General features: G+C 66.0%; 52 protein-coding genes, 1 tRNA gene and 1 riboswitch (2 of these 54 running past the window's edge). Of the genes, 21 read left to right on the top strand and 32 right to left on the bottom strand.

Going from position 1 to position 56,203, the window contains the following annotated elements; translation table 11 throughout:
- From gtdA to maiA, 5 genes are all read left to right on the top strand, one after another.
- Positions 1-208: the 3' portion of a gentisate 1,2-dioxygenase gene (gene gtdA, locus ACNA0R_RS03155; RefSeq protein WP_415824428.1), read on the top strand. The gene continues 842 nt to the left of window position 1, outside the view; only the last 208 of its 1,050 coding nucleotides appear in the window; its start codon lies off the left edge, out of view; its stop codon occupies positions 206-208.
- Between the two features lie 252 nt (positions 209-460).
- Positions 461-1,159: a fumarylacetoacetate hydrolase family protein gene (locus ACNA0R_RS03150; RefSeq protein WP_415824427.1), complete on the top strand. Its 699-nt coding sequence runs from the start codon at positions 461-463 to the stop codon at positions 1,157-1,159.
- A 3-nt stretch (positions 1,160-1,162) separates the two neighbouring features.
- Positions 1,163-2,419 (top strand): flavin-dependent oxidoreductase, encoded by a 1,257-nt coding sequence (locus tag ACNA0R_RS03145; RefSeq protein ID WP_415824426.1) that lies wholly within the window; start codon positions 1,163-1,165, stop codon positions 2,417-2,419.
- 56 nt (positions 2,420-2,475) lie between these two features.
- Positions 2,476-3,441 (top strand): Bug family tripartite tricarboxylate transporter substrate binding protein, encoded by a 966-nt coding sequence (locus ACNA0R_RS03140; protein WP_415824425.1) that lies wholly within the window; start codon positions 2,476-2,478, stop codon positions 3,439-3,441.
- Positions 3,442-3,543: 102 nt separating this feature from the next.
- The gene (gene maiA / locus ACNA0R_RS03135) at positions 3,544-4,182 is read left to right on the top strand and encodes a maleylacetoacetate isomerase (protein WP_415824424.1); all 639 of its coding nucleotides are present in this window, start codon (positions 3,544-3,546) and stop codon (positions 4,180-4,182) included.
- A gap of 83 nt (positions 4,183-4,265) precedes the next feature.
- On the opposite strand, the gene ACNA0R_RS03130 is transcribed toward maiA, so the two are convergent.
- The 7 genes from ACNA0R_RS03130 to ACNA0R_RS03100 form a co-directional block, all read right to left on the bottom strand.
- The gene (locus tag ACNA0R_RS03130; RefSeq protein ID WP_415824423.1) at positions 4,266-5,273 is read right to left on the bottom strand and encodes a Bug family tripartite tricarboxylate transporter substrate binding protein; all 1,008 of its coding nucleotides are present in this window, start codon (positions 5,271-5,273) and stop codon (positions 4,266-4,268) included.
- Between the two features lie 201 nt (positions 5,274-5,474).
- The gene (locus ACNA0R_RS03125; protein ID WP_415824422.1) at positions 5,475-6,026 is read right to left on the bottom strand and encodes an RloB domain-containing protein; all 552 of its coding nucleotides are present in this window, start codon (positions 6,024-6,026) and stop codon (positions 5,475-5,477) included.
- A 7-nt stretch (positions 6,027-6,033) separates the two neighbouring features.
- Positions 6,034-7,245 (bottom strand): AAA family ATPase, encoded by a 1,212-nt coding sequence (locus ACNA0R_RS03120; RefSeq protein ID WP_415824421.1) that lies wholly within the window; start codon positions 7,243-7,245, stop codon positions 6,034-6,036.
- An 85-nt stretch (positions 7,246-7,330) separates the two neighbouring features.
- Complete coding sequence (locus ACNA0R_RS03115; protein ID WP_415824420.1) at positions 7,331-8,071, bottom strand: amino acid ABC transporter ATP-binding protein; 741 nt, start codon at positions 8,069-8,071, stop codon at positions 7,331-7,333.
- A 24-nt stretch (positions 8,072-8,095) separates the two neighbouring features.
- Positions 8,096-9,277: an amino acid ABC transporter permease gene (locus ACNA0R_RS03110; RefSeq protein WP_415824419.1), complete on the bottom strand. Its 1,182-nt coding sequence runs from the start codon at positions 9,275-9,277 to the stop codon at positions 8,096-8,098.
- Positions 9,278-9,416: 139 nt separating this feature from the next.
- Positions 9,417-10,607: an amino acid ABC transporter permease gene (locus ACNA0R_RS03105; protein WP_415824418.1), complete on the bottom strand. Its 1,191-nt coding sequence runs from the start codon at positions 10,605-10,607 to the stop codon at positions 9,417-9,419.
- 76 nt (positions 10,608-10,683) lie between these two features.
- Positions 10,684-11,700: an amino acid ABC transporter substrate-binding protein gene (locus ACNA0R_RS03100; RefSeq protein ID WP_415824417.1), complete on the bottom strand. Its 1,017-nt coding sequence runs from the start codon at positions 11,698-11,700 to the stop codon at positions 10,684-10,686.
- A gap of 238 nt (positions 11,701-11,938) precedes the next feature.
- On the opposite strand from ACNA0R_RS03100, the gene ACNA0R_RS03095 reads away from it, so the two are divergent.
- The 3 genes from ACNA0R_RS03095 (at position 11,939) to cheD (ending at position 14,316) form a co-directional block, all read left to right on the top strand.
- Entirely contained in the window at positions 11,939-12,613 is a 675-nt protein-coding gene (locus ACNA0R_RS03095; protein WP_086067114.1) for a cell division ATP-binding protein FtsE, read from the top strand.
- Positions 12,610-13,518: a cell division protein FtsX gene (locus tag ACNA0R_RS03090; protein WP_415824415.1), complete on the top strand. Its 909-nt coding sequence runs from the start codon at positions 12,610-12,612 to the stop codon at positions 13,516-13,518. The genes ACNA0R_RS03095 and ACNA0R_RS03090 overlap by 4 nt, the downstream gene beginning before the upstream one ends.
- A 156-nt stretch (positions 13,519-13,674) precedes the next feature.
- Complete coding sequence (gene cheD / locus ACNA0R_RS03085) at positions 13,675-14,316, top strand: chemoreceptor glutamine deamidase CheD (RefSeq protein WP_415824414.1); 642 nt, start codon at positions 13,675-13,677, stop codon at positions 14,314-14,316.
- Here the strand turns inward: cheD and ACNA0R_RS03080 are convergent.
- The 3 genes from ACNA0R_RS03080 to ACNA0R_RS03070 all read right to left on the bottom strand — a co-directional run bounded on the left by ACNA0R_RS03080 (position 14,276) and on the right by ACNA0R_RS03070 (position 19,916).
- Positions 14,276-15,358, bottom strand: a complete 1,083-nt coding sequence (locus ACNA0R_RS03080; protein WP_415824413.1) for a GlcNAc-transferase family protein — start codon at positions 15,356-15,358, stop codon at positions 14,276-14,278. The two genes, cheD and ACNA0R_RS03080, sit on opposite strands and share 41 nt — an antisense overlap.
- Positions 15,355-16,104, bottom strand: a complete 750-nt coding sequence (locus tag ACNA0R_RS03075) for a 2OG-Fe(II) oxygenase (RefSeq protein WP_415824412.1) — start codon at positions 16,102-16,104, stop codon at positions 15,355-15,357. Before ACNA0R_RS03075 ends, ACNA0R_RS03080 begins: the two co-directional genes overlap by 4 nt.
- Before the next feature lie 134 nt (positions 16,105-16,238).
- Positions 16,239-19,916 carry an indolepyruvate ferredoxin oxidoreductase family protein gene (locus tag ACNA0R_RS03070; RefSeq protein ID WP_415824411.1) on the bottom strand — a complete coding sequence of 1,226 codons (3,678 nt, stop codon included), beginning with the start codon at positions 19,914-19,916 and terminating at the stop codon, positions 16,239-16,241.
- Positions 19,917-20,143: 227 nt separating this feature from the next.
- Here ACNA0R_RS03070 and mutY point away from each other — a divergent pair, with 227 nt between their 5' ends.
- Positions 20,144-21,223 (top strand): A/G-specific adenine glycosylase, encoded by a 1,080-nt coding sequence (gene mutY, locus ACNA0R_RS03065; RefSeq protein WP_415824410.1) that lies wholly within the window; start codon positions 20,144-20,146, stop codon positions 21,221-21,223.
- A 72-nt stretch (positions 21,224-21,295) separates the two neighbouring features.
- On the opposite strand, the gene rodA is transcribed toward mutY, so the two are convergent.
- The 5 genes from rodA to ACNA0R_RS03040 all read right to left on the bottom strand — a co-directional run bounded on the left by rodA (position 21,296) and on the right by ACNA0R_RS03040 (position 27,151).
- Positions 21,296-22,432: a rod shape-determining protein RodA gene (gene rodA / locus ACNA0R_RS03060; protein WP_415824409.1), complete on the bottom strand. Its 1,137-nt coding sequence runs from the start codon at positions 22,430-22,432 to the stop codon at positions 21,296-21,298.
- Positions 22,429-24,570, bottom strand: coding sequence for a penicillin-binding protein 2 (gene mrdA, locus ACNA0R_RS03055; protein ID WP_415824408.1), 2,142 nt, complete (start codon positions 24,568-24,570; stop codon positions 22,429-22,431). The genes rodA and mrdA overlap by 4 nt, the downstream gene beginning before the upstream one ends.
- A 14-nt stretch (positions 24,571-24,584) precedes the next feature.
- Positions 24,585-25,052 carry a rod shape-determining protein MreD gene (gene mreD / locus ACNA0R_RS03050; RefSeq protein ID WP_415824472.1) on the bottom strand — a complete coding sequence of 156 codons (468 nt, stop codon included), beginning with the start codon at positions 25,050-25,052 and terminating at the stop codon, positions 24,585-24,587.
- Between the two features lie 73 nt (positions 25,053-25,125).
- The gene (gene mreC / locus ACNA0R_RS03045; protein ID WP_415824407.1) at positions 25,126-26,025 is read right to left on the bottom strand and encodes a rod shape-determining protein MreC; all 900 of its coding nucleotides are present in this window, start codon (positions 26,023-26,025) and stop codon (positions 25,126-25,128) included.
- 82 nt (positions 26,026-26,107) lie between these two features.
- Positions 26,108-27,151 (bottom strand): rod shape-determining protein, encoded by a 1,044-nt coding sequence (locus ACNA0R_RS03040; RefSeq protein WP_057653883.1) that lies wholly within the window; start codon positions 27,149-27,151, stop codon positions 26,108-26,110.
- A gap of 215 nt (positions 27,152-27,366) precedes the next feature.
- Between ACNA0R_RS03040 and gatC the strand changes: the two genes are divergently transcribed.
- Genes gatC through gatB form a run of 3 tightly spaced genes read left to right on the top strand, consistent with a single transcriptional unit; the run spans position 27,367 to position 30,676 of the window.
- Positions 27,367-27,675 carry an Asp-tRNA(Asn)/Glu-tRNA(Gln) amidotransferase subunit GatC gene (gatC, locus tag ACNA0R_RS03035; RefSeq protein WP_415824406.1) on the top strand — a complete coding sequence of 103 codons (309 nt, stop codon included), beginning with the start codon at positions 27,367-27,369 and terminating at the stop codon, positions 27,673-27,675.
- A gap of 2 nt (positions 27,676-27,677) precedes the next feature.
- Positions 27,678-29,225: an Asp-tRNA(Asn)/Glu-tRNA(Gln) amidotransferase subunit GatA gene (gatA, locus tag ACNA0R_RS03030; protein WP_415824405.1), complete on the top strand. Its 1,548-nt coding sequence runs from the start codon at positions 27,678-27,680 to the stop codon at positions 29,223-29,225.
- Positions 29,222-30,676 (top strand): Asp-tRNA(Asn)/Glu-tRNA(Gln) amidotransferase subunit GatB, encoded by a 1,455-nt coding sequence (gene gatB, locus ACNA0R_RS03025; protein WP_415824404.1) that lies wholly within the window; start codon positions 29,222-29,224, stop codon positions 30,674-30,676. Before gatA ends, gatB begins: the two co-directional genes overlap by 4 nt.
- Positions 30,677-30,796: 120 nt before the next feature.
- Here the strand turns inward: gatB and pyrE are convergent, their stop codons facing one another.
- Positions 30,797-31,477 (bottom strand): orotate phosphoribosyltransferase, encoded by a 681-nt coding sequence (gene pyrE, locus ACNA0R_RS03020; protein ID WP_415824403.1) that lies wholly within the window; start codon positions 31,475-31,477, stop codon positions 30,797-30,799.
- A gap of 142 nt (positions 31,478-31,619) precedes the next feature.
- On the opposite strand from pyrE, the gene ACNA0R_RS03015 reads away from it, so the two are divergent.
- Positions 31,620-32,402, top strand: coding sequence for an exodeoxyribonuclease III (locus tag ACNA0R_RS03015; RefSeq protein ID WP_415824402.1), 783 nt, complete (start codon positions 31,620-31,622; stop codon positions 32,400-32,402).
- 31 nt (positions 32,403-32,433) lie between these two features.
- Here ACNA0R_RS03015 and ACNA0R_RS03010 read toward each other — a convergent pair whose 3' ends face one another.
- The 5 genes from ACNA0R_RS03010 to metX form a co-directional block, all read right to left on the bottom strand.
- The gene (locus ACNA0R_RS03010) at positions 32,434-33,273 is read right to left on the bottom strand and encodes a universal stress protein (protein ID WP_415824401.1); all 840 of its coding nucleotides are present in this window, start codon (positions 33,271-33,273) and stop codon (positions 32,434-32,436) included.
- 92 nt (positions 33,274-33,365) lie between these two features.
- Positions 33,366-34,247 carry a universal stress protein gene (locus tag ACNA0R_RS03005; RefSeq protein ID WP_415824400.1) on the bottom strand — a complete coding sequence of 294 codons (882 nt, stop codon included), beginning with the start codon at positions 34,245-34,247 and terminating at the stop codon, positions 33,366-33,368.
- A 168-nt stretch (positions 34,248-34,415) separates the two neighbouring features.
- Positions 34,416-35,654: a muropeptide transporter gene (locus tag ACNA0R_RS03000; protein WP_415824471.1), complete on the bottom strand. Its 1,239-nt coding sequence runs from the start codon at positions 35,652-35,654 to the stop codon at positions 34,416-34,418.
- Between the two features lie 36 nt (positions 35,655-35,690).
- Positions 35,691-36,293, bottom strand: a complete 603-nt coding sequence (gene metW / locus ACNA0R_RS02995) for a methionine biosynthesis protein MetW (protein ID WP_415824399.1) — start codon at positions 36,291-36,293, stop codon at positions 35,691-35,693.
- On the bottom strand, positions 36,290-37,618 hold the full coding sequence (gene metX / locus ACNA0R_RS02990) for a homoserine O-succinyltransferase MetX (RefSeq protein ID WP_415824398.1): 1,329 nt from the start codon (positions 37,616-37,618) through the stop codon (positions 36,290-36,292). The genes metW and metX overlap by 4 nt, the downstream gene beginning before the upstream one ends.
- Positions 37,608-37,686: riboswitch (SAM riboswitch) on the bottom strand. (Overlaps the previous gene by 11 nt.)
- 356 nt (positions 37,687-38,042) lie before the next feature.
- On the opposite strand from metX, the gene ACNA0R_RS02985 reads away from it, so the two are divergent.
- Positions 38,043-38,276: a LuxR C-terminal-related transcriptional regulator gene (locus tag ACNA0R_RS02985; protein WP_415824397.1), complete on the top strand. Its 234-nt coding sequence runs from the start codon at positions 38,043-38,045 to the stop codon at positions 38,274-38,276.
- 68 nt (positions 38,277-38,344) lie between these two features.
- On the opposite strand, the gene ACNA0R_RS02980 is transcribed toward ACNA0R_RS02985, so the two are convergent.
- Positions 38,345-38,905 carry a hypothetical protein gene (locus ACNA0R_RS02980; RefSeq protein WP_415824396.1) on the bottom strand — a complete coding sequence of 187 codons (561 nt, stop codon included), beginning with the start codon at positions 38,903-38,905 and terminating at the stop codon, positions 38,345-38,347.
- Positions 38,906-39,091: 186 nt separating this feature from the next.
- Between ACNA0R_RS02980 and gshA the strand changes: the two genes are divergently transcribed.
- Positions 39,092-40,678 (top strand): glutamate--cysteine ligase, encoded by a 1,587-nt coding sequence (gshA, locus tag ACNA0R_RS02975; RefSeq protein WP_415824395.1) that lies wholly within the window; start codon positions 39,092-39,094, stop codon positions 40,676-40,678.
- A 102-nt stretch (positions 40,679-40,780) separates the two neighbouring features.
- Positions 40,781-41,323, top strand: coding sequence for a lipocalin family protein (locus ACNA0R_RS02970; RefSeq protein ID WP_415824394.1), 543 nt, complete (start codon positions 40,781-40,783; stop codon positions 41,321-41,323).
- Here ACNA0R_RS02970 and mgtA read toward each other — a convergent pair whose 3' ends face one another.
- Genes mgtA through ACNA0R_RS02955 form a run of 3 tightly spaced genes read right to left on the bottom strand, consistent with a single transcriptional unit; the run spans position 41,324 to position 45,563 of the window.
- Positions 41,324-43,918 (bottom strand): magnesium-translocating P-type ATPase, encoded by a 2,595-nt coding sequence (gene mgtA, locus ACNA0R_RS02965; protein WP_415824393.1) that lies wholly within the window; start codon positions 43,916-43,918, stop codon positions 41,324-41,326.
- A gap of 10 nt (positions 43,919-43,928) precedes the next feature.
- Positions 43,929-45,164 carry an MgtC/SapB family protein gene (locus ACNA0R_RS02960; protein ID WP_415824392.1) on the bottom strand — a complete coding sequence of 412 codons (1,236 nt, stop codon included), beginning with the start codon at positions 45,162-45,164 and terminating at the stop codon, positions 43,929-43,931.
- A 36-nt stretch (positions 45,165-45,200) separates the two neighbouring features.
- A complete protein-coding gene (locus ACNA0R_RS02955) occupies positions 45,201-45,563 on the bottom strand; it encodes an SPW repeat protein (RefSeq protein WP_415824391.1) in 363 nt (120 codons plus the stop codon).
- Positions 45,564-45,919: 356 nt separating this feature from the next.
- Here ACNA0R_RS02955 and ACNA0R_RS02950 point away from each other — a divergent pair, with 356 nt between their 5' ends.
- On the top strand, positions 45,920-46,306 hold the full coding sequence (locus ACNA0R_RS02950; protein WP_415824390.1) for a DUF6152 family protein: 387 nt from the start codon (positions 45,920-45,922) through the stop codon (positions 46,304-46,306).
- On the top strand, positions 46,303-46,782 hold the full coding sequence (locus ACNA0R_RS02945; RefSeq protein WP_415824389.1) for a DUF2214 domain-containing protein: 480 nt from the start codon (positions 46,303-46,305) through the stop codon (positions 46,780-46,782). The genes ACNA0R_RS02950 and ACNA0R_RS02945 overlap by 4 nt, the downstream gene beginning before the upstream one ends.
- Before the next feature lie 23 nt (positions 46,783-46,805).
- On the opposite strand, the gene leuB is transcribed toward ACNA0R_RS02945, so the two are convergent.
- The 4 genes from leuB to ACNA0R_RS02925 all read right to left on the bottom strand — a co-directional run bounded on the left by leuB (position 46,806) and on the right by ACNA0R_RS02925 (position 50,970).
- Positions 46,806-47,879 carry a 3-isopropylmalate dehydrogenase gene (gene leuB / locus ACNA0R_RS02940; protein WP_415824388.1) on the bottom strand — a complete coding sequence of 358 codons (1,074 nt, stop codon included), beginning with the start codon at positions 47,877-47,879 and terminating at the stop codon, positions 46,806-46,808.
- Between the two features lie 25 nt (positions 47,880-47,904).
- The gene (gene leuD / locus ACNA0R_RS02935) at positions 47,905-48,513 is read right to left on the bottom strand and encodes a 3-isopropylmalate dehydratase small subunit (protein ID WP_415824387.1); all 609 of its coding nucleotides are present in this window, start codon (positions 48,511-48,513) and stop codon (positions 47,905-47,907) included.
- The gene (gene leuC, locus ACNA0R_RS02930; RefSeq protein ID WP_415824386.1) at positions 48,513-49,937 is read right to left on the bottom strand and encodes a 3-isopropylmalate dehydratase large subunit; all 1,425 of its coding nucleotides are present in this window, start codon (positions 49,935-49,937) and stop codon (positions 48,513-48,515) included. Before leuC ends, leuD begins: the two co-directional genes overlap by 1 nt.
- A gap of 73 nt (positions 49,938-50,010) precedes the next feature.
- Positions 50,011-50,970, bottom strand: coding sequence for a Bug family tripartite tricarboxylate transporter substrate binding protein (locus ACNA0R_RS02925; protein ID WP_415824385.1), 960 nt, complete (start codon positions 50,968-50,970; stop codon positions 50,011-50,013).
- Positions 50,971-51,102: 132 nt separating this feature from the next.
- On the opposite strand from ACNA0R_RS02925, the gene gcvA reads away from it, so the two are divergent.
- Positions 51,103-52,011 (top strand): transcriptional regulator GcvA, encoded by a 909-nt coding sequence (gene gcvA / locus ACNA0R_RS02920; protein WP_415824384.1) that lies wholly within the window; start codon positions 51,103-51,105, stop codon positions 52,009-52,011.
- A gap of 17 nt (positions 52,012-52,028) precedes the next feature.
- Here gcvA and ACNA0R_RS02915 read toward each other — a convergent pair whose 3' ends face one another.
- A complete protein-coding gene (locus tag ACNA0R_RS02915) occupies positions 52,029-53,018 on the bottom strand; it encodes a Bug family tripartite tricarboxylate transporter substrate binding protein (RefSeq protein ID WP_415824383.1) in 990 nt (329 codons plus the stop codon).
- Positions 53,019-53,243: 225 nt separating this feature from the next.
- Here ACNA0R_RS02915 and ACNA0R_RS02910 point away from each other — a divergent pair, with 225 nt between their 5' ends.
- Positions 53,244-53,990: an SDR family oxidoreductase gene (locus ACNA0R_RS02910; protein ID WP_415824382.1), complete on the top strand. Its 747-nt coding sequence runs from the start codon at positions 53,244-53,246 to the stop codon at positions 53,988-53,990.
- A 124-nt stretch (positions 53,991-54,114) separates the two neighbouring features.
- Here ACNA0R_RS02910 and ACNA0R_RS02905 read toward each other — a convergent pair.
- Positions 54,115-54,189, bottom strand: a tRNA-Arg gene (locus tag ACNA0R_RS02905).
- Positions 54,190-54,418: 229 nt separating this feature from the next.
- Between ACNA0R_RS02905 and ACNA0R_RS02900 the strand changes: the two genes are divergently transcribed.
- Positions 54,419-55,354: a c-type cytochrome gene (locus ACNA0R_RS02900; protein ID WP_415824381.1), complete on the top strand. Its 936-nt coding sequence runs from the start codon at positions 54,419-54,421 to the stop codon at positions 55,352-55,354.
- A 342-nt stretch (positions 55,355-55,696) separates the two neighbouring features.
- Here ACNA0R_RS02900 and ACNA0R_RS02895 read toward each other — a convergent pair whose 3' ends face one another.
- Positions 55,697-56,203 carry the end of a helix-turn-helix domain-containing protein gene (locus ACNA0R_RS02895; RefSeq protein WP_415824379.1) on the bottom strand. It continues 774 nt past the right edge of the window, so the window shows 507 of its 1,281 coding nt (coding positions 775-1,281); the start codon falls outside the window, past its right edge — the gene reads right to left on this strand; it ends in the stop codon at positions 55,697-55,699.

The following is a 56,203-nucleotide window of genomic DNA, read 5'->3' as shown; positions in this document are numbered from 1 at the left end:
CACGGATTCCACCGTCTATTCGGTGGTGGAAGGCCGGGGCACGGCGCGCGTCGGCGACCAGGAATTCCACTTCGGGCCACGCGATGTCTTCGTCGCGCCCTCCTGGCAGCCGGTGCAACTGGCCGCCATGGACGACGCCATCCTGTTCAGCTATTCCGATCGTCCGGTGCAGGCCGCCCTCGGCCTGCTACGGGAAGAGAGGGAGTAGAGGCCCCCCCCCGAAGCGCTGCGCGCTTCCCCCCCAGGGGGGCGACGCTGGCGGACCGGAAGGAAGTCCCACCCCCAAGCGCTACGCGCTTCCCCCTCAAGGGGGCGACGCTGGCGGACCGGGGGACCCGGATCCGCGGCGTCCCGGATTGGCGGCACCTGTTTTTTGCGGTGTGGTGGGTCGCGGCGCCCGGATTGGGAACGTCTGTTCCTGTTCAAACGAAGTTTTTCTTGCCTACAAGGTTTCTCGCTCATGCCTTACGTCTTTGCTCCGCCGGCGACCGTCGCCGTGCCTGTTGCCGGAACCGGCAACAGTTTTCCCGTGCGCCGCGTGTACTGCGTCGGCCGAAACTATGCCGCCCATGCGCGCGAGATGGGCTTCGATCCGGATCGTGAACCGCCGTTTTTCTTCTGCAAGCCGGCCGATGCCGTCATGCCGGTGGCCGAAGGGGAAACGCTGAACTTGCCCTATCCCACCGAGACCTCCAACTACCACTACGAGATCGAACTGGTGGCCGCCATTGGCAAGGCCGGCGCGAACATCGCCGTGGATGACGCGTTGAATCACGTCCACAGCTATGCCGTCGGCCTGGACATGACGCGCCGCGACCTGCAGATGAAGATGCGTGAAGCGGGGCGCCCGTGGGAACTGGGCAAGGCCTTCGATGACAGCGCGCCCATCGGGCCGCTGTATCCCGCGAGCGCCAAGGGCCACTTCGACAACGCGGCCATCTGGTTGAAAGTGAACGGCCAGGACAAGCAGCGCAGCGACACGTCCAAGCTGATCTGGTCGGTGGCCGAGACCATCAGCTATCTGTCGCGCTACTTCCGCCTGGAACCGGGCGATCTGATCTACACCGGCACGCCGGAAGGCGTCGGCCCGGTGGTCAAGGGCGACCTCATGGAAGGCGGGGTCGATGGTCTGGGTACGCTGCGCGCGAAGGTGGTTTGAATCATGAAAGATACCGATGTCATCATCGTCGGCGCCGGGGTCGGCGGCCTGGTCCTGGCCCTTAGCCTGCATCAGGCCGGCATCGCCTGCCGCGTGTACGAAGCCGTTCCGGAAATCAAGCCATTGGGCGTGGGCATCAACCTGCTGCCGCACGCCGCGCGCGAACTGGACGAACTGGGCATGCTGCCGGCGCTGGACAAGGTGGGCGTGCACACCAAGGAATCCATCTTCTTCACCCGCCACGGGCAATTCATCTACAGCGAACCCGCGGGCAAGGCAGCCGGCTACGCCTGGCCGCAATACTCCATCCATCGCGGCGATCTGCAGATGGCGCTGCTGGAAGCCGTGCGCCAGCGCCTGGGCAACGATAGCGTGCGCGTGGACCATCGCGCCGTGCGCGTCGAACAGGACGCCGACGGCGTCACCGTGCATATGACGGACGGCGCCGGCAAGCCGCTGCCGTCCGTGCGCGGCGCCATCGTGGTCGGCTGCGACGGTATCCATTCGGCGCTGCGCAAGCAGCTGTATCCCAACGAAGGCGCGCCACGCTACTCCGGCGTCAACATGTGGCGCGGCGTCACGCGCTGCAAGCCCTTCCTGAGCGGCGGCAGCATGGTGCGCGCCGGCTGGCTGTCGATCGGCAAGATGGTGATCTATCCCATCCGCGACAACATCGATGCGGAAGGCAATCAGCTGGTGAACTGGGTCGCTGAAATCGAATCGCCCGAACCCGCCGTGCGCGACTGGACGCGCCAGGGCCGGCTGGAAGACTTCTTCCCCGCCTTCGCCGATTGGCATTTCGACTGGCTGGACGTGGCGGCGCTGATCCAGAACGCGGACTCCGTACTGGAATATCCGATGGTCGACCAGGACCCCCTGCCTACCTGGACGCAGGGTCGCATGACCTTGCTGGGCGACGCCGCGCATCCCATGGTGCCGCGCGGCTCGAACGGCGCCGGCCAGGCCATCATCGACGCGCGATTCCTGGCGGGACAGCTCAAGAAACAAGGCCTGACGCCGGCCGCGCTGCAGGAATACGACCGCGTGCGCGTGGCCACTACCACCAAGGTGGTGCTGACCAACCGCAGCAATCCGCCGGATGCCATCCTGCGCGAGGCCTATGAGCGTTCGCACGACCAGCGCTTCGAGCGCATCGAGGACGTCATCAGCCGCGACGAGCTGCAAGCCATATCCGACCGCTACAAACAGGTGGCCGGTTTCGATCCCGAAACGCTGAAGTCGCGCCCCTCCTTCATCTGACCCGCGGCATCACCCATCGGGCAGGACCGAGACATCCTGCCCGCAAGGAGAACAATATGCAGACCCTGTTTCGCGCCCTGGTCGCGGTGGCTCTGGCCCTGACGGCCTCCGTCAGCCAGGCCGCGTGGCCGGAGCGGCCGATTACCCTGATCGTGCCATTCACGCCGGCCACCGGTATCGACCTGGTGGCGCGCCAGCTGGCCGCGACGCTGCCCAAAACGCTGGGCCAGTCCGTCATCGTGGAAAACCTGGCCGGCGCCAGCGGCAATATCGGCACGGAAAAGGTCGCGCGTTCCGCCCCGGACGGCTACACCTTCCTGGTAACGGTGAACACCTTCGTCATGAACCAGCCGCTGTACAAGGAAAAGCTGCACTACGACCCGGTGAAGGATTTCGCGCCGGTCAGCCTGACCTCCTGGGGCACGCTGCTGCTGGTGACCCATCCCTCCAATCCCGTGAGCACCGTCCCGCAGCTGGAAGACGCCGCGCGCAAACAGCCCGGCAAGCTGACCTACGGCACGCCCGGCGTGGGTACGCCGCATCACCTGGCCATGGCGCTGCTGCTGGACCAGACCAAGACGCAGATGCTGCACGTGCCGTACAAAGGCACCGCGGGCGCCGTGACCGATATGCTGGCCGGCCGCCTCGACTATATGTTCCTGCCCGTGCATGTGGCGCTGCCGCAGATCAAGGCCGGCAAGCTGAAGGCCATCGCCACCGGCAGCCCCAAGCGTATACCGCAATTGCCGGATGTCCCGACGCTGACGGAGTCCGGCCTGAAGGGCGCGGACGTCGACATGTGGTACGGCGTGCTGGCACCCAAGGGCACCCCGGCGGCCATCGTCGATAGCCTGAACAAGCAGATCGCCGAAGCGCTGAAGGCGCCGTCCACCGCCACCGCTTTCGAAGCGCAGGGCATGGTACCCGCGACGTCGACGCCGGCGGAATTCGGCGACCTGATCGCCAAGGACGCCAAGCGCTGGAGCGACATCGTGACGCGCGCCGGCATCAAGGCCGACTGAAGGCGGATCGAAGGCAGACAGACGCGCCAGGCCGTGCCCGGCCACGCGACCACCGGGGCCGCGGCAGCGGCCGCCGGCATTACCAGCAGCGGAACAGCATCCATGCAACTCTACAGCTTCTTCAACAGCTCCACGTCCTATCGCGTCCGCATCGTCCTGGCCCTGAAAGGGCTCGACCATGATTACCAGGGCATCAACATCCGCACGCTGGAGCACCGCGCCGCGGACTACATGGCGCGGAATCCGTCCGGCAGCGTACCGATGCTGCGCGACGGCGATATGGAACTGGGCCAGTCCATGGCCATCATCGATTACCTGGACTCCACCTATCCTGAACCGCGCCTGATCCCGCGCGACACCATGCAGCGCGCGCGGGTGCTGGAGCTGAGCGGCGTCATCGCCTGCGACATCCACCCCGTCAATAATCTGCGCATCCTGCGCTACCTGACGGAAGTGCTGGGCGTGAGCGCCGAACAGAAGGACGCCTGGTACCGGCATTGGGTACAGGACGGCATGCGGGCCGTCGAGGCGCTGCTGGCGCGCCATGGCCATGGCGCTTATTGCTTTGGCGATGCGCCCACCCTGGCGGACGTCTGCCTGGTGCCGCAGATCGCCAATGCGCAACGCATGGGTTGCGATATGTCGGCGTATCCCAAGGCCATGGCGGTGTACGAACGCTGCAATGCGCTGCCGGCCTTCCAACGCGCCGCACCGTCACAGCAACCGGATTTCATCGGCTAAACCGCGAAAAAAAACGCCTCGGCCCGCCATATCCGTGGCGGGCCGAGGCGTTCTTTGCTTTTATTACGCGCGACGGCTTGTTATCAGTTCGTGCTGGCGCCCGAGACCTGCACGATTTCCTTGTACTTGTCCTTCTCGTTGCGCACGAAGCTGGCGAACTGGCTCGGCGACATGGGCTTGATTTCCGAACCCATGGTCAGCAGGCGCTGGCGCACGTCGGGCTGCATCAGGGCCGCGCTGTAGGCCTTGTTCAGCTTGTCGACCACGGCCTCCGGCGTGCCACCGGTCGTGAATACGCCGAACCAGGTACCCAGATCGAAATCCTTGACGCCGGATTGTTCGACGGTCGGTACATCCGGCAGCAGCGACGAGCGCTCCTTGGTGGTCACGGCCAGCGCCTTGACCTTGCCGTCCTTGATCAAGGGCGCCGAAGCGGCCAGATTGTCGAACATGAAATCCGATTGGCCTGACAGCAGCGCCAGCTGGGCCGGAGCCGCGCCTTGATACGGGATATGTTCGATGTTGACGCCGGCACGCGCCTTCAGCAGTTCGCCGGACAGGTGGCCGGCGCTGCCGTTGCCGCCCGAACCGTAATTCAGCTTGCCGGGGTTGGCCTTGGCATAGGCGATCAGGTCGCCCAGGCTGTTGATGTTGTTCTTCTTGGCGAAGTCGACGTTCATGACCAGCACATTGGGCACGGACGCCACGATGGTCACCGGCGCGAAGTCCTTGATGGGGTCATAGGGCAGGTTCTTGAACAGCCACGGGTTGATGGCGTGCGTCGCGACGGCGCCCATCACCAGCGTGTAGCCATCCGGCTGCGCCTTGGCGGCCAGATCCGCGCCGATATTGCCGCCCGCGCCGGCGCGGTTCTCCACGATGACCGGCTGGCCCAGGTCGCCGCGCACCTTTTCCGCCAGCATGCGCGCCATCGTGTCCAGCGGGCCGCCGGGCGGGTACGGGACGATAAAGCGCAGCGGTTTGCTGGGGTAGCTGTCGGCGGCGTGGCCGAGGCCAGGCGCCAGGGCGGCCAAGGCGACCGCGCCGCAGGCCACGGTGCGGGCCAGGCGTACAAAAATATTAGGGGACATGCTCTCCTCCGCTCCCATGTTTTGAAACAGCCCGTAGCATAACTGAGGCAAGGTTTCGTTATCGGGAGAACAAGCCGGGTGTCGCGGGTTTTCTGTGCCGGGGACCGCCGCATCGGGCGATGCCGGCGCGCCCAGGCAGGCCACCCGATCCTGAGCGGCCGCCGCGCGTAACGGCGGCATCCGGTGGGGACACCGGCACAATCAAGTGATCAGCGCGATCATTCTGAAAAGTGCTGCCAGCCCGGTCTCGTGCCGACTCACACGCTGTATGGCCTGCATGTTGATACGCTGCATCAGTCTATCGCTGCCGAAATTCTTGACGTAGCCGGGCCATTCCGCCCGTAGCTGATCCTCGCTTTCGCGGCTCGTCGGCGGTCGCCTGTGTTCGCAGCGTTCAAGATGCCGTAACAGGATAGCTTCATGACATGGCACTTGCCATATCAGCGTCAGTCCAAGGGTTTCCGCGAGCTCTACGCACAAACGGTCCCGCTGGGCGTTTCGACCTCGCAAATCGTCGTCGAGTATTACGAATCTTCCGATGAATGGCGCCCGGCCCGATACCATGTCCCGGCGGAGCGCCTTGTGAGCGGACTCCACGATCGCCAAGGGATCCCCCCCATTAAGGACCTCCGCCCAAAGGTGATAGCCAGCGCCCTGCCCAAGCAGCTTTTGGAGGAGCGCAACATAACTTCGTTCGCTCTCGCCTTCACAGCCGACGAATACGCGCTTTCTCTGCGCAATCCTTGGAGGCACGACGCTTTCAACCTATCGTGGGCACGGCGCCGTAAGTGCCGCCCATATATTTGCGATAGAAATTGTCCATCCGCCGCACACCCTGTATGTCCTTCAAGCCATAGACGGACGTCGCCCCGTCGGCATCCTTGTCGCAAAAATAAATCTCTTCCTTCGACAAATCTTCCAGCACCGCGGCGTTCTGGCATGTCATCCACAGCTGCGCATGGAGTGGATTGCGTTCTTCCGAATAGAACCACCGCAAAATCTCAGGCAATACCGTCGGATGAATCGCGAGATCGAGTTCGTCCACGACGGCAATTCCGCCGGAATGCAAGGCTTGCATCAGGAAAGGATAGATCTGCAGAAACCGCCTCGTTCCATGACTCTCCAAGACGAGCGGGACTTCACGCGACAACCCTTCGTGCTGAAACGTGGCAACGGGTCCGCTATGCCCCTGCCCTATCAGCATCGAACGGATCCCAAGATCGATGCGCGGAAGATCGCGATTGAGCGCGTCAAGCAGATCCGGATTAGCCTGATAAAACTGGAGCATCACGCTCTCGTTCAACTGCACCTTCTCCATGAATATGTTGGAAAAGACCTTCTGAGCCGCCTGTTTCAAGGCCAGCGAAGGAGCATGGTCCAATTGCGCCAGCGTGGATACCACACTGGCGTTATCGCGCAGGATCTTCTTTAGTACGGATTTGTGGCCGGACAAACCGAACTCGGGACCCGCGGCCACGCCGCCGGAGTCATCCCGTTCGAACAAGCGAACCAGCCGCTTCGCCCGACTGGGCCAGAAGAAGAGTGATTCGGAAAGGACAGTCCGTCGCCCATCCCGGGACTGAAGCCGCAGCTCATACCGATATCTACATTGCGCCTTCGCGAGTTCAGCATCGTCGAAGGACTCCGGCCCGGCGAATTCAACAGCCAACCGAATAGGCATCTGCTGGGACGTTTCCTCCCAGAACGGCTCGAACGGCAGAGAATTACCGGCGCCGAACTGGAAGCTGTCCCTGACGAACCAGACAAGATATTGCAGCGACCGGAGCACCGTGGACTTACCCGCGGCGTTAGGGCCAAAAAAAGCAACGACTTTCGGGACGCGCCTTCCGGAGCCGGGCCATGTCTCGGCGTAGCGCTCGGGAAAATCCGACACTGCGGCCCCGACGTCCAGCTGTACCGACTGGGCGTCCCGGATCGACATAAAGTTCTCGATATCGAGGGTGTGGATCACGGCGATCTCCGCTAATGGAGACCATATTACGACAAAATTCCGTCGAAATCAGCCGCCCAGCGACAAAATCACCCGAACGAGCCTTTCAATGCAATATCTGGCTGAGAAACAGCCTGGTCCGCTCGTTCTGCGGATGATCGAAGAATTCGTCGGGGGTGTTCTGTTCGATGATCTCGCCGCGGTCCATGAAGATGACGCGGTCGGCGACCTTGCGGGCGAAGCCCATTTCGTGGGTCACGCAGAGCATGGTGACGCCGCTTTCTTCCGCAAGCTTGACCATCACGTCCAGCACTTCCTTGACCATTTCGGGGTCCAGGGCGGAGGTCGGTTCGTCGAACAGCATGATCTTGGGGCTCATGCACAGCGAACGCGCGATGGCCACGCGCTGTTGCTGGCCGCCCGACAACTGGCCGGGAAACTTGCTGGCCTGCTCGGGGATGCGCACGCGCTCCAGATACTTCAGCGCCGCGGCTTCCGCTTCGGCGCGCGGCTTTTTCAGTACCCACATCGGGCCCAGCGTCAGGTTTTCCAGTACCGTCAAATGCGGGAACAGATTGAAGTGCTGGAACACCATGCCGACATCGCGGCGGATGATCTCGATGTGCTTCAGGTCGTTGGTCAATTCAGTGCCGTTGACGACGATCTGGCCTTGCTGATGTTCTTCCAGGCGATTGATGCAGCGGATCAGCGTGGACTTGCCCGATCCCGACGGTCCGCAGATGACGATACGCTCGCCCGGCGCGACATCCAGGTTGATATTGCGCAGCACGTGGAACTGGCCATACCACTTGTTCACGTTCTGCATACGGATAATTGCGTCGGCCATGCGGGCGCTCCCTTGATCGCCGTCTTATCGTTGATAGCCCTTGGCCAGCCGGCGTTCCAGCGCCTGGCTGTACTTGGACATCGAGAAGCAGAAAATAAAGTAGATGAATGCGATGAACAGATAGGCTTCGACGCCGAACCCGCGCCAAGCCGCATCCGACAACGCCGCCTTGGCCGCCAGGGTCAGGTCGAAGATGCCGATGATGACCACCAGCGATGTGTCCTTGAACAGCGAAATGAAAATGCCGACCAGCGGCGGAATCACGATACGCAAGGCCTGCGGCAGGATGATCTTGCGCATCTGCTGCCAATAGGTCAGGCCCAGCGAGGCCGCGCCTTCGTACTGCCCCTTGGGTATCGCCTGCAGGCCGCCGCGCACCGTCTCGGCAATATAGGCCGCGGCGAACATGATGATGGCGATCTGCGCGCGCAGCAGCTTGTCGATGGTATAGCCTTCGGGCAGGAACAGCGGCAGCATGACCGACGACATGAACAGCAGGCTGATCAGCGGCACCCCGCGTATCAGTTCGATGTACACCACGCACAGCGCCTTGATCGCCGGCAATCGCGAGCGCCGGCCCAGCGCCAGCAGCACACCGATGGGAAAGGCGAAGGCAATGCCGAACGTCGCCAGTATCAGGGTCAGCGGCAGGCCGCCCCAGCGTCCGTTTTCGACATAGGTCAGGCCGAATATGCCGCCCCACATCAGCACGGCGACCACGGCCAGGCCCAGTACCCACAACAGCGCCAGCCTTGGTGTCCAGAAACGGCGGATGCCGCTGCATATGATGAGCGCGATCAGCACGACGGTGGCCAGCAGCGGACGCCACTGTTCGTCGTACGGATAGGTGCCGAACAGGATAAGCCTATGCTTTTCCCGGATGAAGGCCCAGCAGGCGCCGCCCGATGCGCGGCATTCCTGCGCGGTCGTCGCCGAAAAGTTCGCCTTGACCAGCAGCCATTCCACCAGGGCGGGAATGGCCAGCAACAGGAACCAGGCGATCAGCACCGTCAGCAGGATGTTCAGCGGCGAGGAAAACAGCCGCAGCCGCAGCCACCCCAGCCAGCCGGTCTGGACGGCCGGCGGCGGCAGGCTGTCCACGGCGGGCGAAGGCGCTCCAGCCGGCCCGCCCGGCTGCGCGGCAGGCAGGCCGTCCGATGTCGCTACATCGGCGCGGGTCGACGGTGGCTCGGCAGATGCATTCATTTCGAAATACCCGGGCGTTGCAGCCCTTCTCCATCGCAGACAAGGCGTTGCCCCATCGGGGATACCGCGGATCCGGCTCCGCCGGCCCGCTGGTATCGCCCCCTTGAGGGGGAAGCGCGCGGCGCTTCGGGGGTGGGCTTCATCTTTCCACCAGCGCAATGCGCTTGTTGTACCAATTCATCAGCACGGAAATCGACAAGCTGACCGTCAGGTACGCGGCCATGATGATGAGGATGCCTTCGATCGCCTGCCCGGTCTGGTTCAAAGTGGTATTCACCACCGACACGATGTCCGGAAACCCGATGGCGACGGCCAGCGAGCTGTTCTTCGTCAAATTCAAATACTGACTGGTCATCGGCGGAATGATCACGCGCAGCGCCTGCGGCAGCACGACCAGCCGCAGCACCAGGCCGCGCCGCAGTCCCAGCGAGCCCGCCGCTTCCCACTGCCCCACATTCACCGCCTGCACGCCCGAACGCACGACTTCGGCGACGAAGGCGGCCGTGTAGCTGACCAGCCCCGCCAGCAAGGCCGCGAATTCCGGCGTCAGCGTCATCCCGCCGGTAAAGTTGAAGCCGCGCAGTACAGGCACGTCCACGGCCAGCGGGGCGCCGCTGGCCAGCCACCCCAGCAGCGGCAGCCCGACGATCAGTGCCAGCGCCCAACGGGCCAGGGGAAAGATGCGGCCGGTGGCCTCGCGCCGCTTATTGCCCCAATGGGCCAGGGCCAGGATGGCGACGATCGCCAGTGCCAGGCCGGCCAGCATCCAGTCCACCGCGTCGCCCTGCAGCGTCGGCAGTTTCAGGCCCCGGTTCGAAATAAACACGCCGGGCAAGGGCTGGTGCGCCTGCCGCGGTCCCGGCATGTTCTCCGTAATCAAGGCATACCAGAAGAACAGCTGCAAGAGCAGCGGAATATTCCGCATGACCTCGACATAGAGCGACGCCAGCCTGGCCACCAGCCAGTTGCGCGACAGCCGCGCGATACCGATCACGGTGCCGAGCAGGGTGGCCAGCACGATGCCGATCACCGCCGCGCGCAGGGTATTCAGCAGCCCGACGACGATGGCGCGCCCATAGGTATCGGCCGGCGTATAGCTGATCGGCGTCTCGCCGATGGCGAAACCCGCTTCCCGGCCCAGAAAGCCGAAGCCGGTGGAAATATTGCGCGAGGCCAGGTTGTGCAGCGTGTTCGAAACCAGGAACCAGGCCAGCCACGCCACCGCCGCCAGGGCGACGACCTGATAGACGATGGCTCTTACGCCTGGATCGTTCCAGGACAACCTGCGGACAGGCGCCGCCGCCGGCGGCGCTTTGGAGTCGGGCGTCATGTCACCACCATACACCATGCATGCCATCCGGCCGCGACGTGGTGCCCGCGGGCGCGCGCGGCCGGCTTACGGACGATCAACGGATAGGCCAGCCGTACATCAAGCCGCCCTGCTTCCATTGCGCGTTCAGGCCGCGCGGCAGCTTCATCGGGCTGCCGCTGCCCAGATTGCGCTCGAAGCTTTCGCCGTAATTGCCCACCTGCTTGACGATGTTGTAGGCCCACTTGTCGTCGACGCCCAGGTTCTTGCCCATGCCGGGCGTAACGCCCAGGATGCGCTGCACGCTGGGATTGGTGCTTTTCAGCATGGCGTCGACGTTATCCGATTTGATGCCGTACTCCTCGGCTTCCAGCATGGCGTTCAGGGCCCAGCGCACCACGTTGAACCACTGCACATCGTCCTGGCGCACCATGGGCCCCAGCGGCTCCTTGGAAAAATCTTCCGGCAGGATGATGTACTTGTCCGGGTTTTCCAGCGTCGTGCGCGTGGATGCCAGCTGCGATTTGTCCGTGGTGAAGGCGTCGCAGCGTCCCGCCGAGAAAGCCCGCACGATCTCGTCGTACTTTTCGATGACGACCGGCTTGAACTCGATCTTGTTGCCACGGAACCAGTCGGCCAGGTTCAATTCGGTGGTGGTGCCGGGCTGCACACAGACGGTGGCGCCGTTCAACTCCTTGGCGCTCTTGACGCCCAGTTCCTTGGACACCATCACGCCCTGGCTGTCGTAGTAATTCACGCCGGTGCCGATCAGGCCCAGGGTGGTGTCGCGCGTCAAGGTCTCGGTGGTGTTGCGCGTCAGCACATCGACCTCGCCCGACTGCAGCGCGGTAAAGCGCTGCTGCGTGTTCAAGGGCGTCACCTTGAACTTGCTGGCGTCATTGAACATGGTGGCGGCGATGGCGCGGCACATGTCGATGTCCAGGCCCTTCCATTCGCCCTTGCTGTCGGCGGCCGAAAAGCCGGGCACGCCGGTGGACACGCCGCATTGGACGAAGCCTTTCTTTTTGACGTTGTCGAAAGTCGCGCCAGCGTAGGCGCTGCCGCACAACGTCAGCAACGCCGCGCCGATGGCAGCCGTTTTCCAGGTCTTCATGGTGGTCTCCATAACGAAGTGGACGGTAAGGCAGGCAGGGCCCGCCAGGACTGACCGCCGTTGATGCGGCGCATGGTAGCCCCCGAGAAAAACCAGGGACATGGGGGAAATCCCTGCGACCCGACCGCAGAATACCGGGGACGCATCATGCCATACAATGACTGCCGACCGGCCTGCGTACTATGGCGTAGTGCCGCGCGCCGCACGGTACTATTGCGGCTTCATCCGCCTATCCGCCATGATCGAATTCCAGCACGTATTCAAATCGTATGGACGCGGCCGCAACATCCTGGCCGACATCAACTTCCGCATTACCGCGGGCGAATTCGTCTTTGTGTCGGGTCCATCCGGCGCCGGCAAGTCGACTTTGCTGAAGCTGATCGGCGGCCTGGAACCGCCCAGCCGCGGATCCATCCAGGTGAACGGCCAGCGGCTGGACAAACTGCCGCAGCGAGCCCGTCCCTATCTGCGCCGGGCCGTCGGGGTAATCCTGCAGGATACCCACCTGCTTTACGACCGCAATGCCTTCGAAAACGTCATGCTGCCCCTGGCGGTCACCGGCCAGCCCCGGGATTCGGCCGCCGCCCGGGCCCGCGCCGCGCTGGATAAAGTCGGCCTGTCCGGCAAGGAAACCCTGAATCCCATCGAACTGTCCGGCGGCGAACAGCAACGCCTGGCCATCGCCCGCGCCATCGTCAACCGGCCGGCCATCCTGATCGCCGACGAGCCCACCGCCAACCTCGACCACGACAGCGCCCTGCGCATCATGAATGTGTTCCGCGACTTCAATCGTGTCGGCGTGACGACGCTGATCGCCTCCCATGACCAGGAACTGATGTCCCACTACGCCCAGCGGGTCCTGCGCATCGAACCCGGCCGTTTCGCCGACCTGTCCGCGGAGGCCCAGGCATGAACGCATGGCTGCGGCAACATCGCTACGCCCTGGGCATCACCCTGCGGCGCATGCTGGGGCAACCCTTCTCATCGCTGGCGAACCTGCTGGTGATGGCCCTGGCGCTGGCGCTGCCCGTGCTGGGCGCCGCCATCCTGGTATCGGTCCAGCCGGTGGCGCGCCAGCTTTCCGTGACGCCGGAATTGACGGTTTTCATGAAAATCGATGCGCCGGCCGGCGCCGCGCAGGCGGTGGCCGATCGCATCCGCAAGGATTATGGCGACGAGGTCCGCGAAGTCCGCACCGTAGGCCGCGACAGCGCGCTGGCCGCCTTGCGGCGCAATCCGACCTGGGCCGAAGCGCTGGCGGTCCTGCCCGGCAATCCGCTGCCGGACGCCGTCGTGGCGACGCTGCGCGACGGCGACGATCTGGCCGGCCGGGCGGCAAAACTGGCCCAGGCCTGGAAGGCCCTGGACCAGGTCGAACAGGTGCAGCTGGACAGCGACTGGGTTCAGCGCATGGAAGCCATGCTGCGATTCGCCCGCATCGGCCTGGTATTCCTGGCCGCCTGCGTGGCCGTGGTCGTGCTGGCCACGGTATTCAATACCGTCCGCATGCAGGCGCTGACCCAGCGCGAGGAAATCGCGGTGGCGCGGCTGGTGGGCGCGACGGAGTCCTTCGTGCGGCGTCCCTTCCTGTACCTGGGCGCGCTCTCCGGCGCCGTATCCGCCCTGCTGGGCATCGTGATCGCGACCGTGGCGCTGGCGCCACTAAACGAAGCCCTGGCCAGCCTGGCGCACAGCTACGGGGCCGATTTCGCCCTGCATCTGCCGGAAGCGCCCTGGCTGGTCGTGGCCGTCGTGGGGGCGGCGGCCCTGGCGGCGCTCTCCGCGCGCTGGTCAGTCACACGCAGTACCCGTTTTTAGCCCGCTTAATCGGGCAAATCGTACGGCGCGTTCCATGGAATAGTGGGAAGCATCAGCGCTTCGGCCACGGCTGAGCAGAAATAAATAGAAATTTCAGATAAATTTAGTAATATCGTTCCCATTCGTTCCGCCCTCCCTGGAAGCCCGCGACCCACCATGTCTGCCCGTGACGCCCGCGCGACGCGCCACTATTTTGATAGTGCCTTCAACTATCAGGCAGTCAAAGTGCTGCCCAACGAGTACTACGTCACGGGCGACGACCTGATGATCACGACGGTGCTCGGCTCCTGCGTCGCCGCCTGTATCCGCGACCCGCAGACCGGGGTGGGCGGCATGAACCATTTCATGCTGCCGGAAGGCGACAGCCAGTCGCCGGCCTCGGCCACCATGCGCTATGGCGCGTTCGCCATGGAAGTACTGATCAACGAAGTCCTGAAGGCGGGCGCCGCGCGCGAGCGGCTGCAGGCCAAGGTCTTCGGCGGCGGCGCGGTGCTGGAGGCCATGCAGCAGATGAACATCGGCGAGCGCAACGGCCAGTTCGTGCTGAACTACCTGGCCATGGAAAACATCCCGGTGCTGGCCCGCGACCTGGGCGATGTCTACGCCCGCCGCATCAGCTTCTTCCCGCGCGACGGCCGCGTCATGGTGCGCAAGATGACCACCAAGACCCGGGCCACGGAAATCATCGCCAAGCGCGAAGTCGCGGTGGTGGAGACGCTGAAGGAAAAGACCGTCTCCAAGCCCCGCGTCGAACTGTTCAACATGCCGCCGCGCGCGCGGCGCGCGACCGCGCCCTGAATTCCGCGCCAGGCGGCGGAAGCTGGCCGGCGCCAGCGCGCGCGGTCCGGCTGGCGAAGCACAGCCCCGTCTGCTCTTCATACCCGGCAAGGCTGCGGACCCGGCCGAATCCGTAAGGCGTGGCCTCCATGCCGGTCGGCCGCAGCCCGTCCACTCCCAGCAGCCGCCTTACCCGCGCACGGGCACGATCGTTGTGCTCTTCCCACGACACATCGATGTCGCCCCTGGTTCTGGCGGCCTCGGTGTGCTCCTGCCAGATCGCGACGCGGCCTTCGCAACCATAGCGATGCCAGGCAATCAGCCGATGCGGATAGAAGAAGTCATAGCCATGCGTATAGGCCCGCACCGCGATGGAGATTTCCTCGCCATAGAAGAACAGGTCCGGGTCGTGCCGCACTTCGGTCGCGAAGCTGCCATCCGCGAAACAGAAATGCGCGCTGTAGAAGCTGCCCGGGATGGGATGGTCATACTCCGACTCGCCGACATACCTGCCGGCGAACAGCACGATGCCGTCGGCATCGAACTCGCGGAAAAGCAACACCGAAGGAAGCATGACTCTTCCCTCGGGATCGTTATCCGCATCGAAGGCGGGCAGGTATGTCGTCAACGCCGGCTTGCGGCTTCCGCCGCGCAAGGATTCCAGCATTCCGATCGCAACATCGTCCCAGCCGCTGACGAAGCGATGATGCGAGTCCAGCTGCAAGGTATACGCCTCGCCTTCATAGCGCTGCTGCACCAGGTTGCGCGCCCAGCACACGCCGCGCGAACGCAACCGCGGCACGTCGATGAGTTCGACGACCGCTCCCGCGCGCCCGAGCCGCCGCACGGGCCAGGCGCCAGTGACATCCGCGTCCTCGCCGGCCTCCAGGACGAAGCCCTGGTCGAGGAAAGCTTCCAGCGTTTCGTCATCGCCGTGCTGCCAGCAGACCACGATGCGCAATGCACCGGGCCGTGACGATTGCTCGATCAGGTCCACCAGCGTTGGCACCAGCTGGGGATCGCGATAGCTCGCGACCTGCACGAAGATCCCTTTCGCCCTCACGTGAAGACGCCCTGTCGCAGCCACTTCGTGGCCAGCCATTTTTCGCCCGACATGACCGGCTGGCCGGCATGCAGGGTGTTCACATCCCTGTGCGCGTCCGGATAGCTGAAGAACAAGGCATTGCCGCGCTGCGGGCTGACGGTCACGCCTATCTCCGGAAAGCTCGTGCCCCCGCCGCCGCGCGGTTCGTTCAGGTACATCAGCACGCTGGCGACACGTTGCCCGCCGCGCTGGAGAACCAGCTGGGTGCCGGGCGACGCGGGTGGAAAGAAATCGAAGTGCGGCCGGTATTGGCCGCCTTCACGGTAATGCAGGATCTGCATGTCCTCGCCGCGCTCCACCGGCCAATTCACCAGGCGGGCGATGCGCGTCTCGATGCGCGCCACGAGTTCGGTTTCCCCGCGCCGGAAAAACATCCCATTGCTGGTCCGCACATCGTCGAGCACCCCATCGTTGCCCGTCTCCTGGTCGACCACGGTGGAAGGCCGCAGCCCGGACCGCGCCGCCTCGATCAAGGCGTCGCATTCCTCCGCCGACAGGAAATCCCCGAACAGCACGATCCGGGGATTCCGCATGGTGAGCAGCACGCGCACTTCGCGATCGCCCACATCGACACGTTGCGGCGCGCCGTCCAGCGCCGGCTCCGGAAAGCCCGCGTCGACCGTGAGCGCGAGTCCTCCGCCCTCGCCGCCGCGCACGTCGCCATCGACATCGGCGGCCGCGCCGGCCTCGTTCATTATTTCCATATCCGCCCGCCTCGCTGTGCGCGTATTTTGCCCACGGCAATCCGCGCGGCGCGAGACCCGCCGACATAATCTTTTGTATCGGCACGGTCACTGGATCGCGTGCCGGGCCGGGGCGGCAAGACAGGGAGAAGCCGCTAGGCGGCGCGGACGCTGTCCCGTACGTCCAGCTGCGCACCGCCCTCCAGCCGCTGCAGCAGCTCGCTACGCCTGGCATGGGCGCGCTCGACCGAGGCTTCCTTGATATGGCCATAGCCCCGGATCTCTTCCGGCAGGCTTGCCAAAGCCACGGCGATCTCCAGGTTGGTCCGGCTCAGGCGCGGCAGCAAGGATGCGATGGTGTCGCGATACTCGCTTATCAGCGCGCGTTCCGTGCGCCGCTCGTGGGTATAGCCGAACGCATCCAGCGGCGTGCCGCGTACGAAGCGCAGCCTGGCCAGCACGCCGAACGCCTTCATCATCCATGGCCCATAGGCGCGCTTGACCAGATGGCCTTCCGCGTTACGGCGCGAGAATGCCGGCGGGGCCAGGTGGAAATTGAGCTTCCAGTCGCCTTCGAACTGCTCGGCGACGCGGCGCATGAACTCGCCATCGCTGTACAGGCGCGCGACCTCGTACTCGTCCTTGTACGCCATCAGCTTGAAGAGGTTTTTCGCCACGGCCTGCGCCAGGCGCGCGGTGCCCGTGGCCGCCTGCTCGGCGGCCGCCACCTGGCCGACGAAATCGGCATAGCGGCGCGCATAGGCCTGGTTCTGGTAATCCGTCAGGAAACGTACCCGCCGGTCCACCAGCGCCGCCAGGTCCGCGGCCAAAGAATGCGATGTCGCGGCATCCCCGCCGCGCTGCGGGGCACCGCGGCGCAATTCGATGATCTCCGCGCCGCTACCCATGGCGCCGCTTGGGCTTCCGGCAAGGCCGGACGCATCGCGGGCGGCCGCTTCAGTCCTGGCGGCCGGGGCAATCAACTGCTGGACCGAAGCCAGGTCCTGCGCGGCGCGCCGGCCCCAGGCGAAGGCAGCCTTGTTGTTCTCCACCTGCGTGCCGTTCAATTCGATGGCGCGCAGCAGCGCGTCGCGGCCCAGCGGGATCCAGCCCTTCTGGTAGGCGTAACCCATCATCAGCGGGTTCGCATAGATCGCGTCGCCCAGCAGACCCACCGCCAATTCGGCGGCGTCGACCGTATCGACCTGCCCTGGCATGCACGCGGTATCGATATCGCGCTGCAGGCTGCCGGACGGCAGCCGCCAGTCCGGATTCGAGATAAAGGCCGCGGTAGGCGCCACATCGCTATTGAGCAGCAGGCGCGTGCGTTCCGGATGCATGCGGGCAATGGCGTCCTGACTGCTGGCCACGACCAGATCGCCCGCCAGCACCAGGTCGGCTTCCGCCATGGCGACGCGCGTGTTCAAAAGATGCCCCGGCGACCGCGCCAGGATCACGTGCGAGTGCACCGCGCCGCCCTTCTGCGCCAGACCCGCCATATCGAGGACCGAGCAGCCCTTGCCTTCCAGATGCGCGGCCATGCCCAGTAGCTGGCCTATGGTGACGACACCCGTCCCCCCCACGCCCGCGATAAAGACGCCGTAGGGTCGCTCCAGTGTGGGCATATCCGGTTCGGGCAGCATCGCGTCGATGGCCTCCTGGCTACCTATGCCCTTGGGCTTGCGCAGCTTGCCGCCCTCGACCGTGACGAAACTGGGGCAGAAGCCGTTCAGGCAGGAGAAGTCCTTGTTGCAGCTGGACTGGTTGATCGTGCGCTTGCGGCCGAATTCCGTCTCCAGCGGTTCGACCGAAAGGCAGTTGGATTTATCCGAGCAATCGCCGCAGCCCTCGCAGACGCGGTCGTTGATGACGACGCGCCGGGCGGGGTCCGGATAGGCGTTGTGCTTGCGGCGGCGGCGCTTTTCCGTGGCGCAGGTCTGGTCGTAGATCAGGATGGAAACGCCGGGATACTCGCGCAGTTCGCGCTGCACGCGGTCGAGCTCATCGCGATGAAGGACCGGGACGCCGGGCGCCATGCCGTCGATGCCCTTGTATTTGTGCGGCTCGTCCGTCACCACGACGATTTTCTCAATGCCTTCGGCCGCCAGCTGGCGGGTGATCATCGGCACGCTGATCGGTCCGTCCACAGGCTGGCCGCCGGTCATCGCCACGGCATCGTTGAACAGGATCTTGTAGGTGATGGGTGTCTTTGCCGCCACCGCGGCGCGGATGGCCAGCAGCCCGGAATGGTAGTAGGTGCCATCGCCCAGATTGGCGAACACGTGCTTTTCGTCGGTGAACGGCGCGTGTCCGATCCAGGGCACCCCTTCGCCGCCCATGTGGGTGAATAGGTCGGTGTGGCGGCCCATCCAGCGCACCATGTAATGGCAGCCGATGCCGGCCATGCCGCGCGAGCCCTCGGGCACGCGCGTCGAGGTGTTGTGCGGACAGCCGGAGCAGAACCAGGGCTTGCGCTCGGCCACCACGCGCGGACGCGATAGCGCGCGCTCGCGCGCTTCGATGAAGGCCAGGCGCGCTTGAATGCCGGCGCGCACGTCGGCGGGCAGCTCGAACTTCAACAGGCGCGCGCCGATGGCCTTGGCGACGATGGCCGGCGAAAACTCATAATGCGCCGGCAATAGCCAGTTGCCCTGCGGCACCGCCCATTCGCCGCCATCCTTGTCGTCGAACTTGCCGACCACGCGGGGAATCTTCTTGCCGCTGCCTATCCAGCCGAACAGTTCTTCCTTCAGCTGGTATTCCAGCACCTGGCGCTTTTCCTCGACCACCAGGATTTCGTCCAGGCCTTCGGCGAAACGCTGCATGCCGGTGGCTTCCAGCGGCCATACCATGCCGACCTTGAACAGGCGCACGCCAATGCGGCGGCAGGTGTCGTCGTCCAGCCCCAGGTCCGATAGCGCCTGGCGCGTGTCCAGATAGGCCTTGCCGGACGTCATGATGCCGAAGCGCGCCGATTCCGCCGGCACGTGCCATAGCTCGCGATTCAGGCCGTTGGCCCGCGCATAGGCCAGCGCCGCATACAGTTTGTAGTCCAGCAGGCGCGCTTCCTGCTCCAGGGGCGTATCCGGCATACGGATGTTCAAGCCGTCCGCGGGCATCTTGAAATCAGCCGGCAGGACGATGCCGACGCGCTCGGGGTCGACCTCGACGGAAGCGGAGACTTCCACGATGTCGGTGATGCACTTCATGCCGACCCACACCCCCGCATAGCGGCTCATGGCCCAGCCGTGCAGGCCGTAGTCCAGGACTTCCTGCACCGTGGAGGGAAACAGCACCGGGATCAGGCAGGCCTTGAGCAGGTGGTCGCTCTGATGCGGCAGCGTCGACGACTTGGCCGGATGATCGTCGCCGGCCACGACCAGCACGCCGCCGCGGCGCGAGGTCCCCGCGGCATTGGCATGCTTGAACACATCGCCGCACCGGTCCACGCCCGGCCCCTTGCCGTACCACATGCCGAACACGCCGTCGTAGCGGGCGCCGGGGAACAGATTGACCTGCTGGCTGCCCCACACCGCGGTGGCGGCCAGGTCTTCGTTCAAGCCGGGCTGGAAAACGACGTGGTGGGCTTCCAGGTACTTGGCGGCCTTCCACATATTCAGGTCCACCCCGCCCAGCGGCGAACCGCGATAGCCGGATATGAAACCCGCCGTGTTCAGGCCGGCCCGCAGATCGCGCGTGCGCTGCATCATGGGCAGGCGCACCAGGGCATGGATGCCACTCATCCAGGCACGGCCGCTTTCGAGGGAATATTTATCGTCCAGCCGGACGGCGTCGAGCGCGGCGCGTTGCGCCGGCGTAAGGGGGGCGTTCATGCGGTCTCCGTTTGTTTTGGATGGTCCACGCCGGCGGGTCGATTGTCTCTTGTGGAGGCTTGCCGGCCGGCATAAACAGTGAACCAGGCTTTTGCTTCCTGCCTGTACCGGTCTTTTACTCCTGGCGCGGAAGCGGCGCAATCGGTGTTCCCGCCAGGATGCGGGGCGGCCCGCGCTCGAGCCGAGTCATTCGGACGCTCGCCCATGCCGGAATGCAATAATCGCGTATGGACTTTGCAACCCGTATTGCGACTTGGCAACAACGCCATGGCCGCCATGATCTGCCGTGGCAGAACACCCGGGATCCGTATCGCATCTGGCTGTCGGAAATCATGCTGCAGCAGACCCAGGTAAGCACGGTCATCCCCTACTACCAACGCTTCCTGGAACGCTTTCCCGACCTGCGCGCGCTGGCCGCGGCCGACCAGGAAGACGTGATGCCTTATTGGGCGGGACTGGGTTACTACGCCCGCGCCCGCAACCTGCATCGCTGCGCGCAGGAAATCGTGCGCGACTGGAGTGGCCGGTTCCCGCCCGACGCCGCCGCCATCGCCACCTTGCCAGGCATAGGCCGCTCCACCGCGGCCGCCATCGCGGCATTCGCCTATGGCGAGCGTTCGCCGATCATGGACGGCAACGTCAAGCGCGTGTTCGCGCGCCATTTCGGCATTGCCGGCGACCCCGCGCGGCGCGAGACGGAGATCCGGCTATGGGGCCTGGCGGACGCGCAACTGGCGGACGGCGCCGGCCACGAGGTCGACATGGGCGCCTATACCCAGGGCTTGATGGACCTGGGCGCCACCCTGTGCGTGCGAGGCAGGCCCTCGTGCGACCGCTGTCCCGTCGCGGAGACCTGTATCGCGCGGCGAGAGGGGCGGCAGGCCGAGCTCCCCACGCCCAAAACGCGCAAGGCGTCGCCGGAGCGACGCACCGGCATGCTGGTCCTGCAGCACGAAGGCCGGATATTGCTGCAACGGCGTCCGTCGCCCGGCATCTGGGGCGGGCTGTGGAGCCTGCCGGAATTCGATGCGGCCCTGGATGCGGCGTCGGCTTGCCGCGAGCTGGGCGCGACCCCGGCCGCGATCTTCGAGCTCGCGGCGTTCGCCCATACGTTCACGCACTTCCGCCTGCATGTGCGGCCCTGGTACGTCGTCCTGGCGCAAGCCCCCGACATGGCCGGCAAGCCGTGGCAATGGGTGGATGCGGCCGGCTCGGCGGCGGTGGCCCTGCCGGCGCCGGTGCGCAAATTGATCGACGGACTGTTCGCGGACGGCTTGCCGGAAGACCTCATGGCGCCGGCGGCGTAGGCCGGCATTCGTCGCGCAGCGGGCCAGCGCAAAACCGCGCGGGCGCGCGGCCGCCCCCGGCCGCATCCCCCGCTAAGTCTTGACCGAACGATGCCGATTGACGCTCATCAGCATCCCGCAGGCGACGCCCACCGTCAGCAAGGCGGTCCCGCCATAGCTCATGAAGGGCAGCGGCACCCCCACCACGGGCAGGATGCCGGTCACCATGCCGATATTCACGAACACGTAGATAAAGAACATCATCGTCAGCGAGCCGCACAATAATCGCCCGAACTGCGAGGTCGCGCGCGTGGCGATGGTCAGGCCGCGGGCGATCAGCAGGCCATACAGCACCAGGATCAACACCCCGCCATACAGGCCGAACTCCTCCGCATAAACCGCGAAGATGAAGTCGGTCGTACGTTCCGGGATGAAGTCCAGATGCGTCTGGGTGCCTTTCATGTAACCCTTGCCGTACAGGCCTCCGGAGCCCACGGCGATCATGGATTGGATCGTATGAAAGCCCTTGCCCAGGGGGTCCGTGCTGGGATCCAGCAGGGTGCAGACACGGTGCTTCTGGTAGTCGTGCAGCACCACCCAGTCGACTTCGGGCTGGCAAAGCTGGCCTTCGTAGCTGACCAGCGTTCCGATGCCGATGACCCCCGCCACCACCACGGGTATCAGCAGCTTGAACGACAGGCCGGCAAAATAGATGACGCAGAACCCGGCGCCGAAGACTAGCAGCGCCGTGCCCAGGTCGGGCTGGCGCACGATAAGCAGGAAAGGCACGCCCAGCAGCAGCCCGGCGAACAGGAAGTCGCGTATGCGCACCTGGCCTTCGTGCCGCTGGAAGTACCAGGCCAGCATCAAGGGCAGCGCGATCTTCATCATCTCCGAAGGCTGGATGCGCGTGACGCCCAGGTTCAGCCAGCGCGTCGCGCCTTTGCTGGTCTCGCCGAAAAGCTCCACCGCCAGCAGCAGCGCCACGCCCAGCACATAGGCCGGCGGGGCCAGTTTCATCAGCCATTTGGGCGGAAGCAGCGCCACCGCCCACATGGCGAAAAACGCGATGACGAAGTTGCGCGACTGGTCGGCGAAGCGCCAGTCCGTGCTGCCCACCGCCGAGTGCATCACCGTCAGTCCCAGGGCGGCCAACAGGACCAGGATGCATAGCAGCGGCCAGTCGAATGCCGTCACCACACGCAGCAGGATCAGGGCCAGGCGCTTCATCGATCGGTCCCCGTCGGGGTGGCGTCGGTGCGGACCGCGACCACCGGCTGGCGCGGCGGCGCGTCGGCCTTGTTCCGCGCGGCGTCCGGCCGGCGCGGCGGCGTATCGGGTTGATTGCCGCCCACGTCCCGCCGGCGCGGCGGCGTGTCGGGCTGATTGGCGGCGACGCTGGGCGGCGCCGGGGTCGGCGGCGGGGCGGCGCGCCCGCCCTGCGCGGCGCGAGGCGCCGGCGTGGCGCCCGCCGCGGCGGGTTCGTTCGCGGCAACGCTGGGCTGCTTGGGTGGCATATCGGGTTGATCCTGGGTCAGCCAGGCATCGAACACCTTGCGGGCGATGGGCGCGGCCGCGCTGGCGCCCCAGCCGGCGTTCTCCACGATCAGGGCCACGGCTATGCGCGGATGGTCGACCGGCGCGAATCCCATGAACAAGGCATGGTCGCGCAGCCGTTCATCGACGGCGCTGGCGTGATAGCGCGCGCCGCGCAGGCTATACACCTGCGCGGTGCCGGTCTTGCCCGCGGCCTGGTAGGCCGCGCCGCGAAAGGCCTGCCGCGCCGTACCCACGCGCACCACGTCCGCCATGGCGTTCTTCACCACGTCCAGATTGACCTGGTGCAGCGGTATCTGGTAGTTCGGAGAACTGGGCGTCGTGACGAATAGACCCGTGCGCGGGTCTTCCACCGAATGCACCAGATGGGGCTTGCGATACAGCCCATTGTTGGCCAGCGTCGCGGTGGCTTGCGCCAGCTGCAGGATGGTGAAGGCGTTGTACCCCTGCCCCACCGCCACCGACACCGACTCGCCGGCATACCAGCGCTGCTTGTCCTTGTCCTTGTAGGCGCTGCGCTTCCAGGCCGTGGACGGCAGCACGCCGCGCTTTTCCCCGTCCAGGTCGATGCCGGTGATCTGGCCGAACCCGAACTGCTTGGTGAAATCGTGCAAAGCATCCACGCCGATTTCCGGGCCCAGCGAAAAGAAGTAGGTATCCGACGACACCACCAGGGCCTTGTGCATATCGGTCGGGCCGAAGACCGCGCCCGCGGCGTTGCGGAACTTCTGCCCGCCGAATTCAAAATAGCCGGGATCCGGTATGCGATCCGTCGCCCGGCGCTTGCCGAGTTCCAGCGCGGCCAGCGCGACGAAGGGCTTGTAGGTGGACCCGATGGGATAGGTGCCGTAGATGGGCCGGTTGATCAGCGGATGATCCGGCGATTCGTTCAGCATGCGCCAGTTGTCGACGTCGATCCCGTCGACGAACAGATTGGGATCGTACGAAGGCTGCGACACGAAGGCCAGGACCTCTCCCGTGTCGGGGTCGATCGCCACCAGGGCGCCGCGCTGGTCGCCGAAGGCTTCCTCGGCCACCTTCTCCAGGCGCATGTCGATGGACAGCTTGATGTCCGAACCGGGCACCGGATCGATGCGCCGCAAGGTGCGCACGGGACGCCCGCCGGCCGTGACTTCCACTTCCTCCAGCCCGGTGCGGCCGTGCAGTTGCGTCTCCCAGCTTTTCTCTATGCCTTTCTTGCCGATGACGTCGGTGCCGCGGTAGTTGCCCAGCTGGCCGCTGGCTTCCAGCTCCTCGATATCGCCGTCGGAGATCCGGCCGATGTAGCCGACCACGTGCGCCGCGGCCTTGCCCTCGGGATATTCGCGCACCCAGCGGGCGCGCAGCTCCACGCCCGGAAACTGGAAGGCATGCGCGGCGAACCAGGCGGCCTCGGTGTCGTTCAGGTTGTCGCGCAGCGTCAGGGTGGCGTAGCGGCTGTTTTCGGCGATGCGCCGCTTGAGCCGGCGCTGGTCGGTGGGGCTCAGGTAGACCACCGGGGTCAGGGCCTTGAATAGCGCATCGATATTGCCCACCTGCGCGGGAACGATCTCCAGCGTATAGGTGCGGTAGTTACGCGCCAGCACGACGCCATTGCGGTCCAGGATTTCGCCGCGGCGCGGCGGGATGGGCACCACGGCGATCCGGTTGCGGTCGGCGCGCTCGGACAGACCTTCATAGCGGTCCACCTGCAGCATCCAGAAACGCCCCACCAGCAGGCCGAAGCACAGCAAGGCGGCGACGCCGCCCACCCAGGCTCGCAACCTGAAGCGCTGTTTCTGCTGCGCGCCGGTCTTTTTGAATTCAAACATGTCGGAAAAAACGATCAGACCGATGCCGACTCGGCATCGTCGGCGCCGCGCGTCGGCAGGTGCAGCAGCCAGCCCGCGACAGGCCACAAGGCGGCGGTAATGGCGGCGCCCACGGCCCAGTCCCAGCCCGGCCATTTGCCGGCTATCCACGCCTTGATCAAGATGGTCACCAGCCGCGCCACCAGGAAGATGGGCAGCATGTGCATGGCCTGGCTCAATAAATCGAAGCGCTGCAGGCGGCGATGAAGGATGACGGCGCCATAGGCGACCAGGGTATAGGACAGCGCATTGCCGCCCAGCACGCCGGCGTCATGCACGTCCATCAGCAGGCCGAACACGAAGGCGGTCACCATGCCGATGCGCCGCGGTTCGTGCACGCACCAGAAGGCGATGACCAGGATCAGAATGTCGGGCGCCTGCTCCCACAGCCGCCACGGCAGCAGGGAGACCAGCCACACCAGGAGCACCGAGCCCCACACCATGACGGCATGCGCCGGGCGCGCCACCCGTTCGGGCTCCACCGTCCTGCGCGGGCGCAGCGCCGCGCCGTGGGATTCACTCCGGTTTATCGGACTCACTGGAGTCGGCCTCCTGGCGGTTGACTTCGGCGCGCTTGACGTCGACCTGCAGAACGAGGAAATGGCGGTACCGCTCGGGATGGGCCAGCGGCTCGCACAGGGCGCGGGCGAACCCGGATGCGGTATCGCGCTCCACCTTGGTGACCTTGGCGACCGGCAGGCCCGCGGGGAACAGCCCGCCCACACCGCTGGTGATAATAGTATCGCCCTCTTTGATGTCGGCATTCGCGGCAAGATAACGCACTTCCATCTTGCCCGGCTGGTTGCCGCCAAAGGCGATCAAGCGCAAGCCATTGCGCAGGATCTGCACGGGTATGGACACCTGCTCGTCGGTGACCAGGGCGGCCTCGGCGGTCATGGGCGTCACCCGCACGATCTGCCCCACCACGCCGCCTTCGTCGATGACCGGCATGCCCGGGGCCAGGCCCTGGCTGCTACCCTTGTTGAAAACCAGCCGTTGATTGAAGGCGTTGGGCGGCTCGTACAGCACCTCCACCACCACCGCCTGTTGCGCCAGGGTGTCCGTCACGCCCAGCAGGCGGCGCAGCTGGGCGTTCTCGGCGGCCATCTGCGCGGCATGCGTGGCCACCTGCGCCAGTTCGATGCGCTGGCGCTGCAGCGCTTCGTTTTCCGTGCGAACCAGGTTGGCGGCGTTGTACCACTCGTTGACCTGCTGGACGATATCGCGCGGCAGCAGGACGGCGCGCTGGAACGGATACAGCGCAACGGAGACGCCGCGCCGCACGGGTTCGAGGACGCGCCACTGCGAGTCGCCCACCAATAGCGCCAGGGCCAGAACGACCAGGATCGCCAGCTTCGCCTCGGCGGGCAGGCCGTGTCGGAACAGCCGCGGTGTGGTGGCGTTAAGTTGGGGCATGGATACTCACGGGCGTAAGGGCCCGGTGCCGGCCGCCCACCCGTAGCCGCCTTGTTCCAGCGGCCGCGGCCAGGCGCAAGGATCAATCGTTGATGAAAATGGCGCCGAGCTTTTCCAGATGCTCGAGCGCTTCGCCGCAGCCCCGCACCACGCAGGTCAGCGGGTCGTCCGCCACCACTACGGGCAGGCCGGTTTCTTCCTGCAGCAGGCGGTCCAGATCGCGCAACAGCGCGCCGCCGCCGGTCAGCGCAATGCCCTTGTCGGTAATATCCGCCCCCAGTTCCGGCGGCGTTTGTTCCAGGGCTATTTTCACCGCCGACACGATCTGGTTCAGCGGATCGGTCAGCGACTCCAGGATTTCATTGGACGATACCGTGAAACTGCGCGGCACGCCTTCGGCCAGGTTGCGGCCCTTGACTTCGATTTCGCGGACTTCCGAACCGGGGAAGGCGGAACCGATCTGCTTCTTGATCAGTTCGGCGGTCGGTTCGCCGATCAGCATGCCGTAGTTGCGGCGGATGTAGTTGACGATGGCCTCGTCGAACTTGTCGCCGCCGACACGGACCGAACCCTTGTACACCATGCCGCCCAGCGAGATGACCGCGACTTCGGTCGTGCCGCCGCCGATGTCCACCACCATGGAGCCGCTGGCGTCGGAAACCGCCAGGCCGGCGCCGATGGCGGCCGCCATGGGTTCCTCGATCAGGTACACATGGGATGCGCCCGCGCCCAACGCGGATTCGCGGATGGCGCGGCGCTCGACCTGGGTGGAGCCGCAGGGTACGCAGACGATGATGCGCGGGCTGGGAGCCAGCATGTTGCGCGGGTGCACCATGCGGATGAACTGCTTGAGCATTTGCTCGGTTACCGTGAAGTCGGCGATCACGCCGTCCTTCATCGGGCGTATGGCTTCGATATTGCCGGGCACGCGGCCCAGCATCTGTTTGGCTTCATGGCCCACGGCCTGGATGATTTTCTTGCCGTTGGGGCCGCCTTCGTGGCGGATCGCGACTACGGATGGCTCATCCAGCACGATGCCTTTGCCGCGAACGTAGATCAGCGTATTGGCCGTGCCGAGATCGATCGCCATATCGCTGGAAAAATAACTACGCAGGAATCCGAACATGGATATAGGCTCAGCTAGATCAGGAATTTGGGACGTGACTGCGACCGGACGCCAGCCTGGAACGGCGCGCCTGCGGGTGCAGCGATTAAACCGTGAATGATAACTTATAATTTCAGGGGAAATAGACCGCAATTCCCGGCTATTCCAAGCTTTGTAACTACTGCTGGCCTGTCATGTAACGGCTCCTCCAGCGGCTCCACACTTTTTACACTCCCATGGCGCTAAACGAAGAAGACGTGGCCCGCATTGCCCGGCTGGCCAGAATCGAGCTCACCCCGGAACGGCGCGCGCACGCGCTGCGCGAGCTCAACGGCATGCTGCACATCATCGAGCGCCTGCAACAGGAAGACACCAAGGGCGTCGAGCCCATGGCCCATCCCCTGTCGGCGCTGGACGAGGTTGAACTGCGCCTGCGCGAGGACCGCGTCACGGAATCGGGCTCGGAAAGCGAACGCGCGGCCCTGATGCGCAACGCCCCCGAAGCGCAGGACGGCTTGTTCCTGGTCCCCAAGGTGTTGGAGTAAGCATGACCAAACCCGCCCTGCACACCCAATTCGCCGATATCGCGGCCCTGCGGCAGGCCCTGGACCGGCGCGAGGTCAGCGCCGTGGAACTGGCGTCCAGCGCCCTGGACGCCGCCCGGTCGGCGTCCGCGCTGAACGCCTTCCTGCACATCGACGCCGAACTGACCCTGGAACAGGCGCGCGCCGCCGACGCCGCCCTGGCGTCGGGCACGGCCGGCCCGCTGACGGGCATCCCCATCGCGCACAAGGACGCCTTCGTGACGCGCGGCTGGCGCACCACGGCCGGCAGCCGCATGCTGGACCGCTACGTCAGCCCCTTCGACGCCACCGTGGTAGAGCGCCTGCAACAGGCCGGCGCCGTTTCCATCGGCAAACTGAACTGCGATGAATTCGCCATGGGGTCGGGCAACGAGAACTCCGCCTTTGGCGCGGTGCGCAACCCCTGGGATACGGATGCCGTGCCCGGCGGTTCGTCCGGCGGTTCGGCGGCCGCCGTGGCGGCCCGCCTGGTTGCCGCGGCCACCGGCACCGACACCGGCGGGTCGGTGCGTCAACCGGCCGCGCTGTGCGGCGTGACCGGCATCAAGCCCACGTACGGCACGGTATCGCGCTTCGGCATCGTGGCGTTCGGCTCCAGCCTGGACCAGGCGGGTCCGCTGGCCGCCAGCAGCCGCGATGCCTTGGCCCTGCTGGACGTCATGGCGGGCTTCGATCCGCGCGACGCCACCAGCGTCGAGCGCTGCGGCAAGGACGCCAACGAACCCGGGCGCGTGCGACGCGACTTCGACGCCGCCCAGGCGGCGTACGAGGCCGCCGGCGCCAAGCCGCTGGCCGGCCTGCGCATCGGCGTGCCGGCCGAGTACCTGGGCGATGGCCTGGCCGACGAAGTGCGTGCCGCGGTGGAAGCGGCGCTGGCGCAATTCGAAGCGCTGGGCGCGCGGCGCGTGGAAATTTCGCTGCCGCGCACCGAACTGGCGATTCCCGCGTATTACGTCATCGCGCCGGCCGAGGCATCCAGCAACCTGGCCCGCTACGACGGCGTGCGCTACGGCCATCGCGCCGCGCAATACGGCGACCTGACCGAAATGATCAGCCGTTCGCGGGCCGAAGGGTTCGGCGATGAAGTACGGCGCCGCATCCTGATCGGCACCTATGTGCTGTCGCACGGCTATTACGACGCTTACTACCTGCAGGCGCAGCGCCTGCGCCGCCTGATCGCGCGGGACTTCCAGAACGCCCTGTCGCAATGCGACGTCATCATGGGTCCGGTGGCGCCGACGGTCGCCAAGAATATCGGCGAAAACCGCGATGATCCGACGGCGGACTGGCTGGCCGACGTCTACACGCTGGGCGTCAGTCTGGCGGGGTTGCCGGCTATGTCGGTGCCCTGCGGGTTCGGCGCCGGCGCGCATGCGCGTCGCCCCGTGGGCTTGCAGATCATCGGCAACTATTTCGACGAAGGCCGCCTGCTGGCGATCGCCGACCGCTACCAAGCCGTAACGGATTGGCACCGTCGCGTGCCTGAGACGAGTAATGGACAACTGACATGAACTGGGAAATCGTCATCGGCCTGGAAACGCATACCCAGCTTTCCACCGAATCGAAAATCTTTTCGGGCAGCAGCACGCGTTTCGGCGCGGCGCCCAATACGCAGGCGAACCTGGTCGACCTGGCCTTGCCGGGCAGCCTGCCGGTGATGAACCGTGCCGCGGCCGAACGCGCCATCCGCTTCGGGCTGGCGGTGGGCGGCCAGATCGCGCCGCGCTCGATTTTCGCGCGCAAGAATTACTTTTATCCCGATCTGCCCAAGGGCTACCAGATCAGCCAGTACGAGATCCCCGTCGTCAGCGGCGGCTCGATTTCGTTCTTCGTCGGCGAAACGGCCAAGACGGTGCAATTGACGCGCGCGCATCTGGAAGAAGACGCCGGCAAGTCGCTGCACGACGAGTTCCACCTGGCCAACGGCGCGCCGGCCAGCGGCATCGACCTGAACCGCGCGGGCACGCCCCTGCTGGAGATCGTCAGCGAACCGGAAATGCGCTCGACCGCCGAAGCCGTCGCCTACGCCCGCGCGCTGCACAGCCTGGTGGTGTGGCTGGGCATCTGCGACGGCAATATGCAGGAAGGCTCGTTCCGCTGCGACGCCAACGTTTCGGTGCGGCCGATGGGGCAGAAGGAATTCGGCACGCGCACGGAGATCAAGAACGTCAACTCTTTCCGCTTCCTGGAACGGGCCATCGTCTACGAGGCGCGGCGCCAGATCGAACTGATCGAGGACGGCGGCACGGTGGTGCAGGAAACGCGCCTGTACGACGCGGACCGCGATGAAACGCGCAGCATGCGCAGCAAGGAAGACGCGCACGACTATCGCTATTTCCCCGATCCGGACCTGCCGCCGCTGGTGATTTCGTCGGCCTGGGTGGACGAGGTGCGCGCGACCATGCCGGAGCTGCCGGCGGACAAGCGCGCCCGCTTCGAAACGCAATATGGCCTTTCCGCCTACGATGCGGCGCAATTGACCACCAGCCGCGATATGGCGGACTACTTCGAAGCGGTCGCGCGCGCGTTGCCGGAAGGCCAGGCCAAGCAGGCAGCCAACTGGGTGATGGGCGAGCTGGCCGCCGCGCTCAATCGCTCGGAAATCGAAGTCGCCGCATCGCCGGTCGCCGCGCCCGCCCTGGCCGCGCTGATCGCGCGCATCCTGGATGGCACGATTTCGAACAAGATCGCCCGTGAAGTCTTCGCGGGGATGTGGGCGGGCGAGCAAGGCGGCCAGCCCGATGCCATCATCGAAGCGCGCGGCCTGCAGCAGATCAGCGATAGCGGCGCGATAGGCGCGATGATCGACGAGGTGCTGGCGGCCAACCCGGCCATCGTCGAGGAGTACCGGGCGGGCAAGCAGAAGGCCTTCAATTCCCTGGTGGGCCAGATCATGAAGGCCGCCAAGGGCAAGGCGAACCCGCAGCAGGTCAATGAACTGCTGAAGCAGAAACTGGGATAGCGGGCGCTATTCCGAGGCGCCCGCGGCGGGCGGCGTCGCGCGGGCGACGCCCGGCCTCCCGGTATCCGGCCGCGGCCGGCGCCGCCGCGCGCACGGCGCTTCGACCACCGGCGCCGGCGATCAGCCGGTCACGCCGTACTTCTGCCGGTACGCGAGCACCGCCTGCCGGTGCTCGCCGAATTCCGGCGCGTTTTCCAGCAAGGCCAGGATGTCGGTCAGCGACGCGATGCTGACCACCGGAATACCGTAGGTACGGGCCACGTCCTGCACCGCGGAATGCGCCGACAGGGCGTCATCCGGACCGGCGCGCTCCATGCGATCCAGCGCGATCAGCACCGCCGCGGGCTCCGCGCCGGCGGCACGGATGATGTCCACCGATTCACGCACCGACGTGCCGGCGGTGATGACATCGTCGATGATGACCACCTTGCCCTTGAGCGGCGCGCCGACCAGCGTCCCGCCTTCGCCATGGTCCTTGGCTTCCTTGCGGTTGTAGGCGAACGGCATGGCGCGCCCGCCGCCGCGCGGATCGGCCGCCAGCGCCATGGCCGTGGCCGTCGCCAGCGGGATGCCTTTGTACGCCGGCCCGAACAGCATATCGAAGGACAGCCCGGAATCCAGCAATGCGCCCGCGTAGAACGAGCCCAACCGGTTCATCGACGCGCCGTCGCTGAACAATCCGGCATTGAAAAAATACGGGCTGATGCGCCCCGACTTGACCTTGAAGCTGCCGAAGCGCAGCACGCCCTGGTCAAGAGCGAAACGGACGAATTCGACGGATGGAGCGGCGGAAGCGGTCATACGGTCACCGGGGAAACGAAGGGATAACTGGGCAAAGCGGAATTATGCCTGCTCCGCCCGCCTTCGTGCCCGGCCGCCGCGCCGCGCACGCGCGCCGGCATTTCTAGTACCCTAGCGGCCATCGCGCAATCGACAGACAGCCATGCTCCGCATCATCTCCGCCAATCTGAACGGCATCCGGTCCGCCGCCAACAAGGGCTTTTTCCCCTGGGTCGCCAAGCAGAACGCCGACTTCATCTGCCTGCAGGAACTCAAGGCCCAGGCCGCCGACATGACCCTGGAAATGCTCAACCCGCCGGGGTTGTGCGGGTATTTCCACTATGCCGAGAAAAAGGGCTATAGCGGCGTGGGCGTCTATGCCCGCACGCAGCCGCTGCAGGTCATCGAAGGCCTGGGCGTACCCGAGATCGATGCCGAAGGCCGGTATATCGAACTGGTCTACGACCGCCACTCCATCATCTCGGTCTATCTGCCGTCCGGATCCAGCGGCGAACACCGGCAGACCGCCAAGTTCGCGTTCATGGAGCATTTCTACAGCCATCTGGCCACGCTGGTGAAATGCGGCCGGCAAGTCGTTCTGTGCGGCGACTGGAATATCGCGCACAACGAGATCGACCTGAAGAACTGGAAAGGCAATATGAAGAACAGCGGCTTCCTGCCGGAAGAGCGCGCCTGGCTGACCAAGGTATTCGCCGACCTGGGCTGGACCGACGTTTATCGCCGCCTGCATCCGGAAACGACGGGCGAGGCCTATACCTGGTGGAGCAACCGCGGCCAGGCCTGGGCCAAGAACGTGGGCTGGCGCATCGATTACCAGATCGCCACGCCGGAGATCGCCGCCACGGCCACGACCGCGGCGATCTACAAGGACGAGCGCTTCAGCGACCATGCGCCGCTGACCATCGACTACGACACCTCGCTGTAGGGACGCCGGCCTGCCCGTCAGCCTGACCGGACTAGCGGCGGGGCTGCCGCACCACCAGGACGTCGCACGGCGCTTTCTCTATCAACGCGTCCGCCACGCTGCCGATTGCCGTGCGGATCAAGCCGGTGCTGCCGTGCGTGCCCGTGACCAGCAAATCGCAATCGGTTTGTTCGGCGTAGGCGAGCAGAACGCGCTCCGCCAGGCCGGCCGCGACTTGTATCTTCGGCTTGTTGGCTCCGTGCAGTTCCGGCGTGTCTTCCAGGAATTGGGCGGCGGCTTCTTCCGCCGTACGCTGGAACCCCTTGGCATTCAGCTCATCCCTGCGGTTCCCGGGCAGGTCGAAAGCGTGGAACAGGGTCAGGCCGGATACCGGCAGCAGCGCCAGGGCGGCACGCAGGGCCGGCCGGGAGGCCTCCGAAAAATCGCTGGCAATCACCGCATCGCGATACGGCTGGCGCGCCCGGCGCTTGACCACCAGCACCGGGACAGGCGATTCCCGCACCAGCTTTTCCACGGTGGTGCCCAGCAGGATGCGGCCCAGGGTTTCGTCGCGCGCCACCCCGGCGACGATGAGGGAGCAGGCGTTCTCATCCGCCGCCTGCTGCAACAGCCGGACGGGTTCGCCGCAACGGACCACGACGTCGATATCGACGCCCTCCAGGTCCCTGAGCAAGGCGCGCCGGGCCTGCGCTTCACGCTCGGTCACCGACGGCTGGGATGTGCGCAGCGCGCGGGACTGCGATTCGATGACGTGCAAGGCAATGACCGCCGTGTCGAATTGGCGCGCCAGCAGTATGGCGCGGTCCAAGGCGCGGTCGCCACGCGCGCTCAAGTCCGTGGCGAGCAGGATAGGCCCCGAAAAGCTGTGCATGATTTGTCTCCCGGAATGGAATATTCCCCGCCCCCGCCGGTCCATTCTCGTTGTATTTCCGGGCGTCCCAGCATGCGCCCGGCCGGCCTGCGCTAAGGCGCCGCCTGGCCCCGCACCAGCATGACGTCGCTGGGCAGCGATTCCAGCAGGCGTTCCGCCACGCTGCCCACCATCGCGCCCATGATGCCCTTCATGCGCTGCGTGCCGGCAATCACCAGATCGCAGCGCCGTTGAAACACGTATTCGGACAGCAGCGTTTCGGGTTCTCCGTATTGGACGACGGTGTCCGCCGGCACGCCGGGCGGCAGATCGCCATGGGCGTCGAGGAAGCGGTGCATTTCATTGTCCAGATCCCGCTGCAGGGACTCCGGCGCCCGGGCGGCGTCGCCCGGCATGCCCAGCACCGTGTCGCATGCGTGGAATAGCGTGAGCGGAGTGGCGGGCAGCAGGCGGGCCGCCATCCGCAGCGCGTGGCCCGATTCGGGCGAAAAGTCGGTGGCGACGATGCCGTCCGGGTACGGCCCGTGAGGCCGGTTCTTCACCACCAGCACCGGCGCGGCCGATTGGCGCACCAGCTTGCGGACGGTGGAGCCCAGGAGCAGTTTGCCCAGCGACTCGTTGCGTCCGACGCCGGTGACCACCAACCCGCATCCCAACTCCTGCGCCGCCGCCAGGATCTGCTCCGCGGCATCGCCGCTTTCCACGCGGATGTCGCATTCGACACCGGCGGCGTCCAGGTCCAGTCCAAGGCGGTAACGCGCCCACGCTCGGTGGTCCTCGCTCAGCCGGTGCCAGGCGGGCGCGCCGCCGGCGCCGGCCGGCATGCCGGGTTCCATTACGTGCATGGCGATAAGGCGCGCGCCCTGGGCCCGGGCCAGCGCGACGGCGCGATCCAGGGCGCGATCGCCTTGGGCGCTGAGGTCCGTGGCCAGCAGGATGGGCGCGGCGGGCTGGGAATGCGCGTACGTCGACATGATGGCCTCCGTGGGGGGCTGGCCGGGGACGGCTGGTGTGGACCATCAGCCGTGGCCAACGCGCTCATTATCACCGCGCGAGAATCAAAACGACAATGCGCCGATGAAAGGGACGCGCGGCCGATCGAAGATTGCCGGGCTGGCGCGGATCGGGAAGAGACAGCGCCCTTATGCCTGGTCCAGCGCCCGGATCTCGCGCCGGCGCAGATACAGCAGCACCAGGCCCGGCAGCGCGATCAGCACCGTCGTCAGGAAGAACGGCGCCCAGCCCATCCGGTCGACCAGGACCGGCGTCAGCGGCCCGGCCAGATAGGTGCGGCCCACCGCGGCCATCGCCGACAGCAGCGCGAACTGCGTGGCCGAGAACTCTTGCCGGCACAGGGCCATGACCAGCGCCACGAAGGATGCCGTGCCCAGCCCGCCGCACAAATTCTCCAGGCCCACGGCGGCGGCCATCAAGGGCAGGCTCCCGGGCTTGAGCGCGACCAGCCAGTAGCCCAGGTTGGACACCGCCTGCAGCACGCCGAACAGCATCAGCGACCGGTAGAGGCCCATGCGGGCCATCAGGGATCCGCCCGCCAGCGCGCCGACGATGGTGGCCGCCAGCCCCAGCAGCTTGTTCACCGTGCCCACTTCGGTCGGCGTGAAACCGCCGCCGCGCAGCAGGAAGGTGGTCGACAAGGCGCCCGCGAAAGCATCGCCCAGCTTGTACAGCACGATCAGGATCAGCAGGCTGATGGCGCCGCGGCGGGAGAAGAACTCCCGCAAAGGTTCCACCACCGCCCCGAGCAGGCTGGGCGGCGGCGGCGCCGGGCGCTCCGGCTCCGGCGCCCAGAGCGTGGCCAGCACGCCCACGGCCATCAAGCCGCCCATCAGCACATACGTATTGCCCCAGCCCAGCCAGCCGTCGGCCAGGATCAAGGCCAGGCCACCGGAAACCAGCATGGCGATGCGATACCCCAGCACCTTGACCGCGGCGCCGCCGCCCCGCTCGTCCTTGTGCAGGACGTCCGTGCTGTAGGCGTCGAAGGCAATGTCCTGCGTGGCGGACAGAAAGGCAACCGCCACGGCCAGCAAGGCCAGCGGCATCAGGGCATGGTCGGGCGAGAGCATGCCCATGGCCGCGATGCCGGCCGCCAGGGCCAGCTGCGTCGCCAGCATCCAGCCGCGCCGGCGCCCCAGAACGGGCACCGCATAACGGTCGATCAGGGGCGCCCAGAGGAACTTCAAGGTGTAGGCGGTGCCGACCAGCGTCAGGAAGCCGATGTCCTGCAGCGACACGCCGGCCACGGTCGCCCATGCCTGCAATGTGCCGCTGGTCAGCGCCAGCGGCAGACCGCTGGAAAAACCCAGCGCCAGCATGGGCGCGACACGGCGGCTCGTATAAAGGCGGACAGCGGCTGAAATACCTGGTCTCCGTAACGGCGGGCCTGGCCGCCGGGTTCAACCGGCGGCGAAGCGATAGACCGCCAGCGTGCTGCGCCATCCCGGCAGCAGCTTTACTTCGCGGTCGTCATTGAAAGTGGCCCGCTGCAGAATGCGCAGTCCCAGCTTGGCGGCCAGATCCTCGAAATCACGCAGCGTGCATAAATGGATGTTGGGCGTGTTGTACCACTCGTACGGCATTTGTCCCGTCACCGGCATGCGCCCGCGCAGTATCGACCAGCCATGCGGCCAGTAGCCGAAGTTGGGAAACGACACCACGCCATACCTGGCCACGCGCGCCATTTCGCGCAGGATGTGTTCGCTGCGATGCATGGATTGCAGGGTCTGGGACAACACCACCGTATCGAACTGGCCTGCGTCGAACAGCGCCAGGCCATCTTCCAGGTTCTGCTGGATCACGTCCACCCCGCGGCGCACGCATGCGATCACGTAATGGTCGTCGATTTCGACGCCGGCGCCGCGGACCTGGCGTTGGTCGCGCAGCCAGGCCAGCAATTCACCGTCGCCGCAGCCCAGGTCCAGCACGCGCGAACCCGGATTGATCCAACTGGCGATGCGCGCCAGATCGGCACGCAGCTCCGTACGGGCACCGGCTATCATTCGCCCCCCTTTGCTTCCAGCGCGCGGGGCGGCAAGCCCAGTTCATGCGCAATGCGGTCGTAATAGGCGCGCACCACCGCGTGATAGCGCGCGTCGTCCAGCAGGAAGGCATCGTGGCCATGCGGCGCGTCGATCTCCGCATAGGTGACCGGGCGGCCGTTCTTGAGCAGGGCGCGCACGATCTCGCGCGACCGCTCCGGCGGAAAGCGCCAGTCCGTGCTGAAGGACACCAGTAGAAAACCCGCCTGCGCCGACGCCAGCGAGCGCGCCAGATCGCCGCCATGCGTGCGCGAGGGATCGAAATAATCCAGCGCGCGCGTGATCAGCAGGTAGGTGTTCGCGTCGAAGTAGCGCGAAAATTTCTCGCCCTGGTAGCGCAGGTAGGATTCCACTTCGAATTCCACGTCGTAGCCATAGCGGTATTCGCCGTTGGCGCCGGGTTCGCGCTGCGTGCGGCCGAACTTTTCCGCCATGTCGTCCTGCGACAGATAGGTGATGTGCCCGATCATGCGCGCGACCGACAGGCCCCGATGCGGCACGGTGCCGTGCGCGTAATAATCGCCGCCATGGAAATCGGGATCGGTGATGATGGCGCGGCGCGCCACTTCGTTGAAGCCTATGTTCTGCGCGGACAGACGCGGCGTGCTGGCGATCACCACGCAATGCGCGACGCGCTCGGGACATGCCGTCGCCCAGCTCAAGGCTTGCATGCCGCCCAGCGAGCCGCCCATGACGGCGGCAAATCGCTCGATGCCGAAATGATCGGCGACGCGGGCCTGGGCATGCACCCAGTCCTCCACCGTCAGCACCGGGAAAGCGGCGCCCCAGGGCTTGCCGGTTTCCGGATTGATGCTGGCCGGCCCGGTCGAACCGAAGCATGAGCCCAGGTTATTGATGCCGATGACGAAGAAACGCTCGGTATCCACGGGCTTTCCCGGGCCAACCATGTTGTCCCACCAGCCGATGTCCTTGGGATCGTCGGCCGCGATGCCGGCGACATGGTGCGAGGCGTTCAACGCATGGCATATCAGCACGGCATTGCTGCGCTGGGCGTTCAGGGTGCCGTAGGTTTCCACCGCCAGTTCGTAGCTGGGCAGCGATTGACCGCTGGCCAGGCGCAGGGGTTCGGTGAACTTGAGGAAAACGGGCGCGACCACGCCGACGGAACGCGCGGCGGAAGGCGGCGGTGCGGCCGGAGAGCCGGCGCATTCGGACCCGGTGGCGACGGCGCCGGCGGATGGCGTGCCGCTGGCCGGAATACCAGTCGTGCTGGCGGATGGCGCGGAAACGCCCGCGCCGGCGGATTGCTCGATGGTTGCAGTCATGCAGACCTCTTTAGCTGGATTTATCAGGCGCCCGCAAGCGGATCAGGCAAATCGGCGCCACCGAAATGAAGGGCAGATTCTAGCATTGGCGCCGGACCGAGCCGGCCAGGGGGCGCGGCGAAGCGCGGGCTGCGCCATGGGGGCACGCCGCCGCGCCTGGGCCGGACGTCATCGCCGCCGCACGGTTACCCTCGCGCCCGACCGCATCGCCGCCGCACGGTTACCCTCGCGCCCGACCGCATCGCCGCCGCACGGTTACCCTCGCGCCCGACCGCATCGCCGCGGCACGATTACCCGCGCGCGGCGGAATCGTCGCCGCAATTCCCATTCGTGTCATCGCTGGGCGGCCGCCCTCGGCTATTGCACCATCGCCGGCATTCCCGCCTTCCCGCCTCATCCCAGCCGTCACGGCAACGATGCTCCGATGCCAGAAAAGAAGTTGTCAGAACGCGAGGCTGCCTGTCTGCAGTGGGCCGCCGCCGGCAAGACCAGCCGGGAAACCGCCATGATTCTGGGCGTCACCGAGCGGACCGTGAATTTCCATCTACAGAACGCCTGCCGCAAGCTGTGCGCGCGCAACCGCCGCGCCGCCGTGGCCACGGCGCTGACCTGCGGCCTGCTGGCCGCCTGCCGCATCGGCGACGGCCGCGAGCACTGAAGCCGACGCCGGCCCGCGTTCGCACCGTTGGCGTCGCGCGCGGTGCCCAGCATGTTCAACAGCCGTCTTCAACGGCTGTTGAACCGCAGCGACCCCACGAACTCGCGCGCCGGCCCCTCGGGCAGGCCATGTTCCGATCCGGTCGCCACCGCCTCCACGAGCAGCCCGTCGCGCACCCACACCCGCGCCAGCGCCCATACCGGATGACCGCCCGCCTGGCCGCGGACCACGACGTCGACGCCGTATTCCGGCGCCGCGGCCGGCGGCGTGGCATGCAGGTTCTCGTGCAAGGCCCGGACCAGGTCCCCCGCCAGCTTGCGTTGCGCGGCCGCATCGGAAGCCAGGTCCTCCGGTAATGGCGCATATCCCACGGCGAACACCGCGTCTTCCACCCTGGCCGACGTCAGGGAAAAGCGCAGCGTCCTGCCGCCCAGACCGATATCCCGCGTGTCCGTCCCGGGACGCGCCGGGAAGTTGGCGCGCGCGGCGCCATCGGCGATCTCCACCTCGCGCCAGTTGTAGGTCGGCGTACAGGCGCCCAGCAGCATGGCGCACAGCGCCAGCGGCGCCAAGGACCAGCAGCCGGCCCCGCGCATGACGTGGCGCCTGATGTATCGTGCTTGCGGCATTGTCGTATCGCCCTCCCCGGCCGACCGGCGGTATAACGGTCATTTGCCATTGTCGCCCATGCCTGGGAGGCGGCGTCCCCGGAACACCGCGATAGGCCCTGCGCGCCGCGGGTTACTCGGCGCGACCACGGACGGACCCCGTAAAATCAGCCTCCATCAACCTGGATCATAAAAAAGAAGCCTGCCGTGACCGATATTTCCGCCCGTCGATACGCCCGCCTGGACGCCAACCGGGAGCTGCTCACCCGTACCCTGCGCGGCATCGAAAAAGAAGGCCTGCGGGTCGATCTCCATGGGCATCTGGCGCGCACGCCGCATCCGGCGGCGCTGGGTTCCGCGCTGACCAACGAACACATCACGACCGACTATTCCGAAGCCTTGCTGGAGTTGATCACCGGCACGCATGGCGACATCGCGGGCCTGATGGGGGAATTGGCGGACATCCACCGCTTCGTCCATGCCAACCTGGGCGGCGAGCTGATCTGGAACCAGTCCATGCCGGCGGTGCTTCCCGCCGAAGCCGATATCCCCATCGCGTGGTACGGCACGTCCAACACCGGCATGCTCAAGCACGTCTACCGCCGCGGGCTCGCCCATCGCTATGGCAAGACCATGCAGTGCATCGCGGGCGTGCACTACAACTTTTCGCTGGACGACAATATCTGGACGCTGCTGGAGCCGCCCGGCGCCAACGAGCAGGAACGCCGCTCGGCCGGCTACATCGGCCTGATCCGCAATTTCACGCGCTATTCCTGGCTGCTGATGTATCTGTTCGGCGCCGCGCCGGCCTTGTCCAGGGACTTCCTCCGCGGCCGGGAGCATCCGCTGCAATCGCTGGACAGCGACACCCTGTACCTACCCTACGCCACCAGCCTGCGCATGGGCGATCTGGGTTACCACAACCCGGCACAGTCGCAGCTCAAGCCCTGCTACAACGACCTGTCGACCTTCCTCCAGCGCCTGTATGCCGCCGTGACCATGCCGTGGCCGGCCTACGAGGCCATCGGCACCAAGCGCGACGGCGAGTGGATCCAGCTGAACACCAACGTTCTGCAGATCGAAAACGAGTACTACTCGAGCATCCGGCCCAAGCGCGCCACCGGCCGCTGCGAACGCCCCATTACCGCGCTGGCCGAGCGCGGCGTGCAGTACGTCGAGGTCCGTTGCCTGGACATCGACCCATTCGAGCCCGTGGGCATCGCCGCGGACACGGCGCGTTTTGCCGATGCCTTCCTGCTGTTCTGCGCCACCGGCGACAGCCCTTACTTCGACGACGCCGGCTTCTGTAGCCACAGTGCCGGCAACTTCAACCGCGTCGTCAATGAGGGCCGCCGGCCCGGCCTGGAACTGGTGCGCGACGGCGCCGCGATTCCATTGCGCGCCTGGGGCAAGGAACTGCTCGACCGGATCATGCCCTACGCCGAGCTGCTGGACGCCGCCTATGGCGGCGACGCGTACCGGCGGGCGGTGGCGGCGCAATCCGGCAAGCTGGACGAACCGCAGTCCACGCCGTCGGCGCGCCTGCTGGACGAACTCAAGCGCAGCGGCGCCAGCTTCCTGGAATACACGCTGCAGCAGAGCCGCCGGCATGCCGATACCCTGCTGGCCGCCCCGCTGACGGCCGCCAAGGCCGCCGGATATGCCGAGACGGCGCGCGCCTCCCTGGCCGAGCAGGCCGCCATCGAAGCCGCTGACACGATAGATTTCGATACATATGTCGCACGCTACCACCAGGCCCTGAAGCCGCCTGTGTCACACATTCCGCGCGTATGATCGGAAGCGGCGCGGGACCGCTCGTCCCGCCGCCCCTGCATCCGATCCGCGAGGAATCCCATGCAAATCCGAGCGTGCATAGTGTGCTTGTTCGTGGCGTGTATGGGTGCCGCGTTGACGGCCAGGGCAGCCGACGCCGGCGCCGCGGCGGATTCGGCGGCGGATAACGCTGCGCGCCCCACGCCGGTCCCCTCGGTGGACCTGCGCAGCTACCTGGGGAAGTGGTACGAAATTGCCCGCTTGCCGCGCTTCTACCAGCGCTATTGCGTGGGCGACAGTATCGCCACGTACTCAATACGTGATCCGCATACGATCGCAATCGAAAACAGTTGCCGCACCAAGGACGGGGATATACGGACGGCGCACGGCACGGCGGAACCCGTGCCCGGCAGCAATAACGCCAAGCTGGAAGTCACTTTCCTGCCACCTTTCACCGGGGACTACTGGATCATCGGGCTTGCCCCGGACTACACATGGTCGGTGGTGGGCTCGCCCGGCCGCAAGGCGCTGTGGATACTCTCGCGCACGCCACGGTTGCCGGCCGCAGCGCTAGACAAAGCGCGATCGATCGCGCGCGCGGCGGGCTATGCCGTGGACGAACTGGTCTACACCCCGCAAAGCGATGCCCACACGGCCGGCCAATGACTACCTGCCTGCCGCGCCGCGGCCAGCCCCGGAATGCCCTTTCCCGCGTCCGCGCGGGCGCCTGGCGAAGAACCACTGCTTGACCGCTTCCGCCAGCGCCAGGTACACCGCCGTGACGCCCGCCAGCGCGCCCACCACGTGGGCGGGCAGCGGTACGAAGCCGAACCAATCGCCGATCGGCGTGTATGGCAACGCCACGGCCAACGCCAGAATGCCGCAAGAGCTGATCGCCAACGCGCGATGCGGCCGGCTGGCCCACGGCCGTCCGCGCGTGCGGATGACGAATATGACCAGTATCTGCGTCAACAGGGATTCGACGAACCAGGCGGTCTGGAACATTGGCTCATCGGCCTGGAAAACCCAGAGCAGCAGGCCGAAGGTCAGGAAATCGAATACCGAGCTGACCGGGCCCAGGACGAACATGAAGTTGCGCACATACCGCATATCCCAGCGATACGGCTTGGCGATCATCGTATCGTCGACCCGATCGAAGGGAATGGCGACTTCCGAGCTGTCGTAAAGCAGGTTGTTCAACAGGATCTGCACCGGCAGCATGGGCAGAAAGGGCAACATCACCGCCGCTCCCGCCATGGAAAACATATTGCCGAAGTTCGAGCTGGTGCCCATCATCACGTACTTCATGATGTTCGCGAAGGTGCGCCTGCCTTCGCGGACGCCGTCGGCCAGCACGCTCAGGTCGCGGTCCAGCAATATCATGGCGGCGGCCTCCTTGGCCACGTCCACGGCGCTTTCCACGGACAGGCCGATGTCGGCGGCATGCAACGATGGCGCATCGTTGATGCCATCGCCCAGATAACCCACGACGTGGCCGCGTCGGCGCAGCACGCGTATGATGCGCGCCTTCTGTTCGGGATTGACCCTGCAGAACAGGGTCAACCGCGCCAGGCGGGCCGCCAGGGCGGCGTCGGTGAGCTTCTCCAGTTCCGGCCCGTTGATGCAGCCCCGGATACGTATGCCCAGCGCCGTGGCTACATGGCGCGTCACCCATTCGTTGTCGCCGGTGATGATCTTTACCGATATGCCCAGTTGGGCCAGGGCTTCCAGCGCCGGACGCGCGCTGGTCTTCGGTGGATCCAGGAAAGCGACAAAACCGGAAAACGCAAAGGTGGATTCGTCCGCGATGCCGGCATGGTCGCGCTCGGGCTCGACTTCGCGCCAGGCGACGCCAAGAAGGCGAAAGCCTTCGACGCCCAATCGCCGCAGCGTCGCCGCGGCCGCCGCGCGCGAGTCCGCATCCAGAAGTTGGTCCTGCTCGCTGCCGGCGGTCCGGTAAGTCGACGACAAGGCCAGGATATCCTCCGGCGCGCCTTTGACGATCAGGTAGCGCCGGCCTTCATGCTCGGCCAGGATGGACACCCGCCGTCGTTCGAAATCGAAGGGGACTTCGTCGATCTTGCGCCAGCCGTCCAGCCCGTCGGCGCCAGCCGCCAGGATCGCATCGTCCAACGGACTCTTCAGCCCGCTTTCGTAACGTGCGTTGATATAGGCCCAGTGCAGCACACCGGGACTGTCGTCGCCCTGGATATCCACCGCGCGTACCACCTGGATGCGGGCTTCGGTCAGTGTGCCCGTCTTGTCGCTGCACAACACATCCATGCTGCCCAGATCGTGGATGGATGACAGCCGCTTTACGATGACGCGGGCGCGCGCCATGCGGACCGCGCCGCGTGCCAGGGTAACCGTGATGATCATCGGCAGGAGCTCGGGCGTAAGGCCCACCGCCAGCGCCAGCGAGAACAGAAACGACTCCAGTAAAGGCCTGCCGAAAAGCAGGTTTACCAGCAGGACGAACAGGACCAGCAGGACGGTAAGGCGCAGGATCAGCATGCCGAACTCGCGAATGCCCTGCGCAAAAGCGGTGGGATCGGCCGGTCGCCGAAGTTGACCGGCGATGCCGCCAAGCTGGGTGGCCTGCCCCGTGGCCAGGATGACCGCGGTGCCGCTCCCGCTGATCACCGAACTGCCCATCAGTACGGCATCCATCGCGGCGGACGAGCCGGCGTCCGCCGCCTGGGGGGAGTTGCCCGGCCGCTTCTCCGCGGGATAGGACTCTCCCGTCAGCAAGGCCTCGTTCACGAACAAGTCCTGCGATGCGATCAGTCGCGCATCGGCGGGAATCAGGTCGCCGGCCCGCAGCAGAACGACGTCGCCGGGCACAAGCTCGGCCGCCGGCACGTCGCGCGCGGCCCCGTCGCGCAGTACCGACACATGCAGGGCCACGCGGTCCCGCAGGGCGTCGGCGGCCGCCACGGCGCGGTGTTCCTGGATGAAATCCAGTGTCACGGACAACAGCACGATCAGCGTAATGATGGCGAAGCCCGCCTGTTCCCGCATCAGCGCGGACACAGCCGCCGCGCCGAGCAGGATCAAAACCAGCGGATTGCGAAAACGCCGCAGGAATTCGATGGCGATGTGCCGCGCGGGCCTGTCCCGCAACCGGTTCGGCCCGAAATCGGCAAGCCGCGCGGCCGCGTCGCGCGAGGTCAGGCCGTCGGCCGTGGTGCGCAGCGCGGCCAGCGCGTCGGCCAGCGGCACGTCCCAGGGCAAGTCCGATGACACATTATCCCTGGCCATAAGTCCCCCCTCAAAACCGCGGCCATGCATAAGGCAGCCATGTGGCCGCCAGGATGATAAGCAAGCCAATGCCGACACGGGCGCCGAAAGCCGCGCCGCCCGCGACCACGGCCGAAACCAGTTTGCTGGCGGAATTGGTGGAGATGGCCAGCAGGACGGCCAGCCACAGGTCCTGTTGCGCGAGCGTTCCGCTGGCGCCCAGCAGCAACACGGAGCCTGTCGCCACGTGCGCGTCGACGATGCCCGTCAAGGCGGCGGCCACGGTGACCGCCGAATCTCCAACACGGTCGTTGACGTAGGCCACCACGGCTGCCGCGGCGGTAAGCAGCGCGGCGATGGCCAAAGCCTGGATCACGCTGAAGGCGCGCCCCTCCATGACAGGTGCGGCGCCGCTCTCATGATGCCGTAGAAGCGTGGCCGCGGACACGGCGATGGCCGCGGCCAGTCCGCTGAACAGGGAAACCGCCAGGATCCCCAGCGCCGCGGGGAAGATGACCAGGGCGACGGCGATCAGCAATACGAAAGTCGCGACGTTCGAAAGCAGCGCGGCGGCCAGACAGGCGCTGGCCAGCTCGGGATGCGTCCGCGCGCGTCTTCCCATGGTCGCTATCGTGGCAATACTCGAAATCAAGCCGGACACGAATCCCGACAGTGTCAGTCCCAGGCGCGCGCCGCCCACGCGCAATCCGATGTATCCGACCGCCTGCAGCGCCAGGATCAATGTCGCCAGGGTCCAGAGGCGGCGCGGATTCAGGCCCAGAAGCAAGGGTTGCGGCACATCGGGCAGCAGCGGCAATACGACCAGCACGGCGCCGGCCAGGAGCAGGCCGTCGCGCAGCTCGGCCTGAGTGAGGATCTCCTGGGAAAACCGGTGCAAAGGCTCGCGAAGAAAAAGCAAACCCGCCAACACGACCGCGACCGCCGCGGAAAGGCCTGGCCTGCCGATGGCGTTGACGCCCAGCAGGTAAGTCGCGAAAAGCGCGACCTCGGTCGTAATGCCTATGTCGTCCGAACGCTCGCGGATATACGAGGCCGTGCTCAGAAGGACGATGAGCGCGGCGCCGGCGGCCACCAGCATGGGCGATAGCGTCTGCGCCAGCGCGCCCGCCAGGGAAGCCGCCGCGAAACTGCGGATGCCCGCGTAGCCTCGATGCGGCCCCTGCTCCATGCGCCGTTCCCGTTCGATGCCGACCAGGAGTCCGCACCCCAGGGCAACCGACAGGCCGATCATCGATGTATCCGTCACGGGCGTCCGCCGCGGCGTTTGCGCGTCTGGCGGAAATCAGGCGCCACGCTGCGTCAGCACCTTCATCCGCGCCAGCGCCGCCGCTGCCATGGCGATGACGACGATGCCCACGACGATGGAGCTCCAGGCGAACGCCTTGACCGCCGGAAACCCCAGGATCCAGGGCGCGATCACCAGCCATATGCCCAGCGCGACTTCCACCCATTCTTCCCATAGCTGGTAAGAAGCCAGGGCCGCCAGGCCTATCGCCACGATCACCACCCCAACGACGTAGTGGCTCCAGACGGCGGCCCCGGTAATGGTCGACGAGGGAGAAAAGTAGGAGATGATCCAGGGAGAAAAGAATAGATAGGCACCCGCCAGCGTGGTAACCCAATCCTGCCATCGTTGCTTGCTCATGATAGGACTCCTAGTCAAGTTGCAAGATCGGCCGTCCCGTTCAGACCCGAAACCGGTATCCCGCGGGTGCGCCGATCTTCAGACTAGTCGTTCGATCGCGCAGCTGCTTGACGTGCGTCAACTCGCATCCTTCCCCGCGGCCCTTGAAACATCGGGTTGACCGGCTACGGGTTAGCCCGGACATTCAGCCAATTGTCAACTTCCCGGCATGCGCGTGTAATGCCTGGGAGATGGCGCGCGGCGGTCGCGATCGGTTTCATACGAAGCGCCGGTCCCCTGGGTACGACTGCGTACGACCGCGGCCGCGCGCATCGCCGCATGACGAATCACCATGGCAAGTCTTCAGGAGACACGGAATGAAGCGCTATCCATCCATCGCCGCCGGCCTCGCGGCGCTTGCGTTGCCGCTGGCGCTGTCGGCGCCCGCGCACGCCCATCACGGCTGGTCGTGGGCCGACACGGAACAGACCACGCTGACCGGCGTGGTGCAGAAGGTCGTTGTCGCGCCACCGCATCCCTATCTGGACGTGCAGACGCAGAATGACGGACTGTGGCGCGTGGAACTGGGCAACCCCACGCAGACGCGGGAATCCGGCTTCAACGACCAGTCCGTCCGGATCGGACAAACCATCAAGGCCGTGGGTAACCGCGCCAGGGACCATGCGGAAAAGCGCATGAAGGCGGTGCAGATCTCCGTGGGCGACAAGACCTACGACATCTACCCCGAACGCATCCGGAGATGAATGCGGATGCCTACGCGCGGTGGCTCGCCGGCTTGCCGCCGGCGGTATTCCTGCGCGAATCGGCGATCGCTTATCTGCTGACGAACGCCGCGCATATCGCCGCCCTGGGCGTGCTGATCGGCGCCATCATGGCGCTGGACCTGCGCCTGCTGCGGCCCCGCGGCGCGCCGCCACTGCGCGAGTTCGGCCCCTACCTGTCGCATCTGGCGGCGGGTGGACTGGCCGTCGCCGCCCTGACGGGCCTGCTGCTGTTCTCGGTAAAGCCGGACGAATATCTGCGCAATCGGGCTTTCCTGATCAAGCTGGCGGTGATCGCGGCGGGTGTCTTGAATGCGCTTTGGGTGCATGCGGGACCGCATTGGCGCGCAGCGCTGCGGGACGCGGATATCCCGCGCGCGTTGCGGATGCATGCGGCGGCGTCCCTCGCATTGTGGCTGGGCGCCGTCGTGGCCGGCCGCTGGATCGGGTTCCTGTAGGCCGGCCTGGCCGCGCGCGCGGCTCAGCCTTTCCTGACGGCAATCGCCACCGCGTCGCCCATTTCGTCCGTACCGACACGCTGGCAGCCGGGCTGCATGATGTCCGGCGTGCGCAGGCCGTCGGCCAGCACCTTGCGCACGGCGGCCTCGACACGATCGGCATTGGCGCCCTGATCGAAGCTGTAGCGCAGCATCATGGCCATCGACAGGATCGATGCAATCGGATTGGCCAGGTTCTTGCCCGCGATATCCGGCGCCGTCCCGTGCACCGGCTCGTACAGCCCCTTCTGCCCATAGCTGAGCGATGCCGACGGCAGCATGCCGATCGAACCGGTCAACATGGCCGCCGCGTCCGACAGAATATCGCCGAAGATATTGCCGGTGACCATCACGTCGAACTGCTTGGGATTGCGCATCAGCATCATGGCCGCCGCATCGACGAACAGATGCGTCAATTCGACGTCGGGGTATTCCTTGCCGACCTCGATCACCACCTCGCGCCACAGCTGGCCGACTTCCAGCACATTGGCTTTTTCCACCGAGCACACCTTGCGGCGCCGGCCGCGCGCGGCCTTGAAGGCGACGTGGGCGATGCGTTCCACTTCCGATTCGCTATAGCGCATGGTGTTGTAGCCTTCGCGCTCGCCCTTCTCGTTCACGCGGATGCCGCGCGGCTCGCCGAAATAGGCGTCGCCGTTCAGCTCGCGCAGGATCAGCATATCCAGGCCTTCGATGATTTCGGGCTTGAGCGTGGATGCATCGATCAGCTCCGGAAACAGGAACACCGGGCGGAAGTTGGCGAAGATCTCCAGTTCCTTGCGCAGGCGCAGCAGGCTGGCGCCGGGCCGCATCGCGTAGGGAATGGCTTCGTCGCCCGGGATGCCGGCGGCGCCGAACAGGATGGCGTCGGCCTTGCGCGCGATTTCAGAGGTCCTGGCCGGCAAGGGATCGCCGGCGGCTTCCACGCCGGCGCCGCCGATCGCGGCTTCGGTCAATTCCAGATCGGCGCCGGAGCCCAGCACGGCATGCAGCACCTTGACCGCCTGCGCGGTGACTTCCTTGCCGATGCCGTCGCCCGGCATGACTGCGATTTTCATGGGTTTTCCTTCAGTGGTAAGCGTGTCAGCCTTGCGCGACGGATGCGTCGTGCCGGCGTTCGAAGTCGGCGATGCGGTCGCTCAACGTCAGGGTGTAGTCGAGCTCGTCCATGCCTTCCAGCAGGCATTGCTTGGGGAAGGCATCGATCTCGAAGCTATGGATAGCGCCGTCCGGCGCCTTCACGGTCTGCGACTCCAGGTCGACGACGATGCGCGCGCCGGGCTGTTCCTGTATCGCCTGCAACAGCGAAGCGACGGTCGTATCGGGCAGCACGATGGGCAGCAGCCCGTTCTTCAGCGAATTGGAAAAGAAGATGTCGCCGAAGCTGGGCGCGATGACGGCCCGTATCCCGTAGTCGTACAAGGCCCAGACCGCATGCTCGCGCGACGAGCCGCAGCCGAAATTACGCTGCGCGACCACGATGCGCGACTCCCGGTACGGCGCCTGGTTCAACACGAAATCGGGGTTCTCCGAACCATCCTTGTTGAAGCGCATATTGCTGAACAGATATGCGCCGAAATCGTCGGTGCGCGGCTTCTGCAGATAGCGCGCCGGCACCACCTGGTCGGTATCGACATTGCTGCGCGGTACCGGCAGCGCCACGGCGTCGAGTCGTTTGAACGCTTCCATCATCAGCTCCTGTCCAGCAAGGGACGCGGGTCGGCCAGATGCCCGCTGACGGCGGCGGCGGCGGCCATGGCGGGACTCATCAAATGGGTGCGCGAACCCGGCCCCTGGCGACCCACGAAATTGCGGTTCGACGTCGACGCGCAGCGCTGCCCCGGCGCGACCTGGTCGCCATTGGTCCCCAGGCACATCGAACAGCCCGCGTAGCGCCATTCGAAACCCGCGTCACGAAACACGCGGTCCAGTCCTTCCTGTTCGGCCTGCAGCTTGACCTGCTGCGAGCCCGGCACGACCCAGGCCTGTACGCCCGGCGCGACGCGCTTGCCGCGCGCCACTGCGGCGGCCTGGCGCAGGTCCTCGATGCGGCCGTTGGTGCAGGAACCGATGAACACGCGGTCCACCGCGACGTCGGTCAGCGGCATGCCGGGTTTCAAGCCCATGTAGTCCAGCGTGCGGGTCATCGCGGCACGCCGGCCCGCGTCGGCGGCGCTGTCGGGGTCCGGCACGCGGCCGGAAATGGGCAGCGCATCCTCGGGGCTGTTGCCCCAGGTCACCATGGGCTGCAAGGCCGAACCGTCCAGCACCACTTCCCGATCGAAGCTGGCGCCGGCGTCGGTCGGCAGCGCGCGCCATTGCGCCAGCGCCTGGTCCCATGCCGCGCCCGACGGCGCGAAAGGCCGCCCATGCAGCCAGGCGAAGGTCGTGTCGTCGGGGGCCACCATGCCCGCGCGCGCGCCGGCCTCGATGGACATATTGCATACCGTCATGCGGCCTTCCATCGACAGCGCGTTAATAACCGGCCCGGCATATTCGATGACATGGCCCGTGGCGCCCGCCGCGCCTATCTTGGCGATGATCCCCAGGATAATGTCCTTGGCCGCCACCCCCGGCTGCAAGCGCCCTTCCACCACCACGCGCATGGTCGGCGGCTTGCGCTGCCAGATCGATTGCGTGGCCAGCACGTGGGCGACTTCCGACGCGCCGATGCCGAAGGCGAACGCGCCCATGGCGCCGTGCGTCGCGGTATGACTGTCGCCGCAGACGATCAGCATGCCCGGCAGGCTCAGGCCCTGTTCGGGACCGACCACGTGGATGATGCCCTGGCGTGGATCGTCCAGGCCGAAGAACCGCATACCGGCGTCCTGGGTGTCCTGCCGCAAGGCATTCGCCATGGCGCGCTTTTCGGGATCCGCGATGGTCGCCAGATCGCGCGTATCGGTGGGTACGTAATGGTCGGGCGTGGCAAAGCTGCGCTGCGGGCTGCGCACCTTCAGGCCACGATCGCGCAGCATGGCGAAGGCAGGCGCCGAGCCGTCCTGGACCAGGTGGCGATCGACGTAAAGCAGGCTGGTGCCGTCGTCACGCAGCAGGATCTGGTGCCTGGACCAGATCTTGTCGAACAGCGTGCGAGGCGCGGAGTCATTGGACATGGATGGCGGCTGTTTGGGTTGAGTTGTGTTCGGGATGCGTGGAACTGCCTATCGTCGCCTGGACCGGGCGCGCTCAATCGAGCTTGGCGCCGGACAGCTCCACGATGGGCTTGTAGCGAACGATTTCGTCGTTGATGAACTTGGTGAAGTCGGCCGGCGTGCCGCCGCCGATCTCGGCGCCGTAATCCAGCATGCGCTGGCGGATCTCGGGATTCTTCAGCACCGCGTTGGTGGCCTTGTTGAGCTTGTCCACCACGTCCTGCGGCATGCCCTTGGGACCCATCAGGCCGTACCACGACGATGCATAGACGTTCTTCACGCCGAGCTCGTCCAGGGTCGGCACGTCGGGCAGCTGCGCATTCCGCTGGCGCGAGGCCACGGCCAGCGCGCGCAGCTTGCCGGCCTTGACCAGGGGCAGACAGGTCGTCGTGTCCAGCATCAGCGATACATGGCCGGCCATCAGGTCCGCTTCCGCCGGCGACGTGCCCTTGTACGGGACGTGGACGATATTGATCTTGGTGGCATCCATGAATTGCACCGCGGCCAGGTGCTGCGACGAACCCACGCCCGCCGAGCCGTAATTCAGCTTGCCTGGATTGGCCTTGGCGTAGGCGACCAGCTCCTGCATGGTCTTGAAGGGCGAAGCCGCCGGCACCACCAGGATGTTCGGCACCGCCGACACATAGGTGATGGGCGTGAAGTCCTTGACCGGATCGAAACCCAGGTGCGAATACAGATAGACGTTGATCGCGTTCGGGCTGATCGAGCCCATCAGCAGGTTGTAGCCGTCGGCCGGCTGGCGCATCGCCAGTTCGGTGCCGATATTGCCGCCGGCGCCGGACCGGTTGTCGACGATGACGGGCTGGCCGAGCTCCTGAGACAGGCCCTGCGCGACCAGGCGGCCCATGGTGTCGACGCCGCCGCCGGGGGGCCAGGGCACGATCATCTTGATGGGGTGGTCGGGATACTCCGCCTGGGCCACGCCACAGGCGGCCAGCAGCACGGCGGCCAGCCAGGCATGCAGTTTCTTCATGGTTGTCTCCGTATTTCTAGTTTGAATACGGCGCTATTCTTGGGTTCTTGCTCCTAGCGGGCAAGGCAAATTAAGGCATGTCAGATATGATTAATAGTCATGCCACAAGCGGTGCACCACCAGGAGCAGCACATGACTCGTCGACTGCCACCATTGAATGCGCTGCGGGCGTTCGAAGCCTCCGCCCGCAACGCCAGCTTCACCCGCGCCGCCGAAGAGCTTTGCGTCACCCAAGGCGCCGTCAGCCGCCACGTGGCCTCGCTGGAAGACTGGACCAAGGCGCGGCTATTCGTTCGCGGCCGCCACGGCATCGAATTGACCGGACCGGGCGTGGCCTACTTCCGCACCGTCAAGGCCGCGCTGGACCAGATCGAACAGGCCACCCGCCAGTTGCAGCAACAACCCGACGAGCGCTGCCTGCGCATCAAGCTGCCGCCCACTTTCGCCATCAAGTGGCTGGTGCCGCGGCTGGCGCGCTTCCACGCCGCGCGCCGCGACATCGACGTGCAGATCACCACCTCGCATCTGCGCGCCGACTTCGACCGCGAGGACGTGGACATCAGCATCCATTCGGAAACCCAGCCGCCGACCGGCCCGGGCTATCGGCGCCTGTTCGGCGAGATCCTGCTGCCCGTCTGCGCGCCCGGCCTGCTGAACAAGGAGCCGCGGCTGGAACGGCCGGCGGACCTGGCCAATCACGTGCTGCTGTGTTCGCTGAACCGGCCCAAGGACTGGCCCGCCTGGCTGGCGGCGGCCGGCGTCGGGCATATCGATGGCAATAGCGGCCTGAAGTTCGAGAACGCCGCCCTGGCCTATCAGGCCGCCATCGACCAGTTGGGCGTCATGGTCGCGCAGCTGGCCTTCGTCAGCGACGACCTGCTGGCCGGCAGGCTGGTCGCCCCGCTGCCCCAGCGCACCGACACCGGCGGCGCGTATTTCCTGGCCTACCGCAGCGACCGGCCCAAGCCGGAACGCGTACAAGCCTTCGAGGAATGGATCGCGAAGGAAGCGGAAGAAATGGAGGCGCGCTTGCTGCAGTGATGGGCCTCCGGGAGCGACTAATCCGGCCGGATATTGGCAGCCTGGATTACCGCACCCCAGCGCAGGTATTCCTGCCGGATGTACCACGCATACTCGCCGGGCGTCGATCCGAGCACCTGCGCACCGCGCGCCGCCAACCACTCCTGCATGTCCTGCGCCATCAAGGCCTGCCGGATCGCCACGTTCAAGCGATAGACCACGGCAGGCGGCGTGCCGTCCGGCACCATGACGCCATGCCAGGCCTGCGCCTGGAATCCGGGAACGCCATGCTCCGCGACGGTCGGCACCTCCGGCAAGGCCGCGATACGCTCCCTGGACGTCACCGCCAGCGCACGCAATCTTCCATCGCGAACAGGCGCCAACGCATCGCCGACCGGATTGACCATGAAATGCGTCTGCCCGTCCAGCAAGCCGGCCAGCGCGGGCGCGCTGCCACGGTAAGGCACGTGCATCGCGCTGATTTCCACGGCCTGCAATAACAACACCGCCGTCAAGTGCGTCACATTGCCGCCACCCGCCGAGGCGTACGACAGATTTCCCGCGAGCCGCCTGCCATACGCGGCGAAGGAATGAAGATCCGTCGCCGGCACATCGGGATGCACCAGCAGCACCAGGGGCATCGCCACGGTGGACGACACGGCATCAAAGTCCGCGATCGGATCAAAGCCCGGATCCAGATACAGGTGGGGACTAAGCACCAGCGACGAGGTGTTGTACAGAACGGTGTAGCCGTCCGCCGGCGCCCCGGCCACGCCGCGCGTCCCGACGATGCCGTTCGCCCCCGCCAGGTTCCGCACCACCACGGCTTCCCCAAGAAGCTCGGCAAGCCGGCTGCCCAGCATCCGCGCCACCATATCCGCCGGCCCACCGGCGGGAAAGGGCACGACCATGGTTATCGGCCCATACGGCCATTCCCCATCGCGCCCGGCCTGGCCGACCAAGGGAGTCATCAACGCCGCCGCGCCCGCGACCGCCGCAATCAAGGCCTTGCGGCGATGTTCGAACATAAGGGAGCTCCTGTTTTATCTATCGTGCGCCGCCACTCGCGGGCACAGCGGTCTCGGGAACCGCGGGCCTGCACGAGTTCCTGGCGCACGCGCCCGGAGCGCGGGCTTCCATGCCGATGCCGCGCTAACTACCATCGAGCTTCCATGCGTGGCTGATGTGGCACCGATCCGCGCGTGAGGTATAAGGCTCGTAAGCTGACCGACGAACGCAGAACAGGAGCGCATATGAAGAAGGTCATGATCGTCACCGGCGGGGGACGCGGCATCGGCGCCGCCACGGCCAGGCTGGCCGCGCAACGCGGCTATGCGGTGGGCGTGAACTATCTGAACAACGAAGCAGCCGCCCTGGCGGTCGTGGAGGACATACGGAAAGCCGGTGGCGCGGCGGTGCCATTGCGCGCGAACGTCGCGTCGGAAGATGAGGTCGTCGCGATGTTCCAGGAAGCCGACCGCACGCTGGGGCGCATCTCGGCCCTGGTGAACAATGCCGGCATCCTGCATAAGCAAATGCGCGTTGAAGACATGGACGCGGAGCGCCTGCGACGCGTGCTGGACACGAACGTGGTCGGCGCTTTCCTGTGCGCGCGGGAAGCGGTGCGACGCATGTCCACCCGCCACGGCGGCTCGGGCGGCGCCATCGTCAACGTGTCGTCAGTGGCGGCCCGGCTTGGATCCGCGGGCGAATACGTCGACTATGCCGCGTCGAAAGGCGCGCTGGACACCATGACGATCGGACTGGCCAACGAGGTCGCGGCGGACGGCATACGTGTGAACGGCGTTCGCCCGGGATTCATCTACACCGACATGCACGCCAGCGGCGGCGAACCCGGCCGCGTGGACCGCGTCAAGCACTTCGTTCCGCTTAAACGTGGCGGCACCGCGGAAGAAGTCGCGGCGGCCATACTCTGGTTGCTATCGGATGAAGCAGGCTACACGACTGGCGGCTTCATCGATATCGCCGGCGGCAGGTAGGGCCAGCCCGCCCGCGTCGATCTGGACCGACATGCGATTGAAAATCGAGAAGGGAGTTCGGCAACCGCTGAAGCGTAGCCACAGGGAGTGGCGCCAAGCCTGAGCCGCTAAGCCTGTGAGTTCTTGGCGCGCCCGACAGGAATCGAACCTGTATCAAGAGCTTCGGAAACTCTCATTCTATCCATTGAACTACGGGCGCGAAGAGGCGGTATTGTACCTAAAACAGGAATCCGCGTTTGGAGGCGCCGCGATAGAGCCAGCGCGCCCGCGGGTTTGGGCCGGCCGCCGGCGCCGTGACCAGGGCCCCGACCCCCACGTTATATAATCCAGCGTTTGCACGCCCGCAGGCGGGGAACTGAGGAGGTCCCTGCCCGCTGTAGTACTTTATCCGCCCCAGGCGCCCCGGTACCCGACAGCAGGATTAGGTTATGAGCAAAGAGCAGGAATACGTACAAGAACACGCCTCACTCATCAAGACCCCGAAGCAGTTGATCGTCACGGTCGTTCTGGCATTTCTAGTACCGATCATCATCATCCTGATGCTGGTCAATATGGTGGCCTCTTACGGCCGCGCCGGGGTGGGGTCCAATGCCCTGACGCCGGAAGCCATCGACAAGCGGATCGCCCCGGTCGCCGGGTTCGAACTGGTCGATGCCAACGCACCCAAAGTATTCAAGACCGGCGAACAGGTTTTTAGTTCCGTCTGTACGTCCTGCCATACGGCTGGCGTAGCCGGCGCCCCCAAGGTGGGCGACAACGCCGCCTGGGCGCCGCGCATCAAGGAAGGCCTGGAGACGATGTTCAACATCGCCCTGCACGGCAAGGGCGCGATGCCGCCCAAGGGTGGCAATCCTTCGCTAAGCGACTACGAAGTCGAACGCGCGGTCGTGTTCATGGCGAACAAGTCCGGCGGCAACTTCAAGGAGCCGGAGCCGCCTGCCCAGCCGGCCGCGGATCAAGGCCAGGCTCAAGGCCAGGCTCAAGGCGGCGCGGCACCGGCGGCGCCTGCTGCCGCGGCGGCTCCGGCGCAGGCCCAGGGGGCTGCTCAGCCGGCCGCGCCGGCACCGCAGGCCCAGGCACCCGCCGCGGCGGCGCCTGCCCCCGCGCAGCAAGCGGCGGTGAATCCGGCCGGTGAAAAGCTCTACAAGACCACCTGTTTCGCCTGCCATGCCGCCGGCGTGGCCGGGGCGCCCAAGTTCGGCAGCAAGGCTGATTGGGACAAGTACATCCAGACCGGCATGGACACCATGGTCAAGACCGCCATGACGGGTAAAGGCGCGATGCCGCCCAAGGGTGGCGCGGCCAATGCGTCGGAGGCCGATATCCGCGCCGCCGTGGAATACATGGTGCAGGCCGCCAAGTAAGCCAGAAAGCCCGCCAGCCGCCGGTTGCGCGGCTCGCCAATCACCTACCGATCCCTACCCGGCGGAGCCGCTCGGTAGGGATTGTGCTTTTTGGAAGCGAGCCGGAGAAATAGCGGGGGCGCCTCCAGAAAAAGCGGGTAAAAAAAGCGGGTAAACCACTTCCGGGTAACGGAGAGCCTAGGGCTCTGGTGAGCGTAGCCGAACCGGCATATGATCACAATCGTGATTATCACGCTGTCGATAGATGCGACAGCGGTAAAGGCGGCCGGCGAGCGCGCAGTGCCGCAAGAACAAAGCAAGAGGCGAACGAACGCAATGGTGATCGGCGTTGTGACGGGCGGGTCACGCGGCCAGCAGCTGGAACGCGTCTTCGTGGACGCTGAAATCGTGATGCGAATCGGCAGCGAGCCCATATCGGCGATACATGCGGGCGCTGTCTTCCAGGATAGGCGAGGACGCCGCGGCAGGTGTGAGGGTCTCGGCACTCGTCGTCACGTGCAAGGTGAAGTTTCCGGCCGTGTACGGGTGCCCGCTTGCGGCCCGTCGGCGATTCGACGTTCGGCTCGACGCCGCAGCGCGAGGCGCGACCGATGATGGCGTTACCGTCAGGCATTCCGCGAACAGATAGCCGCAGCCCCGCACCGCCAGCAAGGGAAGCTCGATGCCGGCCTGCCGGGCTTTGCGGCGCAGGCGGGACACCAGCACGTCCATGCTGCGGGGATCCATGGGAGGGTCGCCACGATCGTGATCTTCCACGATGGGCGGCGGAGTACGCTGACGCCGCAGCAACTGGCCTTCGCAGGCCGCGATGCGCATGAGGAAGCTGTTTTCCGCCGCGGTCACGATGAG

The sequence above is a fragment of the Bordetella sputigena genome, assembly GCF_965137885.1.
Lineage (GTDB): Bacteria > Pseudomonadota > Gammaproteobacteria > Burkholderiales > Burkholderiaceae_B > Bordetella_C > Bordetella_C sputigena.
Note: the sequence above shows the minus strand (reverse complement) of the source record. Positions and strands in the feature narration are given on the sequence as shown.

Bases quoted from the DNA above. Each gene is read 5' to 3' on its own strand.
- ACNA0R_RS03150 (WP_415824427.1), top strand. From the start codon at position 461: ATGCCTTACGTCTTTGCTCCGCCGGCGACCGTCGCCGTGCCTGTTGCC.
- ACNA0R_RS03145 (WP_415824426.1), top strand. From the start codon at position 1,163: ATGAAAGATACCGATGTCATCATCGTCGGCGCCGGGGTCGGCGGCCTG.
- ACNA0R_RS03140 (WP_415824425.1), top strand. From the start codon at position 2,476: ATGCAGACCCTGTTTCGCGCCCTGGTCGCGGTGGCTCTGGCCCTGACG.
- maiA (WP_415824424.1), top strand. From the start codon at position 3,544: ATGCAACTCTACAGCTTCTTCAACAGCTCCACGTCCTATCGCGTCCGC.
- ACNA0R_RS03130 (WP_415824423.1), bottom strand. From the start codon at position 5,273: ATGTCCCCTAATATTTTTGTACGCCTGGCCCGCACCGTGGCCTGCGGC.
- ACNA0R_RS03115 (WP_415824420.1), bottom strand. From the start codon at position 8,071: ATGGCCGACGCAATTATCCGTATGCAGAACGTGAACAAGTGGTATGGC.
- ACNA0R_RS03110 (WP_415824419.1), bottom strand. From the start codon at position 9,277: ATGAATGCATCTGCCGAGCCACCGTCGACCCGCGCCGATGTAGCGACA.
- ACNA0R_RS03105 (WP_415824418.1), bottom strand. From the start codon at position 10,607: ATGACGCCCGACTCCAAAGCGCCGCCGGCGGCGGCGCCTGTCCGCAGG.
- ACNA0R_RS03100 (WP_415824417.1), bottom strand. From the start codon at position 11,700: ATGAAGACCTGGAAAACGGCTGCCATCGGCGCGGCGTTGCTGACGTTG.
- ACNA0R_RS03095 (WP_086067114.1), top strand. From the start codon at position 11,939: ATGATCGAATTCCAGCACGTATTCAAATCGTATGGACGCGGCCGCAAC.
- ACNA0R_RS03090 (WP_415824415.1), top strand. From the start codon at position 12,610: ATGAACGCATGGCTGCGGCAACATCGCTACGCCCTGGGCATCACCCTG.
- cheD (WP_415824414.1), top strand. From the start codon at position 13,675: ATGTCTGCCCGTGACGCCCGCGCGACGCGCCACTATTTTGATAGTGCC.
- ACNA0R_RS03075 (WP_415824412.1), bottom strand. From the start codon at position 16,104: ATGGAAATAATGAACGAGGCCGGCGCGGCCGCCGATGTCGATGGCGAC.
- ACNA0R_RS03070 (WP_415824411.1), bottom strand. From the start codon at position 19,916: ATGAACGCCCCCCTTACGCCGGCGCAACGCGCCGCGCTCGACGCCGTC.
- mutY (WP_415824410.1), top strand. From the start codon at position 20,144: ATGGACTTTGCAACCCGTATTGCGACTTGGCAACAACGCCATGGCCGC.
- rodA (WP_415824409.1), bottom strand. From the start codon at position 22,432: ATGAAGCGCCTGGCCCTGATCCTGCTGCGTGTGGTGACGGCATTCGAC.
- mrdA (WP_415824408.1), bottom strand. From the start codon at position 24,570: ATGTTTGAATTCAAAAAGACCGGCGCGCAGCAGAAACAGCGCTTCAGG.
- mreD (WP_415824472.1), bottom strand. From the start codon at position 25,052: ATGGTGTGGGGCTCGGTGCTCCTGGTGTGGCTGGTCTCCCTGCTGCCG.
- mreC (WP_415824407.1), bottom strand. From the start codon at position 26,025: ATGCCCCAACTTAACGCCACCACACCGCGGCTGTTCCGACACGGCCTG.
- ACNA0R_RS03040 (WP_057653883.1), bottom strand. From the start codon at position 27,151: ATGTTCGGATTCCTGCGTAGTTATTTTTCCAGCGATATGGCGATCGAT.
- gatC (WP_415824406.1), top strand. From the start codon at position 27,367: ATGGCGCTAAACGAAGAAGACGTGGCCCGCATTGCCCGGCTGGCCAGA.
- gatA (WP_415824405.1), top strand. From the start codon at position 27,678: ATGACCAAACCCGCCCTGCACACCCAATTCGCCGATATCGCGGCCCTG.
- gatB (WP_415824404.1), top strand. From the start codon at position 29,222: ATGAACTGGGAAATCGTCATCGGCCTGGAAACGCATACCCAGCTTTCC.
- pyrE (WP_415824403.1), bottom strand. From the start codon at position 31,477: ATGACCGCTTCCGCCGCTCCATCCGTCGAATTCGTCCGTTTCGCTCTT.
- ACNA0R_RS03015 (WP_415824402.1), top strand. From the start codon at position 31,620: ATGCTCCGCATCATCTCCGCCAATCTGAACGGCATCCGGTCCGCCGCC.
- ACNA0R_RS03010 (WP_415824401.1), bottom strand. From the start codon at position 33,273: ATGCACAGCTTTTCGGGGCCTATCCTGCTCGCCACGGACTTGAGCGCG.
- ACNA0R_RS03005 (WP_415824400.1), bottom strand. From the start codon at position 34,247: ATGTCGACGTACGCGCATTCCCAGCCCGCCGCGCCCATCCTGCTGGCC.
- metW (WP_415824399.1), bottom strand. From the start codon at position 36,293: ATGATAGCCGGTGCCCGTACGGAGCTGCGTGCCGATCTGGCGCGCATC.
- metX (WP_415824398.1), bottom strand. From the start codon at position 37,618: ATGACTGCAACCATCGAGCAATCCGCCGGCGCGGGCGTTTCCGCGCCA.
- ACNA0R_RS02985 (WP_415824397.1), top strand. From the start codon at position 38,043: ATGCCAGAAAAGAAGTTGTCAGAACGCGAGGCTGCCTGTCTGCAGTGG.
- ACNA0R_RS02980 (WP_415824396.1), bottom strand. From the start codon at position 38,905: ATGCCGCAAGCACGATACATCAGGCGCCACGTCATGCGCGGGGCCGGC.
- ACNA0R_RS02970 (WP_415824394.1), top strand. From the start codon at position 40,781: ATGGGTGCCGCGTTGACGGCCAGGGCAGCCGACGCCGGCGCCGCGGCG.
- mgtA (WP_415824393.1), bottom strand. From the start codon at position 43,918: ATGGCCAGGGATAATGTGTCATCGGACTTGCCCTGGGACGTGCCGCTG.
- ACNA0R_RS02955 (WP_415824391.1), bottom strand. From the start codon at position 45,563: ATGAGCAAGCAACGATGGCAGGATTGGGTTACCACGCTGGCGGGTGCC.
- ACNA0R_RS02950 (WP_415824390.1), top strand. From the start codon at position 45,920: ATGAAGCGCTATCCATCCATCGCCGCCGGCCTCGCGGCGCTTGCGTTG.
- ACNA0R_RS02945 (WP_415824389.1), top strand. From the start codon at position 46,303: ATGAATGCGGATGCCTACGCGCGGTGGCTCGCCGGCTTGCCGCCGGCG.
- leuB (WP_415824388.1), bottom strand. From the start codon at position 47,879: ATGAAAATCGCAGTCATGCCGGGCGACGGCATCGGCAAGGAAGTCACC.
- leuD (WP_415824387.1), bottom strand. From the start codon at position 48,513: ATGATGGAAGCGTTCAAACGACTCGACGCCGTGGCGCTGCCGGTACCG.
- leuC (WP_415824386.1), bottom strand. From the start codon at position 49,937: ATGTCCAATGACTCCGCGCCTCGCACGCTGTTCGACAAGATCTGGTCC.
- ACNA0R_RS02925 (WP_415824385.1), bottom strand. From the start codon at position 50,970: ATGAAGAAACTGCATGCCTGGCTGGCCGCCGTGCTGCTGGCCGCCTGT.
- gcvA (WP_415824384.1), top strand. From the start codon at position 51,103: ATGACTCGTCGACTGCCACCATTGAATGCGCTGCGGGCGTTCGAAGCC.
- ACNA0R_RS02915 (WP_415824383.1), bottom strand. From the start codon at position 53,018: ATGTTCGAACATCGCCGCAAGGCCTTGATTGCGGCGGTCGCGGGCGCG.
- ACNA0R_RS02910 (WP_415824382.1), top strand. From the start codon at position 53,244: ATGAAGAAGGTCATGATCGTCACCGGCGGGGGACGCGGCATCGGCGCC.
- ACNA0R_RS02900 (WP_415824381.1), top strand. From the start codon at position 54,419: ATGAGCAAAGAGCAGGAATACGTACAAGAACACGCCTCACTCATCAAG.